General features: G+C 72.0%; 48 protein-coding genes. 24 read left to right on the forward strand and 24 right to left on the reverse strand.

Annotated features, from left to right (window positions below; genetic code table 11):
- The 5 genes from ACZ7L0_RS42150 to ACZ7L0_RS42170 form a co-directional block, all read left to right on the forward strand.
- Positions 1 to 143, forward strand: a 143-nt coding sequence (locus ACZ7L0_RS42150; protein WP_471247951.1) for a vitamin B12 dependent-methionine synthase activation domain-containing protein, incomplete at its 5' end; no start/stop codon positions are given.
- Positions 140 to 1,024 carry a methylenetetrahydrofolate reductase [NAD(P)H] gene (metF, locus tag ACZ7L0_RS42155; protein ID WP_471247904.1) on the forward strand — a complete coding sequence of 295 codons (885 nt, stop codon included), beginning with the start codon at positions 140 to 142 and terminating at the stop codon, positions 1,022 to 1,024. The genes ACZ7L0_RS42150 and metF, both read left to right, overlap by 4 nt.
- Complete coding sequence (gene ahcY, locus ACZ7L0_RS42160) at positions 1,014 to 2,477, forward strand: adenosylhomocysteinase (protein ID WP_471247905.1); 1,464 nt, start codon at positions 1,014 to 1,016, stop codon at positions 2,475 to 2,477. The genes metF and ahcY overlap by 11 nt, the downstream gene beginning before the upstream one ends.
- A gap of 4 nt (positions 2,478 to 2,481) precedes the next feature.
- On the forward strand, positions 2,482 to 2,832 hold the full coding sequence (locus ACZ7L0_RS42165) for a DUF3099 domain-containing protein (protein WP_471247906.1): 351 nt from the start codon (positions 2,482 to 2,484) through the stop codon (positions 2,830 to 2,832).
- 107 nt (positions 2,833 to 2,939) lie between these two features.
- On the forward strand, positions 2,940 to 3,242 hold the full coding sequence (locus ACZ7L0_RS42170) for an acyl carrier protein (protein ID WP_471247907.1): 303 nt from the start codon (positions 2,940 to 2,942) through the stop codon (positions 3,240 to 3,242).
- An 86-nt stretch (positions 3,243 to 3,328) separates the two neighbouring features.
- Here ACZ7L0_RS42170 and dxr read toward each other — a convergent pair whose 3' ends face one another.
- Positions 3,329 to 4,561 (reverse strand): 1-deoxy-D-xylulose-5-phosphate reductoisomerase, encoded by a 1,233-nt coding sequence (gene dxr, locus ACZ7L0_RS42175; RefSeq protein ID WP_471247908.1) that lies wholly within the window; start codon positions 4,559 to 4,561, stop codon positions 3,329 to 3,331.
- Positions 4,562 to 4,564: 3 nt separating this feature from the next.
- Positions 4,565 to 4,885 carry a ferredoxin gene (gene fdxA, locus ACZ7L0_RS42180; RefSeq protein ID WP_471247909.1) on the reverse strand — a complete coding sequence of 107 codons (321 nt, stop codon included), beginning with the start codon at positions 4,883 to 4,885 and terminating at the stop codon, positions 4,565 to 4,567.
- 388 nt (positions 4,886 to 5,273) lie between these two features.
- Here fdxA and ACZ7L0_RS42185 point away from each other — a divergent pair, with 388 nt between their 5' ends.
- Positions 5,274 to 7,544, forward strand: coding sequence for an ATP-binding protein (locus tag ACZ7L0_RS42185; protein WP_471247910.1), 2,271 nt, complete (start codon positions 5,274 to 5,276; stop codon positions 7,542 to 7,544).
- On the forward strand, positions 7,544 to 9,223 hold the full coding sequence (locus ACZ7L0_RS42190) for an AMP-binding protein (RefSeq protein ID WP_471247911.1): 1,680 nt from the start codon (positions 7,544 to 7,546) through the stop codon (positions 9,221 to 9,223). Before ACZ7L0_RS42185 ends, ACZ7L0_RS42190 begins: the two co-directional genes overlap by 1 nt.
- 190 nt (positions 9,224 to 9,413) lie before the next feature.
- On the opposite strand, the gene ispG is transcribed toward ACZ7L0_RS42190, so the two are convergent.
- From ispG to ACZ7L0_RS42240, 10 genes are all read right to left on the reverse strand, one after another.
- On the reverse strand, positions 9,414 to 10,574 hold the full coding sequence (gene ispG / locus ACZ7L0_RS42195; RefSeq protein ID WP_471247912.1) for a flavodoxin-dependent (E)-4-hydroxy-3-methylbut-2-enyl-diphosphate synthase: 1,161 nt from the start codon (positions 10,572 to 10,574) through the stop codon (positions 9,414 to 9,416).
- Between the two features lie 100 nt (positions 10,575 to 10,674).
- Positions 10,675 to 13,017 (reverse strand): 1-deoxy-D-xylulose-5-phosphate synthase, encoded by a 2,343-nt coding sequence (gene dxs / locus ACZ7L0_RS42200; RefSeq protein ID WP_471247913.1) that lies wholly within the window; start codon positions 13,015 to 13,017, stop codon positions 10,675 to 10,677.
- Positions 13,018 to 13,078: 61 nt separating this feature from the next.
- A complete protein-coding gene (locus ACZ7L0_RS42205; protein ID WP_471247914.1) occupies positions 13,079 to 14,014 on the reverse strand; it encodes a Gfo/Idh/MocA family protein in 936 nt (311 codons plus the stop codon).
- Entirely contained in the window at positions 14,011 to 15,120 is a 1,110-nt protein-coding gene (locus ACZ7L0_RS42210; protein WP_471247915.1) for an Ldh family oxidoreductase, read from the reverse strand. The genes ACZ7L0_RS42205 and ACZ7L0_RS42210 overlap by 4 nt, the downstream gene beginning before the upstream one ends.
- A gap of 64 nt (positions 15,121 to 15,184) precedes the next feature.
- The gene (locus ACZ7L0_RS42215) at positions 15,185 to 16,513 is read right to left on the reverse strand and encodes a M20/M25/M40 family metallo-hydrolase (protein WP_471247916.1); all 1,329 of its coding nucleotides are present in this window, start codon (positions 16,511 to 16,513) and stop codon (positions 15,185 to 15,187) included.
- Complete coding sequence (locus ACZ7L0_RS42220; RefSeq protein ID WP_471247917.1) at positions 16,494 to 17,450, reverse strand: sugar phosphate isomerase/epimerase family protein; 957 nt, start codon at positions 17,448 to 17,450, stop codon at positions 16,494 to 16,496. Before ACZ7L0_RS42220 ends, ACZ7L0_RS42215 begins: the two co-directional genes overlap by 20 nt.
- Positions 17,440 to 18,516: a Gfo/Idh/MocA family oxidoreductase gene (locus ACZ7L0_RS42225; protein WP_471247918.1), complete on the reverse strand. Its 1,077-nt coding sequence runs from the start codon at positions 18,514 to 18,516 to the stop codon at positions 17,440 to 17,442. Before ACZ7L0_RS42225 ends, ACZ7L0_RS42220 begins: the two co-directional genes overlap by 11 nt.
- Positions 18,517 to 18,545: 29 nt before the next feature.
- A complete protein-coding gene (locus tag ACZ7L0_RS42230) occupies positions 18,546 to 19,628 on the reverse strand; it encodes a polyprenyl synthetase family protein (RefSeq protein ID WP_471247919.1) in 1,083 nt (360 codons plus the stop codon).
- Between the two features lie 306 nt (positions 19,629 to 19,934).
- Positions 19,935 to 20,921: a 4-hydroxy-3-methylbut-2-enyl diphosphate reductase gene (locus ACZ7L0_RS42235; RefSeq protein WP_471247920.1), complete on the reverse strand. Its 987-nt coding sequence runs from the start codon at positions 20,919 to 20,921 to the stop codon at positions 19,935 to 19,937.
- A 246-nt stretch (positions 20,922 to 21,167) separates the two neighbouring features.
- Positions 21,168 to 22,106 carry a LysR family transcriptional regulator gene (locus ACZ7L0_RS42240; RefSeq protein ID WP_471247921.1) on the reverse strand — a complete coding sequence of 313 codons (939 nt, stop codon included), beginning with the start codon at positions 22,104 to 22,106 and terminating at the stop codon, positions 21,168 to 21,170.
- Positions 22,107 to 22,213: 107 nt separating this feature from the next.
- Here ACZ7L0_RS42240 and ACZ7L0_RS42245 point away from each other — a divergent pair, with 107 nt between their 5' ends.
- The 6 genes from ACZ7L0_RS42245 (at position 22,214) to ACZ7L0_RS42270 (ending at position 28,374) form a co-directional block, all read left to right on the forward strand.
- Entirely contained in the window at positions 22,214 to 22,921 is a 708-nt protein-coding gene (locus tag ACZ7L0_RS42245; protein ID WP_471247922.1) for a succinate dehydrogenase, read from the forward strand.
- A gap of 1 nt (position 22,922) precedes the next feature.
- Positions 22,923 to 24,872, forward strand: a complete 1,950-nt coding sequence (locus ACZ7L0_RS42250) for a fumarate reductase/succinate dehydrogenase flavoprotein subunit (RefSeq protein ID WP_471247923.1) — start codon at positions 22,923 to 22,925, stop codon at positions 24,870 to 24,872.
- On the forward strand, positions 24,869 to 25,618 hold the full coding sequence (locus ACZ7L0_RS42255; protein ID WP_471247924.1) for a succinate dehydrogenase/fumarate reductase iron-sulfur subunit: 750 nt from the start codon (positions 24,869 to 24,871) through the stop codon (positions 25,616 to 25,618). The genes ACZ7L0_RS42250 and ACZ7L0_RS42255 overlap by 4 nt, the downstream gene beginning before the upstream one ends.
- 149 nt (positions 25,619 to 25,767) lie before the next feature.
- On the forward strand, positions 25,768 to 26,106 hold the full coding sequence (locus tag ACZ7L0_RS42260; RefSeq protein ID WP_471247925.1) for a hypothetical protein: 339 nt from the start codon (positions 25,768 to 25,770) through the stop codon (positions 26,104 to 26,106).
- The gene (locus ACZ7L0_RS42265) at positions 26,103 to 26,753 is read left to right on the forward strand and encodes a response regulator (RefSeq protein ID WP_471247926.1); all 651 of its coding nucleotides are present in this window, start codon (positions 26,103 to 26,105) and stop codon (positions 26,751 to 26,753) included. The genes ACZ7L0_RS42260 and ACZ7L0_RS42265 overlap by 4 nt, the downstream gene beginning before the upstream one ends.
- A 91-nt stretch (positions 26,754 to 26,844) precedes the next feature.
- Positions 26,845 to 28,374, forward strand: coding sequence for an FAD-binding oxidoreductase (locus tag ACZ7L0_RS42270; protein WP_471247927.1), 1,530 nt, complete (start codon positions 26,845 to 26,847; stop codon positions 28,372 to 28,374).
- Positions 28,375 to 28,425: 51 nt separating this feature from the next.
- Here ACZ7L0_RS42270 and ACZ7L0_RS42275 read toward each other — a convergent pair whose 3' ends face one another.
- A complete protein-coding gene (locus ACZ7L0_RS42275; RefSeq protein ID WP_471247928.1) occupies positions 28,426 to 28,956 on the reverse strand; it encodes a MarR family winged helix-turn-helix transcriptional regulator in 531 nt (176 codons plus the stop codon).
- 141 nt (positions 28,957 to 29,097) lie between these two features.
- Here ACZ7L0_RS42275 and ACZ7L0_RS42280 point away from each other — a divergent pair, with 141 nt between their 5' ends.
- The gene (locus tag ACZ7L0_RS42280; RefSeq protein ID WP_471247929.1) at positions 29,098 to 29,937 is read left to right on the forward strand and encodes an alpha/beta fold hydrolase; all 840 of its coding nucleotides are present in this window, start codon (positions 29,098 to 29,100) and stop codon (positions 29,935 to 29,937) included.
- Between the two features lie 28 nt (positions 29,938 to 29,965).
- Here the strand turns inward: ACZ7L0_RS42280 and ACZ7L0_RS42285 are convergent, their stop codons facing one another.
- Complete coding sequence (locus ACZ7L0_RS42285; protein ID WP_471247930.1) at positions 29,966 to 30,889, reverse strand: helix-turn-helix domain-containing protein; 924 nt, start codon at positions 30,887 to 30,889, stop codon at positions 29,966 to 29,968.
- Between the two features lie 170 nt (positions 30,890 to 31,059).
- On the opposite strand from ACZ7L0_RS42285, the gene ACZ7L0_RS42290 reads away from it, so the two are divergent.
- From ACZ7L0_RS42290 to ACZ7L0_RS42305, 4 genes are all read left to right on the forward strand, one after another.
- Positions 31,060 to 32,094: an aldo/keto reductase gene (locus tag ACZ7L0_RS42290; RefSeq protein WP_471247931.1), complete on the forward strand. Its 1,035-nt coding sequence runs from the start codon at positions 31,060 to 31,062 to the stop codon at positions 32,092 to 32,094.
- 33 nt (positions 32,095 to 32,127) lie between these two features.
- Entirely contained in the window at positions 32,128 to 32,622 is a 495-nt protein-coding gene (locus ACZ7L0_RS42295; protein ID WP_471247932.1) for a hypothetical protein, read from the forward strand.
- A gap of 25 nt (positions 32,623 to 32,647) precedes the next feature.
- Positions 32,648 to 33,097 carry a MarR family winged helix-turn-helix transcriptional regulator gene (locus ACZ7L0_RS42300; RefSeq protein ID WP_471247933.1) on the forward strand — a complete coding sequence of 150 codons (450 nt, stop codon included), beginning with the start codon at positions 32,648 to 32,650 and terminating at the stop codon, positions 33,095 to 33,097.
- Positions 33,098 to 33,193: 96 nt separating this feature from the next.
- Positions 33,194 to 33,499: a putative quinol monooxygenase gene (locus ACZ7L0_RS42305; RefSeq protein ID WP_471247934.1), complete on the forward strand. Its 306-nt coding sequence runs from the start codon at positions 33,194 to 33,196 to the stop codon at positions 33,497 to 33,499.
- 73 nt (positions 33,500 to 33,572) lie between these two features.
- Here the strand turns inward: ACZ7L0_RS42305 and ACZ7L0_RS42310 are convergent, their stop codons facing one another.
- Entirely contained in the window at positions 33,573 to 34,841 is a 1,269-nt protein-coding gene (locus ACZ7L0_RS42310) for an Nramp family divalent metal transporter (RefSeq protein WP_471247935.1), read from the reverse strand.
- A gap of 145 nt (positions 34,842 to 34,986) precedes the next feature.
- On the opposite strand from ACZ7L0_RS42310, the gene ACZ7L0_RS42315 reads away from it, so the two are divergent.
- Positions 34,987 to 35,955, forward strand: coding sequence for a cyclase family protein (locus tag ACZ7L0_RS42315; RefSeq protein ID WP_471247936.1), 969 nt, complete (start codon positions 34,987 to 34,989; stop codon positions 35,953 to 35,955).
- A gap of 75 nt (positions 35,956 to 36,030) precedes the next feature.
- Here ACZ7L0_RS42315 and ACZ7L0_RS42320 read toward each other — a convergent pair whose 3' ends face one another.
- The 6 genes from ACZ7L0_RS42320 to ACZ7L0_RS42345 all read right to left on the reverse strand — a co-directional run bounded on the left by ACZ7L0_RS42320 (position 36,031) and on the right by ACZ7L0_RS42345 (position 42,012).
- Positions 36,031 to 36,216, reverse strand: coding sequence for a hypothetical protein (locus ACZ7L0_RS42320; RefSeq protein WP_471247937.1), 186 nt, complete (start codon positions 36,214 to 36,216; stop codon positions 36,031 to 36,033).
- Positions 36,213 to 37,247: a 3-oxoacyl-ACP synthase III family protein gene (locus tag ACZ7L0_RS42325; protein ID WP_471247938.1), complete on the reverse strand. Its 1,035-nt coding sequence runs from the start codon at positions 37,245 to 37,247 to the stop codon at positions 36,213 to 36,215. Before ACZ7L0_RS42325 ends, ACZ7L0_RS42320 begins: the two co-directional genes overlap by 4 nt.
- Before the next feature lie 82 nt (positions 37,248 to 37,329).
- A complete protein-coding gene (locus ACZ7L0_RS42330) occupies positions 37,330 to 38,046 on the reverse strand; it encodes an HAD family hydrolase (protein WP_471247939.1) in 717 nt (238 codons plus the stop codon).
- On the reverse strand, positions 38,043 to 39,104 hold the full coding sequence (locus ACZ7L0_RS42335) for a ScbA/BarX family gamma-butyrolactone biosynthesis protein (RefSeq protein WP_471247940.1): 1,062 nt from the start codon (positions 39,102 to 39,104) through the stop codon (positions 38,043 to 38,045). The genes ACZ7L0_RS42330 and ACZ7L0_RS42335 overlap by 4 nt, the downstream gene beginning before the upstream one ends.
- Before the next feature lie 170 nt (positions 39,105 to 39,274).
- Positions 39,275 to 40,342, reverse strand: coding sequence for an aldo/keto reductase (locus ACZ7L0_RS42340; protein WP_471247941.1), 1,068 nt, complete (start codon positions 40,340 to 40,342; stop codon positions 39,275 to 39,277).
- Positions 40,343 to 40,461: 119 nt separating this feature from the next.
- Entirely contained in the window at positions 40,462 to 42,012 is a 1,551-nt protein-coding gene (locus tag ACZ7L0_RS42345) for an MFS transporter (RefSeq protein WP_471247942.1), read from the reverse strand.
- A 135-nt stretch (positions 42,013 to 42,147) separates the two neighbouring features.
- Between ACZ7L0_RS42345 and ACZ7L0_RS42350 the strand changes: the two genes are divergently transcribed.
- Positions 42,148 to 43,752, forward strand: a complete 1,605-nt coding sequence (locus ACZ7L0_RS42350) for an FAD-dependent monooxygenase (RefSeq protein WP_471247943.1) — start codon at positions 42,148 to 42,150, stop codon at positions 43,750 to 43,752.
- A gap of 66 nt (positions 43,753 to 43,818) precedes the next feature.
- On the opposite strand, the gene ACZ7L0_RS42355 is transcribed toward ACZ7L0_RS42350, so the two are convergent.
- Positions 43,819 to 44,646 carry an MDR/zinc-dependent alcohol dehydrogenase-like family protein gene (locus tag ACZ7L0_RS42355; protein WP_471247944.1) on the reverse strand — a complete coding sequence of 276 codons (828 nt, stop codon included), beginning with the start codon at positions 44,644 to 44,646 and terminating at the stop codon, positions 43,819 to 43,821.
- 71 nt (positions 44,647 to 44,717) lie between these two features.
- On the reverse strand, positions 44,718 to 45,929 hold the full coding sequence (locus ACZ7L0_RS42360; protein ID WP_471247945.1) for a hypothetical protein: 1,212 nt from the start codon (positions 45,927 to 45,929) through the stop codon (positions 44,718 to 44,720).
- Between the two features lie 194 nt (positions 45,930 to 46,123).
- On the opposite strand from ACZ7L0_RS42360, the gene ACZ7L0_RS42365 reads away from it, so the two are divergent.
- Positions 46,124 to 50,056 (forward strand): type I polyketide synthase, encoded by a 3,933-nt coding sequence (locus tag ACZ7L0_RS42365; protein ID WP_471247946.1) that lies wholly within the window; start codon positions 46,124 to 46,126, stop codon positions 50,054 to 50,056.
- A gap of 243 nt (positions 50,057 to 50,299) precedes the next feature.
- The gene (locus tag ACZ7L0_RS42370; RefSeq protein WP_471247947.1) at positions 50,300 to 50,929 is read left to right on the forward strand and encodes a TetR/AcrR family transcriptional regulator; all 630 of its coding nucleotides are present in this window, start codon (positions 50,300 to 50,302) and stop codon (positions 50,927 to 50,929) included.
- 73 nt (positions 50,930 to 51,002) lie between these two features.
- On the opposite strand, the gene ACZ7L0_RS42375 is transcribed toward ACZ7L0_RS42370, so the two are convergent.
- Positions 51,003 to 52,019 carry an aldo/keto reductase gene (locus tag ACZ7L0_RS42375; protein WP_471247948.1) on the reverse strand — a complete coding sequence of 339 codons (1,017 nt, stop codon included), beginning with the start codon at positions 52,017 to 52,019 and terminating at the stop codon, positions 51,003 to 51,005.
- Positions 52,020 to 53,904: 1,885 nt separating this feature from the next.
- Between ACZ7L0_RS42375 and ACZ7L0_RS42380 the strand changes: the two genes are divergently transcribed.
- Both ACZ7L0_RS42380 and ACZ7L0_RS42385 read left to right on the forward strand, forming a co-directional pair.
- Complete coding sequence (locus tag ACZ7L0_RS42380; RefSeq protein ID WP_471247949.1) at positions 53,905 to 54,042, forward strand: hypothetical protein; 138 nt, start codon at positions 53,905 to 53,907, stop codon at positions 54,040 to 54,042.
- A gap of 31 nt (positions 54,043 to 54,073) precedes the next feature.
- On the forward strand, positions 54,074 to 54,778 hold the full coding sequence (locus ACZ7L0_RS42385) for an AAA family ATPase (protein ID WP_471247950.1): 705 nt from the start codon (positions 54,074 to 54,076) through the stop codon (positions 54,776 to 54,778).
- Positions 54,779 to 55,309: the final 531 nt, after the last annotated feature.

Raw genomic sequence — 55,309 nt, forward strand, 5'->3', positions numbered from 1 at the left:
CCAAGATCGCCGAACTGCTCCAGCCGGAGCGCATCGGCGTCCACCTGTCGGAGGAGTTCCAGCTCCACCCCGAACAGTCCACCGACGCGATCGTCGTCCACCACCCCGAAGCCGGATACTTCAACGCGGGAGGCCGCGCATGACGCGCCCGCCGACCTTCTCCTTCGAGTTCTTCCCGCCCAAGACCGAGCAGGGCTCCCGGGCCCTGTGGGACACCATCCGCCGGATCGAGTCCCTCCGGCCGGCCTTCGTGTCCGTCACCTACGGCGCCGGCGGCTCCTCCCGGGAACGCACCGTGGAGGTCACCCACCGCATCGCGCGGGAGACCACACTGCGCCCGGTGGCCCATCTCACCGCCGTCGGGCACTCGGTGAACGAGCTGCGCCACATCATCGGCCGGTACGCCGACGCGGGCATCCGGGACGTGCTGGCGCTGCGCGGCGATCCGCCCGGCGACCCCAAGGGACCCTGGACGCCGCACCCGCAGGGCCTCACCCACGCCTACCAACTCGTGGAACTGGTCCGCTCGCTGGGCGACTTCACCGTCGGGGTGGCGGCCTTCCCCGAGACGCACCCGCGTTCGCCCGACTGGGAGTCCGACATCCGGCACTTCGTCGCCAAGTGCAGGGCCGGGGCCGACTACGCCATCACGCAGATGTTCTTCCACGTGGAGGACTATCTGCGGCTGCGGGACCGGGTGGCGGCGGCCGGCTGCGACATCCCGATCATCCCGGAGATCATGCCCGCCACCGACGTACGGCAGATCCGCCGGTTCGCGGAACTCTCCGACGCGGCCTTCCCCGAGGACCTGGCGCACCGCCTGGAAGCCGCCCGAGACAACCCCGGGGAGGGGCACCGGATCGGCGTCGAGTACGCCGTCACCATGGCCGAGCGGCTCCTCGCCGAGGGCGCTCCCGGTCTGCACTACATCACCCTGAACCGCTCCAAGGCGGCGCTCGACATCCACCAAGCGATCCTTCCGGCCCATCCCCACCCGACCCCGAGGAGCCTCAGTGCCCGCTGAACCGCACGCCGCCGCCCTGGACTTCAAGGTCGCCGACCTGTCCCTGGCCGACTTCGGCCGCAAGGAGATCACGCTCGCCGAGCACGAGATGCCGGGCCTGATGGCGCTGCGTGCGAAGTTCGCCGACAGGCAGCCGCTGCAGGGCGCCCGGATCACCGGCTCCCTGCACATGACGGTGCAGACCGCCGTGCTCATCGAGACCCTGGTCGCGCTCGGCGCACAGGTCCGCTGGGGCTCCTGCAACATCTTCTCCACCCAGGACCACGCCGCGGCCGCCGTCGCCGTCGGCCCCGACGGCACCCCCGACAACCCGCGGGGCATCCCGGTCTTCGCCTGGAAGGGCGAGACCCTGGAGGAGTACTGGTGGTGCACCGAGCAGGCGCTGACCTGGCCGGGCAGCCCCACCGGCGGCCCCAACATGATCCTCGACGACGGTGGTGACGCCACGCTGCTGCTGCACATGGGCGTGGAGTTCGAGAAGGACGGCCAGGTACCCGAGCCGACCGGCGAGGAGAGCGAGGAGTTCCGCCTCATCCTCGAGATGCTCACCCGCAGCCTCGCCGAGCGGCCCACCAAGTGGACCGACGCCGCCTCGGACATCCGCGGCGTGACGGAGGAGACCACCACCGGCGTCCACCGCCTGTACGAGCTGGCCCGCGCCGGCCGTCTGCTGTTCCCCGCGATCAACGTCAACGACTCCGTCACCAAGTCGAAGTTCGACAACAAGTACGGCTGCCGCCACTCCCTGGTGGACGGCATCAACCGGGCCACCGACACCCTCATCGGCGGCAAGACCGCGGTCGTCTGCGGCTACGGCGACGTCGGCAAGGGCTGCGCGGAATCCCTGCGCGGGCAGGGCGCCCGCGTGATCGTCACCGAGATCGACCCGATCTGCGCCCTCCAGGCGGCCATGGACGGCTACCAGGTCACCACCCTGGACGAGGTGGTCGAGACCGCGGACATCTTCATCACCGCCACCGGCAACAAGGAGGTCATCCTCGCCGAGGACATGGCGCGGATGAAGCACCAGGCGATCGTCGGCAACATCGGCCACTTCGACAACGAGATCGACATGGCCGGTCTCGCCAAGGTGCCCGGCATCGTGAAGGAGGAGATCAAGCCGCAGGTCCACACGTGGACCTTCTCCGACGGCAAGAAGATCATCGTGCTGTCCGAGGGCCGCCTGCTGAACCTGGGCAACGCCACCGGCCACCCGTCGTTCGTGATGTCCAACTCCTTCGCCAACCAGACGCTGGCGCAGATCGAGCTGTTCACCAAACCCGAGCAGTACCCGGTCGGCGTCTACATGCTGCCCAAGCACCTGGACGAGCGGGTCGCCCGCGTCCACCTGGAGGCGCTGGGGGTGAAGCTGACGAGGCTCACCGAGGAGCAGGCCTCCTACCTCGGCCTCCCGGTCGAGGGCCCCTACAAACCCGACCACTACCGCTACTGACGTCATGAACCCCCTGCGCACCCGGCACCGGTCCCCGGCCATCACCCGCGCCCGGACCGGCCTGACCGACGATGTGCGCGGCCGGCAGCGCCGCTACCTGGCGGCCATGCTGGTGCGCACCGCGTGTGTGGTGGTGATGACCGCCACCTGGAGCCGCTGGCCGGTGCTCGCCGTAGGGGCGCTGGCCGGCGGCGTGCTCATCCCGTACGCCGCCGTGGTCGTCGCCCAGGCCGGCTGGCGCCAGCAGCGCGGCACCCGGCACCGCCCCGCCGCGGCGCCGGCCGGCCCGCAGCCGCGCGGACGGGTCCTGGAGCCGACCGCGATCCTGCCCGCCGACCGCAACGCGCCGTGCTGACCCCTCAGAGCACGACAAGCCCCGCTTTAGCCCGCCCCCGGACACTGGGGGGCGGTCCCCCCTGCCGGGGGCCGTCGACCCTGCCGCATCCGCCGAGGAGCCCCGCCATGACGACTCGTACCTCCGGGCAGGCCGCGCGTGCCGCGGAACACCTGCGCGGCTGGCTGATCGCCCGTCTCGCGATCTACCTGGACCGCCCGGAGGAATCCTTCGACCACCACACGCCGCTCGCCGAGTACGGCATGGACTCGGTGGCGGCGCTGAGCCTGTGCGGCGACCTGGAGGACGAGCACGGCCTCGTCGTCGAACCGTCCCTCGTCTGGGACCATCCCACGATCGCCCAGCTCGTCGCCCACCTGACCGGGCGCCTGACCGAGGCGAACGACCCCGCGAACCACCGACAGCTCTGACAGCTCGGCAGCACGTACGCGGGGCCGGAACTCCCCTGACCACCAGGGGAGTTCCGGCCCCGCGTACGTGCTCGTCCGCCGCGGCGTCACCCGGTCAGTTCCCGGGCCCGCGCCCGGGCCTGCTTCTCCGCCCCGAGCACGTCGTCCAGACCGAGCAGCTCGCCGGGCGCCTGCTCCAGCTGCTCCTCCACCACCCGCCGCACCGTCGACACGATCCCGAGGAACGGCAGCCGCCCCGCCAGGAAGGCGGCCACGCACTCCTCGTTGGCCGCGTTGTACACCGCGGGCGCCACCCCGCCCGCCTCGCCGACGAACCGGGCCAGGGCGACCGCGGGAAAGGCCTCCTCGTCCAGCGGGAAGAAGGTCCAGGCGGTGGCCGACGACCAGTCGCAGGCCGGCGCCGCGTCCGGCACCCGTTGCGGCCAGCCGAGGGCCAGCGAGATCGGGATGCGCATGTCCGGCGGGCTCACCTGCGCCAGCGTGGACCCGTCGGTGAACTCCACCAGCGAGTGCACCACCGACTGCGGATGCACCACCACGCCGATCCGCTCGAAGGGCACGTCGAACAGGACGTGGGCCTCGATGACCTCCAGCCCCTTGTTCATCAGCGTGGCCGAGTTGACGGTGACCACCGGACCCATGTCCCAGGTCGGATGCGCCAGGGCCTGCTCGGGGGTCACCGCCTCCAGGTCCGCGCGGCTGCGCCCGCGGAACGGCCCGCCGCTGGCCGTCAGGACCAGCCGCCGCACCTCCGTGCGGCGACCGCCGCTCAGACACTGGTAGAGCGCCGAGTGCTCGGAGTCCACCGGCACCACCTGGCCCGGCCGGGCCAGCCGCCGCACCAGCGGGGCGCCCGCGACCACGGACTCCTTGTTGGCCAGCGCCAGCGTGGTGCCCCGCTCCAGGGCCGCCAGCGTCGGGGCCAGCCCGATGGAGCCGCTGATGCCGTTGAGGACCACGTCGCACGCGGTGGCCGCCAGTTCGGCGCTCGCGTCGGGACCGGCCAGGATCCGCGGCAGCCGCCGCCCGCCGGCCCGTGCCCGCAGCTCCTCGCGCAGCGCGCCGGCGGCCTCCGGGCGGGCCACCGCCACCACCGGCACATCGAATTCGAGCGCCTGCTCCGCGAGCCTGCCGAGCCGCCCGGCGCCCGCGGCCAGACCCACCACGCGGAACCGGTCCGGGCAGCGCCGCACCACGTCCAGGGCCTGGGTGCCGATCGAGCCGGTCGAACCGAGGATCACCACCTCCCGCGGTCCGCTGCCGGGCGCGGTCCGCACCCAGGGATCGGCGAGCGGACCGGAGGTACGGGTCGCCGCCATGGCTCAGGCGCCGACGGTGGTGACGTCGTCGACCACCGGGTGGTCGCTGTCCAGGGGACCGGCCGTGCCGGCGCCGCCCGGCGAGCCGACCGAGTCGAACACCTCGGCGTTGGCCGGCCCGTACGCGGCCCACTGCTCCGGCACGTCCTCCTCGTAGAAGATCGCCTCGACCGGGCAGACCGGCTCGCACGCACCGCAGTCCACGCATTCGTCCGGGTGGATGTAGAGCATCCGCGGTCCCTCGTAGATGCAGTCCACGGGGCACTCGTCGATGCAGGCCTTGTCCTTGACGTCGACGCAGGGCTGGGCGATGACATACGTCATGGGTGGGCTCCTCGGTCTGTCCGACGGACGGGGTGGGTACGCGTGGGGCTTTGGAGCCGCCGTCGACGCGTCAGCCCCTCTCGCTGGACTCCGAAAACCCTCACCGGTCCGTCATTCGAACGGCCGCGCCTTGCGACGGGCTAAAGCGCGGCCGCACCCGCTCACCACCGCGCCCTCCACCAGCTCGCATGGCTGGATCAAAACCACTCGTTCGTGTCATGTGACCTGGTCATCCGGGTGCGCGGGGCGGTCGCGCGAGCCGGTCCATGTCCGGATTCTTCAGAGCGGCTTAAGCCACCGTTCCTAGCGTCCGCGTGCACACCGTGGGAGTACCGGGAAGACCCGAGCCCGTGGCGCGAACCGGCGCCGGGCGGTCCTGAGGGGGAGCATGTCGACCGATCTGCGGGCGTACGAGCCGATGGCCGAGATCGTGGGCCGGGAACTCGATCTGATCGGGGTCCAGGGACGGCTGGAGGACCCGTCCATCCGGCTGACCACGCTCACCGGATCCGGCGGTGTGGGCAAGAGCCGCCTCGCCGCCGAGGCGGCCCGCTCCCTCACCGGCACCTTCCCCGGCGGCATCCACACCGTGGACCTGCCCGCCTGCCGGGGACCGGAGGCCGCGGTCGCCGCCGTCGACCGGATCGCCGCCGACGTCCCGCCCGGCCGGCGGACCCTGCTGCTCCTCGACGGCGTGGAACACCTCGCCGCCCACCTCGCCCCGGTCGTCGCCGACCACCTGGCCGCCACACCCTCCCTGACCGTGCTCGCCACCGGACAGGAGGTCCTGCGCATCTACGGCGAACGGGTGATGCCGGTCGCACCGCTGCCACCACCCGGCCCCCTCCTCGAACCCGACGTCGCCGACGTGCAGGACAACCCGGCCGTGCGGCTGTTCACCCGCCGCGCCCACGAGGTGAACCCCCAGTTCTCCCTCACCGCCGAGAACGTCGAAGCCGTCGTCGACATCTGCAACCTGCTCGAAGGCGTCCCGCTCGTGCTGGAACTCGCCGCGCGCCGGCTGAGGCTGTTCCCGCTGCAGGAACTGCGCGCCTGGCTGCACCGGGGCGGCGACAGCCACCTGTCCGGGCCCGTCGACGTGCCGCCCCGGCAGCGCTCCGCCCTCGCCATCGCCGAGTGGAGCTGCCGGGGCCTCGCCCCGCAGCAGCAGGCCCTGCTCGCCCGGCTCTCCCTGTTCCGCCCGGGCGCCACCCTGGCCACCGCCGAGAAGATCTCCCCGCTGGACCCCGCGGAGACCGCCGCCGCCCTCGAAGCCCTCCTCGACCGCAACCTGCTCACCCTCGACGAGAGACCGCACACCGACAGCCGGCTGACCATGTCGCGCACCATCCGCGTCTACGGCCTGTCCCTGCTGGAGCGCGACACCGAGGCGGCCACGGCCGCCCGGCAGGTCCACGCCCGCCACTACCAGAAGCTGCTGCTCTCCCTCGAAGGCCGCTTCCACGGCTCGGAGCAGCAGCGCTGGCTGCGTGTCGCGGGCGCCGAGCACGACAACGTGCTCGCCGCCCTGGAACACCTCGCCGGCGGCCCCGACCTCGCGGCGCGCGCCGCGCTGGTCGCCGCCTGCCTGCGCCCCTGGCTCGTCGGCGGCGAACTGCGCGAGGGACTGCGCTGGTTCGACACCACCGCGCGCGCCCTGCACGAGGCGACCGGCGACGACGAGGACACCCTGCGCCTCCAGGCCCGTATGCACACCGGGGCCGGTGTCCTGGCCGCCGCCCTCGGCGACCAGGACGGGGCGGCGCACCGCCACCGGCGTGCCGTCGCCCTGTACAAGCGGCTGCGCGACCCGCGAGGGGGCGCGCTGGCCTCCGCCCGCATGGGCCACGCCCTGTTCCACTGCGGGGACCGGGCGGTCGGCCAGTCCCTGCTGGCCGCCGCCCGCACCGCCCTGGACACCCACGGCGACACCGCGGGCTCCGCGGAGGCCGCCGCGTCGCTGGCCGAGGCGCTGCTCGCCGGAAACCGGCTGGAGGAGGCGGGCGCACTGCTGGAACGGGCCGAGCGCATCCAGCGCCAGCACGGCGAGATCCGCGACCTGGCCCGCACCCTGCACCTGCGGGCCCGGCTCGCGCAGCGCGAGGACGACGAGGCCGCCGCCCAGACCGCGCTGCGCGAAAGCCTCAGCCTGTACGACTCGATCGGCGAGCACACCGAACTGCCCGCCGTCCTCGACGCGTTCGCCCTGCTCCTGCAGGCCGGCGGCGGCCAGCCGCAGCGGGCCACCCGGCTGCTGGCCGCCGCGGAGGCACTGCGCCGCCGCACCGGCGCCAAGGTGGACGCCGAACGCTGGGACCGGCTGGAGGCCGCGGTCACCGGGCTGCGCCGCCAGCTCGGATGGACCGTCTTCGCCACCGCCTGGGTCGAGGGACTGCGCCTGCGCCCCGAGACGATGGCCACCGAGGCGCTCGCCGCGGTCGAGCCGGGCCGGGGCGCCGAACGCGGTGAGGCCGCCGCGCTGACCCCCCGCCAGCTCCAGGTGGCACTGCTGGTCGCCGAGGGCATGACGAACCGCCAGATCTCGCACCAGCTTCAGATCGCCGAGTGGACCGTGGTCAACCACGTCCGCAACGTGATGCGGAAGCTCGGTTGCAGCTCCCGGGTCCAGGTGGCCTGGGCCGTCGGCAGGAGGCAGTGATGGCGCACGCCGAACAGGCGCCGGAGCGCGGGGGCACGACACCGGGCACGAAACCGGGCGCGAGGACCCGTGCCGCCCGGGCCGCCGGAGCGCCGGCCGCGCCCGACGGAGGTGTGCCGCTCCCCGACCTCCTGGCCGCCGTACGCCCGCCGGCCGACACCGCCCGCCGCTTCACCGGCGACGGCTCCTGGCGCACCCGGACCGTGCTGCACGACCTGTACCGCGGCGCCGCCGTGCACCCGGACCGCACCGCGATCGTCGCCCACCGCGGCCACTTCCCGGCCGACGCGCGGGTGCTGCGCGTCTCCTACGGCGAGCTGGCCGTGTACGTGGACCGCTTCGCGCACGCCCTGGAGACGCTCGGCGTGCGCGCGGGCGACCCGGTCGCCTTCCAGCTGCCCAACCGCTGGGAGACCTGCGCGCTGCTGCTGGCGTGCCTGCGCGTCGGTGCCGTCGCCGTACCGGTGATGGCCGGGTACGGCGCCCGCGACCTGGAGGCCGTGCTCACCGCCGCCCAGCCGAAGGTGTGCGTGGTGCTGAACCTGTGGGAGGGCACCTCGCCCGCGCAGGTCCTCGCCGACCTCGCCCCCGCACTGCCCTGGCTGCGGCACCGTGTGGTGCTGGGCGACGCGGCGGCCACCGGCGCCGTGGACTTCGTACGGCACTTCGTGCGCACCCCGCACGAGCGCTACCACCGCACCGACTGGCTCCCCCTGCCCTCGGACCCGGCCGACCGGATCTGCCTGGCCGTCACCTCGCTGGGGCTGCACTCGGCGCACAGCATGGCCATGCACACCCCCAACACCCTGCACGCGGGCGTGGACCCGCAGGCCCGGGGCGCGGTGTTCACCGCCCTGCCGCTGGCCGCCCTGCCGTCCCTGCTGCTCGCGGTGGCCGGCCCGCTCAGCCGGGGCGCGACCGTGGTGCTCCAGGACGTGTGGGACCCGGAGGCCACGCTCGACCTGATGGCGGCGGCCGGAGTACGGCACGCGCTCGCCACGCCCGCGCAGTGGGCCGAACTGGTCGCCGCGCAGCGGCAGCGGGCCCGCCCGCTGGGCCGGCTGCGGCACGCGGTCGCCTCCGACCCGGTGGGTGTCGACACCCGCCTGGTACGGCAGGTCCACGAGACGCTGCGGGTACCGCTGGAGACGGCGGTACGGCCGGTCAGGGGCAGCGAGACCGAGCTGGTGCCCGCCGAGGACGGCCGCTACCGGCTGCGGACCCGCGGCCCCTCCTCGCCGCTCGCGGTGTGGCAGCGCACGACCGGCGGCCTGCTCCTGACCTGGGAGCGGGACGGCTGGGCGGACACCGGGCAGTTGGTCGACCTGGACGAGGCGGGCCGGGCCCGCACCCGCACCGAGGAGGTCGGGGGTGTCTTCCTGGTGCCCGTCACCGAGGTGGAGGACCATCTGCTGGCGCACCCGAGGGTCGCCGAGGCCGCGGTCGTGGGCTGCACGGATCCCGAGCACGGCGAGCTGGCCTGCGCCGTCGTGGTACCGGCCGGCGACCCACCCACCCTGCGCGATCTCCGCGACCACCTGCTGTCCCGGGGCATCCTCCCCGCCCACCTGCCCGCCCGCCTGGAACTGGTCCCCACCCTCCCCCGCGCCCCCACCGGCGAACTCCGCCGCCACCACCTCCAGGAGACCCTCACCCGCCGCCTGTCCCTGCCGGCCTGACTCCCTCTCCGAACTGGAGTACGCGGGGGAGGACACGGCACACCACCGTCCCCGGCCGGGAAGGGGTGGCCGGGGACGGTGAAAGGGGACGGTCGGGGCGGCGCGAGGGTGGGGTGGAGCCGGGCTGGTGGGGCACGCTGGCGGTGGCGGTCGCCGACGGTGCGGCGCAACCGGGCGACGTGCCGTGCCCTCACAGCACCGAGACCACGGGCTCGCCGGTGTGCTGCGCGCGTTCCTCCTCCGGCAGCGATTCCACGATCTTCAGCGCCTCCTCGATGAGCGTCTCGACGATCTTGGACTCGGGCACCGTCTTCACCGGCTCGCCCTTGATGAAGATCTGGCCCTTGCCGTTGCCGGAGGCGACGCCGAGGTCCGCCTCGCGGGCCTCGCCGGGGCCGTTGACGACACAGCCCATCACCGCCACCCGCAGCGGCGCGTCCAGCCCCTCCAGGCCGGCCGTCACCTCGTCGGCGAGCTTCCACACGTCCACCTGCGCCCGCCCGCAGCCGGGGCAGGAGACGATCTCCAGACCGCGCTTCCTGAGGTTGAGGGCCTCCAGAATCTGGATGCCGACCTTGACCTCCTCCACCGGCGGGGTGGACAGCGACACCCGGATGGTGTCGCCGATGCCCCGCGACAGCAGCGCCCCGAACGCGACCGACGACTTGATCGTGCCCTGGAAGGCCGGTCCGGCCTCCGTGACACCCAGGTGGAGTGGGTAGTCGCACTGCTCGGCGAGCTGCCGGTAGGCCTCGATCATCACCACTGGGTCGTTGTGCTTGACGGAGATCTTGATGTCCCTGAAGCCGTGCTCCTCGAACAGCGAGGCCTCCCACAGCGCGGACTCGACCAGCGCCTCCGGGGTCGCCTTGCCGTACTTCTGCAGCAGCCGCCGGTCCAGCGAGCCCGCGTTGACGCCGATCCGGATCGGCGTGCCGTGGTCCCTGGCCGCCTTCGCGATCTCCTTGACCTTGTCGTCGAACTGCTTGATGTTGCCCGGGTTGACGCGGACGGCGGCGCACCCGGCCTCGATCGCGGCGAACACGTACTTCGGCTGGAAGTGGATGTCCGCGATCACCGGGATCTGCGACTTGCGGGCGATCTCGGGCAGCGCCGCCGCGTCGTCCTGCGACGGGCAGGCCACCCGCACGATCTGGCAGCCTGCGGCGGTCAGTTGCGCGATCTGCTGGAGCGTGGCGTTCACATCGGAGGTGACCGTGGTCGTCATCGACTGCACCGAGACGGGCGCGTCCCCGCCGACCGGCACGCTGCCGACCATGATCTGACGGGACTTGCGGCGCGGCGCGACGGCCTTGGGCGGCAGAACGGGGGTGCCGAGCAGAACGGACATGGGAGTTCTTCCTCTCACGGTCGAAAAGCGGTCGGATAGCGGTCGGAGCGCGGTCGTACGACGGCTGAGCGGCGGGTCGCCCGGCGGGATGTCCGGCGGCTCACGCGACCTGGCCCGCGCGCCGCGACTGCGTCACCTGGCGGTGCAGCGTCTCGGTGATGGACCCGGCGATGTCACCGGAGGTCAGCCCCATCTCCCGCAGGATGTCGGGACGCTTGCCGTGGTCGAGGAACTTCTGCGCGATGCCGAACTCCCGCATCGGGGTATCCACCCCGGCGGCGTGCAGCGCCTGCGAGACGGCCGAACCGACGCCGCCCGCCAGGCCGTTGTCCTCGAGGGTGACCACCAGCCGGTGCCGGGCGGCCAGCGGCATCAGCTCCGGCGCCACCGGCTTGACCCAGCGCGGGTCGACGACGGTGCAGCCGATGCCGTCGGTGGCCAGCAGCGACGCCGCGTCCAGGGCGGTCTGCGCCATCGCGCCGACCGCGACGATCAGGACGTCCTCGTCATCGCCGCGGTGCAGGACGTCGATCCCGCCGATCGTGTCGACGGCGTCGATGTCGGCCTGCACCGCGCCCTTGGGGAAGCGGACCGCGGTCGGCCCGTCGTCGACGGCGACCGCCTCGCCGAACAGTTCGGCCAGCCTCCGGCCGTCGCGCGGCGCGGCGATCCGCAGCCCGGGCACCACTTGCAGGATCGACATGTCCCACATGCCGTTGTGGCTGGCGCCGTCGTCCCCGGTGACCCCGGCCCGGTCGAGCACGAACGTCACCGGCAGCCGGTGCAGGGCCACGTCCATCAGCGCCTGGTCGAAGGCCCGGTTGAGGAACGTGGCGTACATCGCCACCACCGGGTGCAGCCCGCCCATCGCGAGCCCGGCCGCCGAGGTCACCGCGTGCTGTTCGGCGATGCCGACGTCGAAGGTGCGCTCGGGGAACTCCTGCGAGAACTTCAGCAGGCCCGTCGGCTCCAGCATCGCCGCGGTGATCGCCACGACATCGGACCGCTCCCGGCCGGCCCTGACCAGTTCCTCGGAGAACACCGACGTCCAGGTACGGGCCGGCTTCGCGGCGGCCTTGCCGCGGCCGGTGCGCGGGTCGAACGCACCCGTGGCGTGGAACCGGTCCAGCTCGTGGTTCTCGGCGGGCTCGTAGCCGGCGCCCTTGGTGGTGAGGGTGTGCACCAGGACCGGTCCGCCGTAGTGCCGGGCCCGCTCCAGCGCCTTCTCCAGGGCCGCGATGTCGTGGCCGTCCACGGGGCCGATGTACTTCAGACCCAGCCCGTCGAAGAGGTTCTGCGGCGCCACCATGTCCTTCAGGCCGTGCTTGGCGCCGTGCAGCCCCTCGTACAGCGTGCCGCCCACGACCGGGGTGCGCTTGGCGACCAGCTTGCCCCACTCCAGGAGCCGCTCGTACTTGTGCGAGGTGCGCAGCTTCGTCAGCTGCTCGGCGAGCCCGCCGATGGTCGGCGCGTAGGAGCGGCCGTTGTCGTTCACGACGATGATGACGGGCCGGTCCTTGGCGGCCGCGATGTTGTTGATGGCCTCCCAGCACATGCCGCCGGTCAGCGCGCCGTCGCCGATCACCGCGATCACCGCGCGGTCCTTCTCACCGTTGAGCTGGTGGGCCTTGGCCAGCCCGTCGGCGTACGACAGGGCGGTGGAGGCGTGCGAGTTCTCCACCAGGTCGTGCACCGACTCCGCCTGCGAGGGATAGCCGGACAGGCCGTCGGGCTGGCGCAGCGAGTCGAACAGGTCGGCGCGGCCGGTGAGCATCTTGTGCACGTACGTCTGGTGGCCGGTGTCCCACACGATCTGGTCCCGGGGCGAGGAGAAGACCCGGTGCAGGGCGAGCGTCAGCTCCACCACACCGAGGTTGGGGCCCAGATGGCCGCCGGTCTTGGAGACCTTGCGCACCAGCAGGTCGCGGAGCTCGTCGGCCAGCTGCTTCAGCTGCCCCTGGTCCAGGCGGCGCAGGTCGCGCGGGGAGCGCACCCCGGCCAGCAGGGTGCCGAGTTCCTCCTGCCGGGCGCGGTGGCCCTCGGCCGGGACGAAACGGATCCCGGTGCCCGGCTCCAGGCCGATCTCTGGGCCGGTGCGCGCCGGGTCGCAGGCGATCAGCACGTTGTAGTGGTTGGGGAAGTGGCAGGCGTCCCAGCCCAGCACGGTGCCGATCCGCTCGCCGGCGACCCACACCTCGTCGCCGCGGTCCAGCACCCCGCCTCCCGCGATCTCCACGAAGCCGAGGAAACCGACCCGGTCGACGGTGCCGCCGGGGGCGGTGTCCACCTGGTCGGTGGTGACCAGTTCGTGGACCTCGCCCTGCTGCACGCAGCGGCTGGTGTGCGGTTCGAGGACCATGCCGCGGTCGTCGCGGCGGTGCTTGAGGACCTTGACGACGGTGCCTTCGACGCTCTTCTTGCGGCCGTTCTCGTGGTGTGCCATGACGGTTTCGACTCCTTGGAAGTGGGCGCGGGCGGGGCAGCGGGCTGGGGGCGGCGAAGGGTCAGCCGGTGGCGGTGGCGGCGGCGCGTTCGGCCTCGTAGACCCGGCCGACGAGTTCGAGGGTGGCCAGGCCGTCGGGCCACCGGTCGAGCTCGCCGCGCAGCACCTGGCCGAACTCGCGCAGCACCCCGACGTATTCGTGCGCGAGGGAACTCTTGAAGGCGGGGTAGCCGGCGAGCATGTCGGCGCGCAGCAGCCGGCCGTCGGCGAGCAGCACCTCGACGTCCTTGCGCTCCCCGTGCCGGTAGTCCCAGTCCAGGTCCACCACGGCGGTGGCGCCCCGCGCGGCCGTGAGGGTGATCAGCGCCTGCCGGTCGATGCCGACGTCGTCGCGGACCACGCGCGCCCGCTCCAGGGCGACGTCCTCACCGAGGAACAGGTGCACCACGTCGATGGCGTTGGGGCCGTTGTCGGCGACGCACCCGCCGCCGCAGCGCGCCGGGTCGAGATACCAGCGGTCCTTTCCGACGTGCTCCTCGATCCGCTCCCAGTAGTGCACCGTCAGCCGCTCGACCGGCACCCCCTCGGACAGCTGCGCCAGCAGGTCGAGGACGTTGGTGTTGTAGCGGCGGTGGTAGGCGGTGAACAGCGGTGTCTTCTTCTCGTCGGCCAGGGCCCGCAGTGCGCGCCCCTCCTCGACGGTGATGCCGAGCGGCTTCTCCACGCACACCGCCACCCCGGCGGCCAGGGCGTCGCGGCAGACGGTGAAGTGCACGTCGTTGGGGACGTTGACGACGACCGCGTCCAGCTCGGTCTCGGCCAGCATCCGGCGGTGGTCGCGGAAGGTGGGAACGCGGCCCCGGTGCGGGGCGAGGGTGTCCTCGTTCAGGTCGCACACCGCGGCCAGTTCGATCTCCGGGACCTCGGTGGCCAGTGCCTCGACGTAGAAGCGGGAGATGACACCGAGGCCGATGATGCCGATGCGGATCCTGCTCATCGGGTTCCTCCGAGGGGGGCGGGCGGGGTCAGGGACAGGTGCGCGGCGACCTCTTCCAGCTCGGCGTAGAGGGCGGCGGCCAGCGGGACGCCGTGGGCGCGGGCCTCAAGGGCGTGCTGTGCCTCGGGCCAGCCCGGGTAGCGCACCGGCTGCGCGGGGTCCAGGGCGCGGGCGTCGAGCAGGGCTTCGAACAGCTCCTCGGACTGCCGGACGAACGCGCTGTGCGAGCGCAGCCGGCCCGGGGCGATGGCCAGCGTGAAGAAGCCGATGTTGTCGTCGCGGCCGGCCGCGGAGGTCGGGCCGAGCTCGGCTCCGGGCAGCAGCGCCGCCAGCGTCTCCACCATCAGGCTCAGCGCGTAGCCCTTGAACGAGCCGGTCTCCGGACGGCCGCCCAGCCACTGCAGATGGGCCTCGCCCCGGTCGAAGGCGGCCGGGTCGGTCACCGGGTTGCCGGCGTCGTCGACGAGCCAGCCCTCCGGGATCGGCCGGCCGGCGCGGGCCGCGGACCGGATCCGGCCGGTGGGCACCACCGTGGTGCTCATGTCCAGCACGTACGCCGGGTGGGACCCCACCGGCACCGCCACGGAGAACGGATTGGTGCCCAGCAGCGGCTCGGCGGCCCCCGGCGGGCGGATGATCCGCTGGCCGCCGCAGTTTCCGGCGAGGAACCCGATGGCGCCCTGCTCGGCGGCGTGCTGGGTGAAGTGCCCGGCGCACCCGAAGTGGGTGCCGTTGAACAGGGAGACCAGGGCGACGCCGTGGGTCTCGGCGCGTTCCAGGGCCAGGTCCATCGCGGCCCGCGCGGACCACAGGCCGAGCGCCTGGTGGGAGTCGACGAGCAGCGCCGCGCCGCGGTCGGTGACGATTTCGAGGTCGGCCGCCGGATCGGCGCGTCCCTCGTCGAACAGGGGCAGGTAGAGGCGGGTCAGGTTGGCCAGGCCGTGCGAGGTCACGCCGGTCAGGTCGCCGTGCACCAGGGCGCGGGCGGCGATCTCGGCCCGCTCGGGGAGCAGACCGCGGCGGGCGAACACCTCGGCGGTGAAGCCGACCAGTTGGTCGTGGTCCAGCCGCACCGTGGTGCGTCCGGCTGTCGGGGCGGTGATCATCTTCTCCTCATCACAAGGGTCGGTGGTTCACGTCCGGCGGCCCGTCGGGCCGTCACGTCGGGGGTCACACGAGGTCGGTGGCGGCCGTGGTCGACTCGGTGGTGGCGAAGGCGGTCAGCAGCCGGGCCACCGCGCCCGAGAACGCCTCGAGTTCGCCCCGTTCGGCGAACTCGGCGTCGGCGTGCGCGTGGTTGGCCTGCAGATCGCCGGGGCCGAGCACCGCGGTGAACGCGCCGGGCAGTCCGTCGGCCCAGATCGCGTCGCAGGTGAACGCGGGCTCGTGGGCGGGCCAGCGGGGGAGCCCGGCCCGCTCGGTGAGCAGGTGCTCGGCCCACGCGTCGTGGGCGTTGAGCGTGGGCAGCCCGCGCTTGAGCCAGTCCAGCCGTGTGATCAGCGGCGCCTCGGCGGCGGTCAGCGCCAGCAGCGGGCTGTCCGCGAACCGCTCGCGGAAGCCGGCCAGGCCCGCCCGGAACTCCTCGCGCACCGCGTTCTCCAGGGCCGTGCCGTCGGCGGCGGTGCCGTAGGACAGGTTCAGCAGCAGCCGGCCGGTGCCGTAGACCTTGTTGTGCAGCGCTCCGGTCTCCAGGCCGGCCACACACACCTGCCCGCTGCCGGCGTACCCGGGCAGGGTGGCCGCCAGGTGCCCGGCGAGGTGCCCGAGCAGCACGGTCGCGTTGTGCCCGGCGGCCGGCGCGTCGTCGATCGCGTCGTTGCCGTCGACCTGGACGCGGGCGGTCATGGCGGCGGTGGAGCGAGTCAGCAGCCGGCCCCGGGTGGGTTCGCAGAAGATGTTCAGCCGGCCCGTGTAGCCCCGCTCGATCAGCGGCCGGGTGCCGTACACCCCCATGGCGCCGCCCTCTTCCCCGGACACCACCTGGATGAGCACGCCCACCTTGGTGCCGATGAGCGGCTCGGCCGCGGCGGCCGCGCGGATTCCGGCGAGCAGTGCCACCGCGGGCCCCTTGGCGTCGATGGCGCCCCGGCCCAGGAACCGGTCACCGTCCAGCTTCACCGGCTGCCGCCCGGCGACGGTGTCCATGTGCACGTTGAACATCACCGTCGACCGCCGCGGCAGGCGCGGCCCGAGCCGCAGCACCAGGCTGGGCTGCGCGGCCAGGAACTCCGGGTCACGGGCCAGCGCGGCGCGTACCGCGGCCGGCACCCGCTCGTCGGTGAGCGTCCCGGCCTCGGCGGTGCCGTGCCACTCGACGGTGGCGCCGATGCCGGCGGCGGCCTCGGCGTAGGCGCGCTGCGCCTCCCACAGGCGGACCTCCCGGCCGGGCGTGCCCTCCAGGGGGCCGGCGGTGGGCAGCTCCAGCAGGTGCAGGAGCAGTTCGTCGTCGGCTCGGGTCAGTGGGACGCTGTGGGTCGCCTCAGCGGTCGGTGCCGGCACGGGACGGCTCCTTTCGTGACGGGGGGCGGGTGGCGAGGACCTCGGTGGCGACGAGGTCTTCGAGGTGGCGGCCGTACTCGGCGAACAGGGCGGGTCCGTCGGCGTCGAGGTGGGCACGGCTGACGTGCGGCCTCAGCGCCAGGTGCGGTTCGATCGACCAGATCCCGGCGAAGCCGGCCTCCAGCAGCAGCCGCAGGCAGTCGGCGACCCGGCTGTCACCGTGCCCGGGCAGCGTGTAGGCGGCGTCCGGGCCGCTGCCGACGGCGTCCTTGACGTGGACGTGCGCCACGGCCTCGGGGTTTTCCTGGAGCAGGCGCACCAGCACGTCGTAGGTCTCGTAGTGGTAGGCGGCGCCGTTGCCGGTGTCGAACAGCAGCCGCAGCGCGGGACTGTCGACCTCGGCGAGCAGCCGCAGCATCCGCTCGGCGCTGCGGCCCGCCCACCCGGCGCAGTTCTCGTGCAGCAGGACCAGCCCGTACTCGGCGGCCCGGCCGGCCAGCAGCCGCATCCGGCGGATCACCTCGGTGGCCCAGGCGTCCTCGTCCCAGCCGTCGTTGGGGTACGACATGACCCGCACGTACCGGGTGCCGAGCGCGGCGCAGCGGGCGCCGAGCCGGTCCAGTTCCCTGAGGTCCGCCTCGATGCCCTGGCTGACCGGCCGGGACCAGTCCGCGATCCGGGAGTCCACACAGGCGGTGCCGAGGCCCGCGGCGCGCAGGGCGTGCACGCAGCTGTCGAAGCCCTCGTCGTCCAGGTCGGCGATCGCCACGCCGTTCACGCTGCGCAGCTCGATCAGCTGCCATCCCAGGCCGCGGATCGCCGCGATCTGCTGGGTGAGGGTGCGGCCGGCCTCGTCGCCGATACCGGCGTAGAGGATCCCGGGCGCCGCCTCCCCCCGCGGGGCGGGGGCGGTGGGTGGGGTGGGGTCAGGAGACATGGGGCAGGACCTCCGGGCGGATCTCCTCCTCGATCTGCCGGACCAGGCCGTACTCCCCGGCCGCGGCCTCCAGCCGGGCCAGCCGGGCGTGCTGCTTGGCCTCCGCGAGGACCGTGGTCACCCGGGCGTTGAGCCGGAAGTCGGGCTCCAGGTCGGCGCCCGAGGTGAACTGCTCGTAGGCGTGCACCAGGAACCGGGCGAGGGAGTCGTCGCGGAACACCGAGTGCGGCACCAGGCCCTCCACGGAGGTGTCCAGGCGGGCGTAGTCGTCGTTCTCGCTGATCGGGTAGTGGCCCACCGCCCAGCCGCCGCTGAAGCCGAGCCGGATCACCCGCTCCCGTATCGGGGAGGCGAGGTCGGAGAAGATCTCCGTCTGCACGCCGGTGCCGTGGTCCAGGAACAGACGGGCGGCGCCCATCTCCCGTACGACGGCGTCCTGTACGCGCATGTCGCGCAGCTCGGCCCCCGCGGTGGTGGCGTCCCCCGCGAGGGACAGGACCACGCCCACCGAGTGCGGCAGCTCCACGTCGAACGCGGTCGGGTGGCCCTCGGTGGCCAGGGTGCGGGCGATACGCGGCTTGCGCTGGGCGATGAACACGGTCTGCAGCTCGCCGAGTTCGCCGCCGCGCACCAGGGCGTGCAGCCGCCGGGTCAGCGCGCTCTGCAGCCAGTGCGCGACGACGATGAGCTGCAGGCCGCGAGCCCGGCGCAGCGCGTCGATGCCGGGCAGTTCCTCGGCGGAGGCGACCAGCGGCTTCTCCACCAGGATCTTGCGGAAGCCGAGGTCGGCGAGTTCGGTCAGCGGACCCAGCCGGTGGGTGGGCGGGGTGCACAGGTGGACGACGGTGTCGTCGGGGTCGAGCAGTTCCCGGGCCCGTTTGAGGTCCGGTACGGCGAGTACGTCGGAATCGGTCAGGTGCGGGGTGCTCGCGTCGGCGTCGTGGACGACCGCTGGCAGGTCGGAGAAGAGGCCTGCGCAGCGCTCCATACGGCGCAGACGGCGCAGCACCTTCCAGTGCAGTCCGTGGCCGGCGCGGCCGAATCCGACGATCAGCGTCCTGGGCATCGTGGGTTCTCTCCCTCGGGCGGGCTCGGTCAGTGGCTGCGGTAGGCCACCTGCGTGGCCAGGCGGGAAAACTCCTGGCGCCAGGCCTCGTCCAGACCACAGGCGCTGAGCGCGGCACACGCCCGGTCGACCAGGGCGGCGATGGTGCGCTCGACGGCCGCCCGCACTCCGGTCTCCTCCAGGACCTGGCGCAGCAGGTCGGCGTCCCAGGGCCGGCCGTCCCGGCGGTCCAGCAGGGCGGCCACGCGCGCGTCGCGCTCGGCGGCCAGGGCCAGCAGCAGGGTCATCTTGTGCTCGGCGAAGTCGAGTCCGGTCGGCTTGCCGGCCTCCTCGGTGGAGCCGAACGCGTCGATCAGGTCGTCGCGCAGCTGGAACGCCTCGCCGAGCGCGAGCCCGTACCCCTCGAACGCGGCGGCCATGTCGGGGCGGCCGGCGAGGGTGGCGCCCAGCACCAGCGGGCGGTGGATGGTGTAGCGACCGGACTTCTGTACGGCGATCCAGCGGGACAGCGCCGGGTCGACGACGCCCTCCGCGGCGACCGCCAGGTCCAGGTGCTGGCCGATGACGAGCTCGGTGCGCATCTCGTTCCACACGGCCCGGGCCGGGGTGGGCAGTTGGGCCGCGAACTGGTCGGCGTAGACGAAGGCCAGGTCACCGGCGAGGACCGCGGCACCCTCGCCGAAGCGGCGGGGCTCGCCCTGCCAGCCGCGCACCTGGTGGGAGGCGATGAACGCCTCGTGCACGGTGGGGGCGCCGCGGCGCAGCGAGGAGTTGTCGGAGATGTCGTCGTGGATCAGGATGAACGTCTGCAGCAGCTCGACGGCGGCCGAGGCGTCCACGGCGACCGGGTGCGCCGGGTTGCCGCCCGCGGCGAGGAACCCGCTCAGGCAGAACACCGGGCGCAGCCGCTTGCCGCCGCTGGCGAGGAACGAGGCGATGGCCTTCACCGGCTGGGCGGCGCGCGGATCGACGTCGTACCAGCGGGCCTGCTCCTGGGTGACGAAGTCACGCAGCCGCTCCTCGACCCGGGCGAGCAGCTCGCCGCGGACCTGCTGGACGGGGCTCGTCGCGGGAGGCGCGGTGGCGGCGGACTGCGGAATGGCAGTGGTCATGACGGGCCTTTCGGTATTTATCGGGCAGTCGTAGGCAAGGCGGTGGACGGGCCGGGGGGGCCGGCAGGCACGGGGGACACAGGCGCAGGGGGGAAAGGCGCGAGGGCGTACGAAGCCGTCCGTGCTCGGGTGACTCTCGAGGAAGCGGCCGGGAAGCGGCCTGGAGGCGGTCGCCGGAAGCGGCGGCCCGGTCACCGGTACGGCACGATCCAGGGCCCCGGCGGCGGGAAGAAGGCGGCTCGCGGTGCCGGGTGGTGGTGCGCGGCGTGGTACGGGGCGGTGCGGGGCGCGGTCAGCGGCGGGCCGTCACCCGGCCGCGCCCGCGGTGAGGGAGGCCGGCAGTCCGAAGACCTGGTTCTCCACGGCCGAGCGCTCGATCTCCAGGTCCGCGTAGCCGAGTTCGGCGAGCCGGTCCAGAAGCTGCTCCACCAGGACCTCCGGAGCGCTGGCCCCGGCGCTGACCCCGATGGTGTCGGCGCCGCGCAGCCAGTCGGGGTCCAGGTCGGCGACCTCCGGCACCAGGTGGGCGGCGGTACCCAGGCCCCGGACCACCTCCACCATGCGGATGGAGTTGGAGGAGTTCGTGGAGCCCACCACCAGCACCAGGTCGCTGCGGGCCGCGATCGCCTTCACCGCGTTCTGCCGGTTCTGGCTGGCGTAGCAGATGTCGCTCTTGGGCGGGCCGTCCAGCGCGGGGAAGCGGCGGTGCAGGGCGTCGATGATGTCGGAGGTCTCGTCCAGGGAGAGGGTGGTCTGCGAGAGGTAGCCGACGTCGGCGTCGCCGGGCAGGTCCAGCGCGTCCACCGCCTCGACGTCCTCCACGATGATGGTGCGGTCGGGCGCCTCGCCGAGGGTGCCCTCGACCTCCTCGTGGTCGGCGTGACCGATCAGCAGGATCGTCTTGCCGTCGCGGGCGTAACGGCGGGCCTCCTGGTGCACCTTGGCGACCAGCGGGCAGGTCGCGTCGATGACGTCGAGACCGCGTCCATGGGCGTTGGAACGGACCGCGGGCGACACACCGTGCGCGGAGAAGACGCAGACCGCGCCGGGCGGCACCTCGCCCTCGGAGTCGACGAATATCGCGCCGCGCTGCCGCAGGGAACGCACCACATAGTGGTTGTGGACGATCTCCTTGCGTACGTAGACCGGCGGGCCGTACTTGTTCAGCGCCTCCTCCACTATGGAAATGGCACGGCGCACACCGGCGCAGAACCCACGCGGCTCGGCGAGAATGATTTTCTTGCGGCCGGTGGAATTCCGCTCAGGAGCCTTCGGATTGCTGGACTTCGTCATCGCTTGCGTTCTCCCGTCGCGGTGGTCGAGGTGATGCGAGAGTGCCGACCGGCCCGAGCGGGCGTCAACGAAATCAGGCTCCCGGGGCCGTACCCGGCGGGCAGGGGCGGATTTCTTCCCTGGGCGCTGTCACGACCGCCCGCCGCACCGCGTTCCCTGTCACCGAAACCGCAGACGGACTACGGAACCTTGCCATGTGCTTGCCATCCCGGCCGCCCGGGAATTCGGGCACCCGCGCCCGCCGCCTCACTCCTGGCGCGGCCCGGCCGCCGATCCGCCGCCCCCGGCGTGCCCGCTTGCGAAATCCCTCGCCAGCAGCATCCGCTGCAGTTCCCGCGCCGCCCGGGGCGGTGCCACGTCGCTGCGGTGGGCCAGGGCGATCGTGCGGTGCAGCGCGGGGTCGGTCAGCGCGGTCACCCGCAGGTCCCGGCCGGCGCGGGCGGCCACCATGCGGGGTACGACGGCCAGACCGAGCCCCGCGTGCACGAACCCCAGCACCGCGTCCATCTCGCCGCCCTCGATGGCGAAGTCGGGTTCGAAGCCCTCGGCGCGGCAGGCGGCCACGGTCAGTTCCCGCAGATCGTAGCCGTGCCGGAACATCACCAGCCGCCGGTCCTTGAGGTCCGCGACACGCAGCGCGGCGCCGTCACCCGGGGCCGGCACGAAGGGGGAGGAGACCACCACCAGGTCCTCCCGCAGAAGTGACACGGTGGTCAGGGCCGGCGACGGCGTCGGCAGCGGCAGGACGACCAGAGCGAGGTCGAGGGCGCCACGCGCCAGCTGGCGCACCAGGTCCCGGGAGCCGCCCTCCCGGATGACGACCCGCATGCCCGGAAAACGGTCGTAGAAGGCGCGCAGCGCCTCCGGTAACAGCCATGTGCACAGGCTCGGCGTCGCCCCCAGCCGTACCCGCCCCCGCCGCAGCTGCGCCAGCTCCGCGACCTCCTGCCGGGCGGTGTCCGCGTCGGCGAGGATCCGCCGGGCCAGCGGCAGCAGCGCCTCACCGGCGTCGGTGAGCCTGATGTTGCCCCGCGCACGCCGGAACAAGTCCGCGCCCAGCTCCCGCTCCAGCGCCCTGATCTGCTGCGAGAGCGAGGGCTGGGCCACGTGCATCCGCTCGGCGGCCCGGGTGAAGTGCCGGGTCTCGGCCACCGCCACGAAGTATCGGAGCTGCTGGAACTGCATGTGATCACGGTAGACGCCGAGGCCATAGGTGAATAGGTGTTGCCTATCGAAACGAGCCGGACCATGTCTTGGACCGATGGGGACCTTCGGCCCTAGCGTCTTGTGCCATGGCTCTGGCAACGCGGACGGACCGACGGCCGTCCCTCGCACGCACCGTGTGGGACTCCACCGTCGGCAAGAAGACGGTGATGGCGGTCAGCGGCCTGATCATGCTGCTGTACCTGGTCGCCCACATGCTGGGCAATCTCAAGATCTTCTTCGGGCCGGGCGACTTCAACGGATACGCCCACTGGCTGCGCACCCTCGGCGAACCCGCCGTGCACTACGGCTGGACGCTGTGGGGCCTGCGGGTGGTCCTCGTGGTCTCCGTGGTCGCCCACGCCGTGTCCGCGTACCAGCTCAGCCGCCGCGACATCCGGGCACGCCCCAGCAAGTACGTGCACTCCCGGCCGCGGGCGAGCTACGCGACCCGGACCATGCGCTGGGGCGGGATCATCCTCGGCCTGTTCGTCGTCTGGCACCTGCTGGACCTGACCACCGGCACCGTGCACTCCGGCGGCTTCCAGGAGGGCCGCCCGTACCAGAACGTCGTGGACACCTTCTCCACCTGGTACGGCGACGTGATCTACATCGTCGCGATGCTCGCGCTGGGCCTGCACATCCGGCACGGCTTCTGGAGCGCGGCCCAGAGCCTCGGCGTCGGCAGCCGCAGCCGCGACCGCGCCCTGAAGACCGTCGCCAACGTCCTAGCGCTGCTGCTCACGGCCGGCTTCATCGCCGTACCCGTGAGCGTCATGACCGGAGTGGTGAGCTGACATGACTACCTACGCCGACTACAAGACGGGCGAGCCGGTCGCCGACACCAAGGCGCCCTCCGGCCCGGTCAACGAGCGCTGGGACAGGCGCCGTTTCGAGGCCAAACTGGTCAACCCGGCCAACCGCCGCAAGCACACGGTCATCGTCGTCGGCACCGGTCTCGCGGGCGGCTCGGCCGGCGCCACCCTCGCCGAACAGGGCTACCACGTCGTCCAGTTCTGCTACCAGGACTCCCCGCGCCGCGCCCACTCCATCGCCGCGCAGGGCGGCATCAACGCCGCGAAGAACTACCGCAACGACGGCGACTCCGTGCACCGCCTGTTCTACGACACGGTCAAGGGCGGCGACTTCAGGGCGCGCGAGTCCAACGTGCACCGCCTCGCGCAGATCTCGGTGGAGATCATCGACCAGTGCGTGGCCCAGGGCGTGCCCTTCGCCCGCGAGTACGGCGGCCTCCTCGACACCCGCTCCTTCGGCGGCGTCCAGGTCTCGCGCACCTTCTACGCCCGCGGCCAGACGGGCCAGCAGCTGCTGCTGGGCGCGTACCAGGCGCTGTCGCGGCAGATCGCGGCCGGGAACGTGGAGATGCACCCGCGCACCGAGATGCTGGACCTGATCGTCGTCGACGGGCGGGCGCGCGGGATCGTGGCCCGGGACCTGATCACCGGGAAGATCTCCACGTACTTCGCGGACGCGGTGGTGCTCGCGAGCGGCGGCTACGGCAACGTCTTCTACCTGTCGACGAACGCCATGAACTCCAACGCCACCGCCATCTGGCGGGCACACCGGCGCGGCGCCTACTTCGCCAACCCCTGCTTCACGCAGATCCACCCCACCTGCATCCCGCGCACCGGCGACCACCAGTCCAAGCTCACCCTGATGAGCGAGTCGCTGCGCAACGACGGCCGGATCTGGGTCCCGAAGGCGAAGGGCGACCAGCGGCCCGCGCACCGGATCCCGGAGGACGAGCGCGACTACTACCTGGAGCGCGTCTACCCCTCCTTCGGCAACCTCGTCCCGCGCGACATCGCCTCCCGCGCCGCGAAGAACGTCTGCGACGAGGGCAGGGGCGTGGGCCCCGGCGGGCAGGGCGTCTACCTGGACTTCGCGGACGCCATCAAGCGCATGGGCCGGGCGGCCGTCGAGGCGAAGTACGGCAACCTCTTCGACATGTACCAGCGGATCACCGACGAGGATCCGTACGAGGTGCCGATGCGGATCTACCCGGCCGTGCACTACACGATGGGCGGCCTGTGGGTCGACTACGACCTGCAGACCACCATCCCCGGCCTGTTCGCCATCGGCGAGGCCAACTTCTCCGACCACGGCGCCAACCGGCTCGGCGCGTCGGCGCTCATGCAGGGCCTGGCGGACGGCTACTTCGTCCTCCCGGCGACCATCAACGACTACCTGGCCCGCCATCCGCACCAGGACCCGGTCACCGACGAACATCCGGCCGTGCGGGAGGTGCTGGCGGAGACCGAGGACCGGCTGGGCCTGCTCCTGGCCGTCGACGGCGACCGCACCCCCGACTCCTTCCACCGCGAAGTCGGCGAGCTCATGTGGGAGTTCTGCGGCATGGCCCGTACCGACAGCGGACTGCGCAAGGCACTGGAGCGCATCCCGCAGATCCGCGAGGAGTTCTGGCGGCGCATCAAGGTCCCCGGGACCGGCGAGGAGTTCAACCAGTCCCTGGAGAAGGCCAACCGCGTCGTCGACTACCTGGAACTCGCCGAGCTGATGTGCCTCGACGCGCTGCACCGCGCCGAGTCCTGCGGCGGCCACTTCCGCGAGGAGTCCCAGACCCCGGACGGCGAGGCCGCCCGCAAGGACGACGAGTTCTCGTACGCGGCCGCCTGGGAGTTCACCAGTACGGGCTCCGCCCCCGTCCTGCACAAGGAAGACCTGGTCTTCGAGTACGTCCACCCCACCCAGCGGAGCTACGCATGAAGCTCACCCTGCGCGTCTGGCGGCAGCGGAACACCGACGCCGAAGGCGCCATGTCCACGTACGAGGTGGACGGCATCTCCTCCGACATGTCCTTCCTGGAGATGCTCGACACCCTCAACGAGGAGCTCATCCTCAAGGGCGAGGACCCCGTCGCCTTCGACCACGACTGCCGCGAGGGCATCTGCGGCGCGTGCTCCCTCGTCATCAACGGCGAGGCCCACGGGCCCGAGCGCACCACCACCTGCCAGCTGCACATGCGGTCCTTCGAGGACGGCGACACGATCGACATCGAGCCCTGGCGGGCCTCCGCGTTCCCGGTGATCAAGGACCTGGTGGTGGACCGGTCGGCGTTCGACCGGATCATCCAGGCCGGCGGGTACATCACCGCGCCGACGGGATCCGCACCGGAGGCGCACGCCACACCGGTGCCCAAGCCCGACGCCGACTTCGCCTTCGAGCACGCGGAGTGCATCGGCTGCGGGGCGTGTGTCGCCGCCTGCCCCAACGGGGCGGCGATGCTGTTCACCTCCGCCAAGGTCAACCACCTCAACGTGCTTCCGCAGGGCGCGCCGGAGCGGGAGACCCGGGTGCTGGACATGGTGGCGCAGATGGACGAGGAGGGGTTCGGCGGGTGCACGCTCACCGGTGAGTGCGCCACCGCCTGCCCCAAGGGGATTCCGCTGGTGTCCATCACCAGCATGAACAGGGAATGGCTGCGGGCCACGCGGAAGGCGGCGAAGCGGTAGCGCCGCCCCCGGCTCCGGCGACAGTCGAAGGGCCGTACGACGCGCCGACAGCGTCGTACGGCCCTTCGCCATGTCCTTCGCACCTGTCCGTACGGCCCTGCGCCGTACGTCTTTAGCGGCCCCTTGGCGCCCTGTGCCCACACTGCCGCATGACTGACAATCCATCAGCCCAGACGGAGCGGCGCCGCCTGATGGAGCTGCTCGAGGCCCAGCTGTCCGCCCTGCCGGCCCGGTCCGGCGCCCCCGCCCCGAGCGCCGAACGCCTCCTGGCCTTCCTCAGTACCTGGGACGGCACCCCGTCCTCCTTCGCGGACTGCGGCGCCCCGGACCCGTCGGTCTCCCAGGACCCGGCCGGCGCGCGGGCGACGCTCGGCCAGGCCCTGACGGACGCCGCGCTGCTGTCCGTCATCGAGGCGTTCGCCGCCTGCCTCCCCGCCCGCACCGCACCCCCGACCGGCACCCCCCACTCCCCGGAGCCCCCTGTATGACCACCGCCGTCCTCCTCGCCGAAGAGCACCCCGCGCAGCGTGCCGCCCACACCGCGCTCCTGGAGGCGGAGCCCGATCTCACCGTCGTGGCGGCCTGCTCCGACGGCGACGAGGCCGACACCCGCGCCGAGCGCCTCACTCCCGACGTCGTCCTGGCCGACCTGCACCTGCCCGGGCTGAGCGGAATCGACCTCGTCCACCGCCTCGGCCACGGCCCCCGCCGCACCCCCGTGGTCGTCCTGGCCGACGCCACCGCGTCGGCGAACGCCGCCTTCGAGGCACTGCGGGCCGGCGCCCGGGGCTTCCTGTTCAAGGACACCGACACCGGCCGCCTGCCCCACGCCGCCCGGCTGGCCGCCCGCGGCCACGCGCTGCTGTCCAGCCGCCTCACCCGTCCCCTGATGGACGCCTGCGTCGACAACTCCGGCGTGCCCTCCCTGGACGGCCTCACCCCCCGCGAACGCGAGGTGCTCTCGCTGGCCGGCACCGGTCTGTCCGCCCAGGAGATCGCCGACCGCCTCGTCGTCTCCCGGCTCACCGCCACCACCCACCTGCGCAACGCCATGACCAAACTCGGCGTCCGCCGCCGCGCCGGCCTGGTGGCCGTCGCCTACCAGACCGGCCTCGTACGGTCCCGGTGCCTTTAGCCCTCCCCAAGACCGGGCGCACACACTGCCACCGCCCCGATCGCGCACGGGATACGGGACACGGGATACGCAAACGGCAAGGGGGAACCTCGTGATCAGCAGACGCACGCTCATCCGCACCGGCGCGGGCATGGGCGCGGCCGCCGCACTGACCGTTTCCACCGGCGGCCTCGTCCTGGCCGGGGAGGGATCCGCCTCGGCGGCCACCTCCTGGGACACCCTGCGCGGCAAGCTGAACGGCACCTTGGTGCTGCCCACCGACGCCGACTACGACCGGGCCCGGCAGCTCCACCAGGCCAAGTGGGACACCGTGCACCCGCAGGCCGTCGCCTACTGCCAGAGCACCGCCGACATCGCGGCCTGCATCCGCTTCGCCCAGGACAACAGCCTGGCCTCCAGCGTGCGCAGCGGCGGCCACAGCAACGCCGGCTACTCCACCTCACCCGGCCTGGTCATCGACGTCTCCCGGCTGAACTCGGTGCGCGCCGACGCCACGACGGTCCGACTGGGCCCGGGCGCGCTGGGCGCCGACATCGTCGCCACCCTCGCACCGCTCGGCCTCCAGGTGGCCTCCGGCACCTGCCCCACCGTCGCGATGGGCGGCTGGATCCAGGGCGGCGGCATCGGCCCGTCGTCCCGCAAGTACGGCCTGGGCGCCGACCGCCTGGTCTCCGCACAGGTCGTCCTCGCCGACGGCCGCACGGTGACCGCCTCCGCCACCCGCAACGCCGACCTCTTCTGGGCCCTGCGCGGCGGTGGTGGCGGCAACTTCGGCGTGGTCACCGAGTACGAGGTGCGGCCGGTGCAGCTGCCCACGCTCGCCCTGTTCAACCTCACGTTCGCCTGGGCGGACGCCGTGGACGTGGTGCAGGCCTGGCAGCAGTGGATCATCAGCGGGCCGCGGGAGCTGAACTCCCAGCTCTTCTTCACCCTCCAGACCGACCAGGGCGGCGAGCCCAACGTCGTGGTCGCCGGCACCTACGCGGGCACCCAGAGCGACGCCGACAGCTGCGTCAACGGTTTCCTCACCGCACTGGGCCGGCCGGCCCGGACCCGGCAAGTCGTCGAACTGCCCTACCAGCAGGCGATGATGGCCATCTTCGGCTGCGGCGACAAGACCACCGCCGAATGCCACCGCCTCGGCTACTCGCCCGAGGCCCAGCTGCCCCGCGAGTACAACGCGACCTACCGCAACACCCTCTTCGGCCAGGCGATGACCCGCACCGCCGTGCAGGACACCCTGGCCCGTCTGGAGACCTCCCTGCGCCCCGGCCAGTTCCGTGCCATCGGCTTCCTCTCCTACGGCGGCCGCATCAACGACTACGGCCGCAGCGCCACCGCCTACGTGCACCGCAGCACGCAGTTCGAGGTGGGCATGCAAGTCGCCCTGACCACGGCCGCCCCCACCCAGGAGGACCAGGACGCCGGCACCGCCTGGCTCAACGGGACCTTCACCACCGTGGAGGCGACCGGCAACCACGAGGCGTACCAGAACTTCATGGACCCGGCCCTGCCCGACTGGCAGCGCGCCTACTACGGCCAGAACTACACGCTGCTGCGCGCCGTCAAGAGTGCCTACGACCCCTACCGGTTCTTCACCTTCCCGCAGGCCATCGCCTGACCGGCGAAGCCCTGGCCGCCTCGGTCGCTTCAGTCGCTCACCCGGTCGCCGCTACGCCATGTCCACCGTCGGGTCGCTTCGGTCGCTTCGGTCGCTGACCGGAGGGACGGACGCGTCGAGATCGCGGGCACGGGCGGCGGCCGCCGGGGTGAGGCGGCGGGCCAGCACGTCCAGGGCGGCGGCGACCTCCCGGATCGCGTCCGGGTCCGGGGCGGTGCCGTCGGGGCCGGTGAGGGCGGCGGCGAGCGCGTCGTCGACGCTGGCGGCCCGGACCTCGGCGACCCGTGCGGAGGGCTTCGCGGCGGGGCGGATGAGCCGACGGCGCCGGTCGGCCGGATCGGGCTCGGTGTCCACCGATCCGGCCTCCTCCAACCGCGCGACGGCCGTGGAGACCTGACTCTGCGGCAGCCCCGTGCGGGCGGCGATCTCACCGACCGTCGTCCCGGGGTGGGTGACGACGTCCCCGAGCGTGACGAGCACGGAGCGCACCGAACCCCGACTCCCCGTCTTCGGCTGGGGCATGGCCTGCTCGCCGATCTTCATGAGGGTCCGGCCCAGCAGGAACAGCTCGACTCCGTTCATGCCACGGACCATACATCCCCCTCGATTCATCTCCCTTGATGCATCTCTTCCAATACATCTATCTTGATGCATCAAAAAAGATGCATTACTCTCATGGTGTCAGCCGAGGACACCGACCGCAGCACGCAAGGGGGACCCACCATGACCGCGACCACCCGCACCCTCCCCGTCCCGGGCGCCACCCTCCACTACCGGGTCGAGGGCAGCGGACCCGTCCTGCTCCTCTCCCAGAGCGGCGAGGGCGACGCGGACCGCACCGTCGACCTCGTCCCCCACCTGACCGGCACCTTCACCGTCGTCACCTACGACCGCCGTGGCCTCTCCCGCAGCACCCTCGACGACCCCGCCCGCCCCGTCACCATGGCCGACCACGCCGACGACGTCGCACGGCTGCTCGCCGAAGTCGCCGACGAACCGGCGCTGATGGCCGGATTCAGCATGGGAGCCGCGATCGGCCTCCAGGCCGTGGCCCGGCACCCGGGCCTGCTCCACACCCTGATCGCCCACGAGCCCGTGACCCCCAACCTGCTGCCCGAGGAGGACCGCGCCCAGCACGTCGCCGAACTGACGGCCATCCAGCAGGCCTACAAGGCCGGCGGCCTCGCCGAGGCGTTCCCCGCCATCACCCGGCACCTCGGCATCGACCCGACCCGGGACGAGACCGAGGAGAACCTCACCCCCCAGCCCATGACCCCCCGACGCCAGGCCAACTTCGCCCACTTCATCACCGCCGAGTTCACCGCCGTCACCACCGACACCCTCGACCCGGCCGAGCCCGTCCGGACCGCGGAGCGCTCGGGGACCCGCATCATCCCGGCGACGGGCCGGACGACCCGCCCGACCGTGCACACCTACCGCTGCGCACTGGCACTGGCGGAGCTGCTGGACACCGAGCCGGTCCTCTTCCCGGGCGGACACAACGGCGCCACGGCGTTCCCCCGGGCGACGGCACAGGCGCTGAAGACCGCGCTCACCCGCTGACGTACGGAGCGGCCGGCGGGGTGCGGGCTCAGTCGACGCCGCGCACGATGTGCGACTCCGCGCCGTCGTCCCCCTCCGCACGCGTCCCGTGCACCGCGCCGGAAACCGCCACACCGCTCGGCACGTCGGCCCTGTCGCCACCTGCCTGCACCAGGGGCGGTGCTTCGTCCGCCGGTGTGTAGGTGAGCAGCATCTGGTCGAGGTCGTCCGCCAGGACCAGCGTTTCGAGGCAGACCCGGACCGCCGTCCCGGTCCCGGGGTGGCGCAGTGTCCTCGTGCCGTACGGCCGTCTGCGTACCGTCTGGCTCGACCAGAGCCGCCGGAAGTGGCCGCTGCGGCGGCCGAGTTCGTCGACCAGCGCGGCCAGGGCCGGGTCGCCCGGATGCCGGGTGGCGTAGGCGCGCAGGGCGCCCACGGCCTCCTCGGCGGCCGCGTGGTCGAAGTGCGGTGAGCCCCCGGCGGATCCGGTGGCGCCCCCGGGGAAGACCAGCTTGGCGAAGTTGCGGCCGCCGGGCGGCAGCGCGGCGAAGTCGGTGAGGACCGAGGCCGCCCGCGCGTTCCAGGCCAGGATGTCCAGCCGGCGCCCGAGGACGAGCGCGGGCACCTGGTGCAGGGACTCCAGCAGCCGCAGCAGCCCCGGCCGTACGTACTGGGGCCCGTCCCGGCCGGGTTCGGCGCGGGGCGGGCGGCTGAGCCCGTGGAGATACGAGCGTTCGTCCGCATCCAGCCGCAGGGCGTCGGCCACGGCGTCCAGGACGCTCTCGGACACGTTGTGGGTACGTCCCTGTTCCAGCCGTACGTAGTAGTCGACGCTGATGCCCGCGAGGAGGGCCAGCTCCTCACGGCGCAGGCCCGGCACGCGCCGCCGCCGCGAGCCTGCCGCGAAGCCGAGGCCGGCCGGGCTGAGCGCGGCCCGCCGACTGCGGAGGAAGTCTCCCAGATCGGACGCCATATATCAGGTGCCTAACTGTTAGCAGAGATCTTATATCTATCGGCATCTTACCCGTCCTGGGACGGCCAGTGCCAGGATCCCGGTGCCCCCGGCCGAAGCGGGCCTGGATACGCGCCCGTTGCCGCACAGGATGGAGCGGGAGCACACCGCACCAACCGAAGGGAGCCCTCGTGCGCCACACCACTCTTGGCCGCACCGGAATCACGGTCAGCCGTCTGGCGCTCGGCACGATGATGCTCGGGGCCTGGGGCAACCGGGACCACGAGGACGCCGTACGTCTGATCCACACCGCGCTGGACGCGGGCGTCAACCTCATCGACACGGCGGACATGTACTCGGCGGGCGAGTCCGAGCAGATCGTCGGCAAGGCGCTCAAGGGCCGCCGTGACGACGTCGTCCTGGCCACCAAGGTCCACTTCCCGATGGGGCAGGACGCCAACCGGCGCGGAAACTCCCGCCGTTGGATCCGCCGGGCCGTCGAGGACAGCCTGCGCCGCCTGGACACCGACCGGATCGACCTCTACCAGATCCACCGCCCCGACCCCACCACGGACCTCGACGAAACCCTCTCCGTCCTCTCCGACCTGGTACGGGAGGGCAAGGTCATGGCCATCGGCAGCTCGGACTTCCCGGCCGAGCAGATCGTCGAGGCCCGCTGGACCGCCGACCGGCGCGGGCATGTGCCCTTCCACACCGAACAACCGCCGTACTCGATCTTCATGCGCGGAGTGGAGCGCGGGGTCCTGCCCACCGCCGAACGCCACGGCATCGGCGTCCTCACCTGGAGCCCGCTGGCCAGCGGCTGGCTGACCGGCCGGTACCGCAGGCAGAACCCGCTGGAGCTGAACGACTTCCGGCACAACCTCATCCCGCACAAGTTCGACCAGTCCCTGCCGGGCAACGTCCGCAAGTACGAGGTCGTCGAGGAACTCCTCAAGCTGGCCGACTCCGCCGGTCTGTCCCTCACGCACCTGGCGCTGGCGTTCGTCCTCAGCCATCCCGCGGTGGACAGCGCCATCATCGGACCCCGCACGCAGGAGCAGTTGACGGATCTGCTGGCCGCCGCCGACATCGCGCTGGACGACGCGGTACTGGACCGTATCGACGAACTGGTCCCGCCGGGCACCGACCTCAACCCCTCGGACGCCGACTACACGCCCCCGCACCTGGCGGACGCGGCCCTGCGCCGGCGCCGACCCGTCTGACCGGCTTCCGGTCGCGACCGAAAGGACGCAGGCATGCCCCCGGACGAGCCGCGCCCGCCCGCCGCACTCGCCGGGACCGTCCTGTGCGGCGGATGCGGAAAACCGCTGGAGCACCGGGAAGACCCGTCCGCCCCGGCGCCGAAGGCGGCACCCGGCGTCTACGCCTGCCCCTCCGGCTGCCGCCCCCCGGTCCCCGCCGAAGCACTCGAAGTGCGCGTCGGACGGGCCGTCATGGAGCGGATGTGGACGCCGGACAGGCTCGCGCGGATGGCCGCGGCGCAGGAACTGCTCGACGAGCTGCGGTACGACATGGCACACCGCGTGCCCGTGTCGCTCAAGCACGCCCTGCGCCAGTGGGAGTACGAGTTCGACCGCGAGACACGCCGCGCGCTGGTGCGCGAGGCGGTGCTGAGCATCGTGCTGTTCCCGGACGCACGGCCGGACTCGGGCGAGGAACTCTTCCTCGCCTGGCGCCGGCCCGGAAGGGGGCACGACTGCGGATACGATACAGATGCCATACAGCAATAAGAGATATGCGGGTAACCTGCACGACATGGGGTCGTCGGTGGAAGAGCGCATGGGACAACGCATCAAGCGTGTTGAGCAGGAGCTGACCGCTGCCAAGCACGCCGCGCTGCGCCCGTTCAAGATCAATGTTCCGCAGTACAACGTACTGCTCGCACTCATGCTTGAGCCAGGGCTGTCCGGAGCGGCGCTGGCCCGGCGCGGCATGGTCACACCGCAGACCATGTCCTCGGTGCTGTCGACGCTGGAGGGGCGCGGCCTCGTCGAGCGCCGCCCGCACCCGATCCACAGCCACATCCTCGAAGCCCGCCTCACCCGCACCGGCGGTGCGCTGATCCGGCGCGCCGACGAGGCGGTGGCGGAGGTCGAGAAGGTGCTGGCCGGATGCTTCGAGGAGCGGGAGGCGGCGACCTTCCTGGCGCAGCTCGACCGCTGCTCGAAGGCGCTGTCGGGCTGGAAGCCCGCGGAACGGAAGTAGTCCCCCCTCCCGGTCAGGGAGGGTCCAGCATCCCCCATACGTAAGATATCTTATAGAGATCTGACATCGAACATCTGATGGACGAGGAGATTCCCCGTGTACACAGTCGCCGTCTCCTTCACCGTCCCCGCCGGCCGGCGTGCCGAGTTCGTCGCCGCCGCGCTGGAGGACGGGCGGCGCTCGATCGCCGACGAGCCGGGCACCCGCGCGTTCGACCTGATCGCCGACGCCTCGGACCCCGACCGCTTCTTCCTGTACGAGGCCTACGACGACGAGGCCGCGTTCGACGCGCACTGCGAGGGCGAGCACTTCGCCCGCTTCTTCGAGGCCGTCGGGGGCTGGGCCGAGGGCCCGACCTGGCTGCTGCGCGGCACCCGGATCACCGAGCCGGCCACCGTGTGAGCCGAGACTAGGGCGTACGAAGGGGGCGGCGGGCAGATGCCCGCCGCCCCCTTCGTACGCCCCGGGAAACCGCTCAGGCCGCCAACTGGGCCAGCAGTACGCCGTTGATGACGACCGCGGCCGCCGCCACCGCCGAGGCCGCCACCGTGGTGGCCCGGCGGTTGACCGCCGATCCCATCAGGGAGCGGCGGGAGGTGAACACGATGAGCGGGACGAGCGCGAAGGGGATGCCCAGGGACAGGCCCACCTGGGAGAGCACCAGCAGCCGCGTGGTGTCGACCCCCGCGACCAGCAGGAGCACCGCGGGGGCCAGTGCCGCCGTCCGCCGCACCCACGGCGGTACGCGCCGGTGCAGGAGGTCCTTCATGGCGATGTCGCCCGCGTGCGTGCCGACCGCCGTGGAGGCGAGCCCGGACGCCAGCAGGGCGAGGGCCAGGGCGAGCGCGGGAACGCTGCCGAGCAGCCTGCCGACCGTCCCGTGGATCTCCTCCAGCTCCTGGGAGCCGCCGCGCGGCAGCGCCGCCGCCGTGATCAGCAGGGAGGCGTTGACGGTTCCGGCGACCAGCATCGCGAAGACCACCCCGGAACGGTGCGCCGCCAGCAGCCCCCGGACACGGCCCTGGCCGCCGTCCAGGGGACCGCCGCCTTTCGGCCCCCCGCCCGCACTGTCCCGGCTCAGCGCCGAGTGCACATACACCGCGTGCGGCATCACCGTCGCGCCGAAGATGCCGGAGGCGAGCAGCAGGGCCTGGCTGTCCGGCAGCAGCGGGCGCAGCCCCGAGGCCATACCGGTCGCGGAGGGCCCGGCGGCCACCATGCAGCCGATGAACCCGCAGGTGATCAGCGCGAGCGCGGCGGTGATCGCCACGGCGAACGCGTTGCCGCCCCGTGCGCCGCGCAGCCGTACCAGGAACGTCGAGGCCACGGCGGTGGCGATCGCGCCGAGCCACAGGGGCAGGCCGAACAGCAGCCGCAGGGCGACCGCCCCGCCGACCACCTCGGCGACATCGGTGGCGGCCGCGACCAGTTCCGCCTGGGCCCAGTAGGCGAGGCGGGCGGGCCGGCCGAGGGCGGCGCCGGCGCACTGGGTGAGGGAACGCCCGGTGCAGGCGCCCAGCTTGGCCGACAGGTACTGGATGACCCCGGCGGACGCCCCGGCGGTGACGACCACCCACAGCAGCGCGTATCCGTATCCCGAACCGGCGCTGAAGTTGATCGCGACATTTCCCGGATCGACATAGGCGACGGCGGTGACCAGGGCCGGGCCGAAGCCCAGTGCGGCCCTGCTCGCGGTGCGTACGGCCGGTCGTGCGGAGTTCGGCGGGGCAAGGACGTCGGACACGGCAACCCTCCCACTTTCGCTGGCGCCTTCGCTGGCGCATCTCTCTGTTGGCTTACATATATCAGATCTCTTATGGTTCGATGGGGTCGTACAGCCGGCCCCACCCGGCACAGCCGATCCCGCCAACCGCCAAGAGGAGAGCAACGTGTGCGGAACCTGGGTGATGAAGGCCGTGTACGGCGACACGTACACGGAGGAGCACGACCACATCCACGCCCACAAGGCCTGCAACCCCGAGGAGAGCGTCCAGTCCGCCGGCGAGGTGCGCCGCACGGCCGCGGCCGCCGCCCCCAGCCGGCGCGGGCTGCTCGGCCTCGCCGGGGCGCTGGGCGCCACGGTGACCGGCATGGGTTTGCTGGGCGCCACACCGGCCGCCGCCGCCACGCCCGCGGCCGGGGCGAAGAAACTGTTCGGCGCCGGCCGCCGGATCGTCGACATGAGCCACGCGTGGGGCGAGGACTTCCCGGTCTTCCGCCCCTTCGTCGAGCCGCCGAAGTTCACCCAGGTCGCCTCGGTCGAGAAGGAGGGCTACAACACCCTCATGCTCACGATCGACGAGCACAGCGGTACGCACATGGACGGCCCCAAGCACTTCGACAACGGCCAGCTCGCCACCGACGAGATCCCGGCCGAGAACCTCATAGCGCCGCTCGTGGTCGTCCGCATCGGCGACCGCGCCGAGAAGGACCTCGACGCCCTGCTCACCTATGACGACCTGCGCAAGTGGGAGAGCCGCCACGGCCGTATCCCGGACGGCGCCGTGGTCGCCATGGACTGCGGCTGGTCCTCCCGCATCAACGACCCGCAGCGGATCTTCAACCGGGACGCCGACGGCAAGCCGCACTTCCCCGGCATCGGCTGGGACGCCGCCGAGTTCCTCGTCTCCCAGCGCAACATCGTCGGCGTGGCCACCGACAGCCCGAGCCTCGACTCGGGCGCCAACAACTACCTCGACCCGCGGGCCCACAAGTTCCTGCTCCCCACCGGCCACTACGGCATCGAGTGGGCGGCGAACGTGGACAAGCTGCCGGAGTCCGGCGCGATGACGGTCATCGGCCTGATGAAGCACAAGGGCGGCTTCGCGGGCCCGGTCCGGATGTTCGGCATCTACTGACCGCCGTCCACAGCACCGAAGCCGGTGTCCCCCCTGCTGCTCCAGGGGGGACACCGGCTTCGGTACGTCAGGACCTCAAGCGCGCCGCGCGGGGTTGCGCGGCGGCGCCGACTCGGCCGGAGCGCTGCCCAGCAGCCAGGACCGCAGCGAACGCTCCGTCGCCTCGCGCAGGCGCGCGCGCCGCCGGGCCGCCACATGGCGGCGGATCAGCGCGTCGAGTTCCGGATCCGTCGCGGTCGTCCCGCCTCCCGAGCCGCTCACCGCGTGCCCGCCAGTTCCCGCTCGCCGTCGCGGGCGAACGCCGTCGGCGCCCACTGCGTCAGCACCGCGCCCACCGTCATCCCACCGCCGAACCCGGCCATGAGCACGGTGTCCCCGTCGGCGAACTCACCCTGCCGGTGCGCGATGTCGAGAGTGACGGGCACCGACGCCGAGCCCGTGTTCCCGTACCGTTCCAGAGCCAGGTGCATGGTCGCCGAGGGCAGTCCGAGGGCGGGCCACACCTCACCGAGCATCACACCGTTGGCCTGGTGCGGCACGAAATGCCGTACGTGCTCACGGTGCACGCCCGCCCGGTCGAGCAGCTCGTGCAGCGCCTCGGGGAGGTTCTCCTGCACGAACGACCGCACCCCGCGCCCGTCCATCCGGAAGTAGTGCGCGCCCTCCTCCAGCGTGCGCTCGTCGGCGGGCCTGCGGCTGCCGCCCGCCGGAACGCTGATCAGCCGGTACTGGTCGCCGCGGGTGAGCAGGCTGGTCTCGCGGATCCCGCAGGTGTCCGCAACCTCACCCAGCAGCACCGCGCCGGCGCCGTCGCCGAACAGGATGGCCGTCTTGCGGTCGGAGTAGTCCAGGATGCGGGAGTAGATGTCGGCGCCGATGACGAGCGCGTACTTCCCCTCGCCGGACGCCCGCAGCAGACGCTCGCCGACCGTGGTGGCGTACACGAAACCGCTGCACACGGCGTTGATGTCGAAGGCCGCCGCGTTCACCGCGCCGAGCAGGTGCTGGACGATGCTGGCCGTCGCGGGCTGCGGATGGTCCGGCGTCGAGGTGGCGAGCACGATGTACGCCACGTCCTGCGCGCGGACCCCCGCCTGCTCCAGGGCGGCCCGGCCGGCCCGGGCCGCCAGATCCGACGTGGCGTCACGGTCGTCGGCCCGGCGCCGCTCCCGTATGCCGGTCTTGCGCACGATCCACTCGTCGGTCACGCCCGCCCCGCGCGCGATCTCCTCGTTGGTGACGACCGTGCTCGGCAGGTAGGACCCGGTGGCCAGGATTCCGATGCGCGTCATGAGAGAGCCTCCCCTTCCAGGGCGGGCCGCCGGATGCGACCCGCGAATGTGTCCGGACGCCGCCCGGGCCGTCCCGTCGCACTCATCGCCGCGGCGCCCGGGTCAGCAGCCGGGCCCAGCCCGAGCGCAGGGCGTGGGCGGTCAGCTCCTCGTCGTCGCCGACCGCGACCGGACGGCCGACCGCCTCCAGCATCGGTACGTCGCTGACGTGGTCGCCGTACGCGGAGCAGCCCGCCAGGTCGAAGCCGCGGACGACCGCGGCGATCCGGACCGCCCGGCCCTTGGTCGCGCCGATCATGGGCGCCAGCACCTCGCCGGTGAGCTCACCGCGCCGCACGACCGGGCGGGTGCCGAGCACCTGGTCGGCGCGGACGTCTTGGGCGATCGGATCGAGGCAGGCGAAGAACGACCCGGAGACCAGGACCAGCGCCTGCCCGGACTTCTGGTGCACGCGCAGGGCCTCCTCGACCTCGGGCACGTACAGTCCGTTCGCCCGCACCTGCCATTCGTCGGCGAACCAGCGCCGCCCGGCCTCCGCGAGCCGCCGCGCCTCCTCGCCCCGGTACAGGCGGTAGTACCTGCGGTTGATCTCGCCGCGCGGCGCCCCCCGCAGTGCCGCGGCCCGCAGCTCACCCGTCAACCGGTCGTACGTGGCCGGGGGCTCCCCCCGCGTCCGCAGATAGAACTCCAGGAACCGGAACATGCTCTTGACCCGGATCAGCGTCTCGTCCACGTCGGAGAAGACGGCGCTCGTCACCGGCGCCTGTGCCCCGGACCGGTTCACGGCGACCGCGTTCACGACGGCATCCGGGCGAGGACGAAGGAGAACACGCACAGCGGCTCGCCCTTCTGCGAGGCCTCCACGCGCACCGGAAGCTGAGCCGACGGCGCCGGCTCGCCCTCCGCGGGGAGTGTGCCGCCGAGGGTGTAGAGCGTCACGGCGCCCGCGGTCTCCCGGGGGTTGTCGACCCAGGCGGTCAGCACCGTTTCGTCCTCCAGCTCTCCGAAGCGCGTGAACCGTACGTGCATCTCGGTGACGATGGTCTTGAAGGTGGCCAGCCCCTGGACGTCGAGCGCGGCGAGCAGCGCCAGCTGCCGCGCGCCCTCGGCGATGACCATGCCGGGCAGATGGTCCTGCGGGTGGTCGAACAGGCTCGCGTGCCGGGCCGGTATGCGCAGCAGCGCCTGCGCGGTGTTGTCGGTGACCGCCGCGTCGACCAGGACGACGTTCTCCGGATTGGCGCGGCCGACCAGATGCGGGGCGACGGGCGTCCCCGGGGTCGTCACCGGGTAGGTCGCGGACGACGGCAGGGCGAACCCGTCGCGGTTGTTGAGCCGCAGGGTCAGATAGCCCATCGGCGTCTTGAAGCGGAGCCCGATGGCGGCACGCCCGATCACGGTGCCGTCGGCGATCAGGTCCAGCTCGTAATCGAGGCCGGTCACCCGGCCCTCGCGCTCCTTGCGGCTGACGATGCGGACCCGGAAGGCGAGCGAGAACGGCGAGGGGCCCACGACGACCATCCGCGGGTGGTCGAGGCGCAGGCTGAGGTGGGTGAGGATGAACTTGTTGTCGGACGGCACACCGAAGAAGCGGTGCGCACCGGCCAGCGTGGCCTGCCGGCACGCCTCCAGGATCAGCAGCGGGTCGTAGCAGCCAGGGCGCAGCAGGTGGTCCCCGTAGTAGGCGTGCGACCTGGGCAGCTGTGCGCCCGCCGCGTAGTGGTCCTCGTCGATGCGCCGCAGGTCCGTCAGGAACACTTCGCCCAGGGCGTCCCGGTGGACGAGCAGACGGTCCACGGTGCGCGTGTAGTCCAGCGGCGGTATCGCCGCGGGAGCGGCGTCTGGTGCGGTGGTCATGGATGGCCTGGCTTTCTGTCGTGGTGGTGGTGATTCCTGCTCGTGGTCGATAGGGGGAAAAGGGTTCAAAGGGGAAAAGGGGGAGGACAAAGGGGGGGGCAAGGGGGAGGACAGACAGACGGAGGGACGACACGGGAGCGTCGTCCCTCCGCTGCCGTACGGGGGCCGGGTCAGGCGGGGTAGACGTCACCCGGCAGCTTGCGGTCGGCGCCGACGGTGCCGATGTGCCAGTACGGGTACGGCGCCTCGGTCTCGCTGACCTTGTCCAGGCGCCCCAGCTCGTCCTCGGAGAGCGTCCACTCCATGGCCTTGAGGTTGTCCTCCAGCTGGTGCGGCTTGGTCGCTCCGACCACGGCGGAGGTGATGCCGGGCTTGGCGAGCACCCAGTTCAGCGCGACCTGCGCGACGGTCGCACCGCGCTCCTCGGCGATCCGCGCCATCTCGTCGACGATGTCGTACGCCTGGTTCTCGTCGGTCAGCGGAGCGGACTCGGCGGGCGTGCGCTGCGCGAGGCGGCTGCCCTCCGGACGGCCCTCGCCACGGCGGTACTTGCCGGTCAGGAAGCCGCCGGCCAGCGGCGACCAGGCGGTGATGCCGACCTTCTGGTCCACGGCGAGCGGGATGATCTCGCGCTCCAGGTCCCGGGCGCCGATGTTGTAGTAGCCCTGGTAGCAGACGAAGCGGCTGAGGTTGCGGCGGTCGGAGACGGACAGCGCCTTCATCAGCTGCCAGCCCGCGAAGTTGGAGACGCCGATATAGCGGATCTTCCCGGCCCGGACCAGGTCGTCGAGCACGCGCAGGGTCTCGTCCAGGGAGGTACGCGGATCGAAGCCGTGAATGTGGTAGAGGTCGATGTAGTCGGTGTTCAGGCGGCGCAGGCTGTCATCGACCGCCGCGTACAGGTGGTGGCGGGTGGCGCCGATGTCGTTCGGGTCGTCGGTGATCCGCCAGCGGCCCTTGGTGCCGATGATGACGCGGTCGCGGACCTTCTGCAGGGTGCGGCCGAAGAACTCCTCGCCCATGCCGTTCTTGTAGACGTCGGCGGTGTCGAAGAAGTTGATGCCGGCGTCCAGCGCCTGGTCCATCATCCGCAGCACGTTCTGGTCGTCGACAGTGCCGAACTCCGACCAGTTGCGGTCCTCGGCCCCGAGGAAGCTGGCCCCGCCGCCGAAGGTCATGGCGCCGAAGCACAGCTCGGAGACGGACAGGCCGGTGTCGCCCAGATAGCGGTAACGCATCTTCTCCTGCTTTCGGTTGAGGTCACTCGGGTCGAGCGGGGAGTGAGGGGAGTGCGGGGAGAGAGGGGAGCACCCGGGACGGGGGAGGACCGGGCACTCCCCGGCTTGGCGGCGGGCGTTCAGTTCGCCGCGTCCGCGAGTTCCTTGTCCTTGACGACGAGGAAGGTGGTGATCGCCCCGGCCGCCGCGAGCACGGCCAGCGCGATGAACGACACGTGCAGGCTGGAGGTGAGGCTGTGGGCCACGGCGTCGAGCGCCTCGGGCCGCCGCGCCGGGGAGACCGCGGCCAGCGCGGCGTCCACCCGGCCCTGCGTCGCCTCACCGGCGAGGCGCGGCGCCTGCGCGGCGAACTGCGGTGCGGTGTCGGTCAGTTCGCCACGCGTGTAGGACGACAGGAATCCTCCGGCCGCGGCGACGGCCACGGTCTCACCCGCGATCCGCATGGTGTTGAAGATGCCGGAGGCCATGCCCGCGCGTTCCACGGGTACGACGCTGACGGCGGCGTTGTCCATCGCCCCGAACGCCGAGCCGACGCCGAGCCCGAAGACCAGCAGCGGCGCGACCACGGCTGTCCAGGACTGCCCCGGCTCCAGGACGACCATCCACAGCGAGCCGACGGCGATCAGCACCGAACTGGCCGTCAGCAGCACGCGCGGCGTGACCCGGTCCGCGACCAGCCGCCCGATCAGCAGCGGCAGTACGAAGATCGGCAGCATCAGCGGCATCAGCAGCAGTCCGGACTCGGTGCTGGAGTAGCCGCCGACACCCTTGAAGTACGGCGGCAGGAAGTTCAGCAGCACCACGAAACCGAAGGTGATGGTGAACGGCTGGCAGACCACCACCACGAAGGTGGCGTTGCGGAACAGCGACAGGTCGAACATGGGCCGCTCCACGCGCTGTTCGATCACCACGAACGCGGCCATGAACAGGGCGAAGCCGACGAGTGAGCCGATGGTCGCCGGGTGTGCCCAGCCGCGCTCGCCGCCCTCGACGAAGCCGAGCGCGAGCAGGAAGAGGCTGCCGCTGAAGGTGGCGAGTCCGGGCCAGTCGACCCGGGTGGCGTTCGGGTCCCGCGACTCCTTGATACGCGGCATCAGGGCCAGCGCGACGGCGCCGACCAGGACGTTCAGCCAGAACACCCCGCGCCATCCGGCCAGGCTGACGCAGGCCCCGCCGAGCACCGGCCCGAGCGCGAGACCGGCGCCGAAGGAGGTGCCGAGGACGCCGAAGGCCTGGGTGCGCCGGCGCCCGGTGAAGGAGGCGGCCAGGATCGCGGCGCCGCTGGTGAGCACACCGGCCGCGCCGATGCCCTGCAGGGCGCGCGCGATGTCCAGCACCAGGATGTCGGTGGACACCGCGGCGACCGCCGACATGGCCATGAAGACGACGGTGCCGATCGCCAGGATGCGGCGCCGGCCGAACTGGTCGGCGAGGGTGCCGGCCGCGAGCATGCACGCCGCGAACGTCACACCGTACGCGTTCTGCACCCACTGGCCGCCGGCCACCGTGGAGTCGAGGTCGATCGTGAGGTCGGGCATGGCCACCGCGGGGGCGGTGATGGCCAGCGGGAGCAGCACGCTGGCCAGGGCGACCGCGATCATCACGCTGAGCGAGCCCGCGTCCTCCCGGTGCTCCGGCACTGTCGTCCGGGTCTCGGTCTGGGTGGTCATGACCCCTCTTTCTTCCGCTGTTCGCGACCGGTTTTCTCGTCTGTCCTCATCCGGGGACCTACTGTAAGATCTCGAAGAACAGTAAGACATCTGATGGTTGTCGTCAATGAGCGTCCAGTGAGATGGAGGAGCCCCGTGCCGAGCACCGCGCGACCAGCGCAGAAAGAGACCCCGGCGGACTCGTACGACGTACTGATCGTCGGAGCCGGGCCGACCGGCATGATGGCGGCCTGCGAACTGCTGCGGCGCGGGGTGCGGGTGCGCGTCATCGACCGCGCCCCCGATCCCTCGCCCTTCCCCAAGGCGCTGCTGGTCTGGCCACGCAGCATCGACCTCTTCGAAGACCTCGGCGTGCTGTCCGAACTGCGCGGCACCGGCGTCCAGATCAACGCGTTCAGCTACTTCTCCGAGCGGCGCAGGCTGGCCGGCTTCGACTTCCCGCAGTCGCTCAGCCCGCTGTGCCTGCCGCAGAACGAGACCGAGCGCATCCTGCGCACCCGGCTGCGCGAACTGGGCGGCAAGGTCGAGCGGGGGGTGCGGCTGCTCGCCTTCGACGGCATGGACTTCTCCGGGCGCATCGACGGAGTCGACGGGGTGACCGCTGTCCTGGAGCACGGCGACGGACGCGTCGAACGGACCCGGGCGGCCTTCGTGATCGGCACCGACGGGGCGGGCAGCGCGGTCCGCGGCCAGCTGGGCAGCGGCTTCTCCGGCAGCACCTACGAGAGCGCGTTCGCCCTGGTCGACACCGAGATCAAGGGGTTCCTGCCGCCGGACCAGGCCCTGTACTACCAGTCGGCCGCGGGCGCGCTGGTCGTGGTGGCCCTGCCCGGCGGCATCTTCCGGTTCTTCTCCAGCCTGGCCCCGGGGGAGAAGGTCAGCGTCGAGAGGATGCAGAAGATCGTCGACGAGCGCGGTCCGCGCGGAGTCACCCTCACCAACCCGGTGTGGGAGTCGGAGTTCCGCATCCACGCCCGGCACGCCGACGAGTTCCAGCTCGGCCGGGTCTTCATAGCCGGGGACGCCGCGCACGTGCACAGCCCCGCGGGCGGCCAGGGTCTCAACACGGGCATGCAGGACGCCCACAACCTGGCCTGGAAAATCGCCGCCGTCCTGCACGGCAGGGCTCCCTCCAGCCTGTTGCTCACCTACGGGCCCGAACGGGCCGCCGTCGCCCGGCGCGTGGTCCGCGACACCGACATCCAGACCCGCGGCTGGATGGTGAGCCGCCCGCTCGCCGTCAAGGCCCGCGACGCCGCCTTCCGGACCGCCGAACGCACCGGCCTGTTCCGCCTGTACGCCCCCGTCATGGCGGGCCGCCGCCTCGCCTATCCGGCCACCCGGGAGACGCAGCTGCCGGGCGGTCGCCCGGCCTGCCGGATGCGCTCCCGGCTGCCCGGCGGACTGGGCGTCGGCGCCGTCTTCCCCCGCGAACTGGCCATCCCGGCCGGCTTCGCCGGTCCCCGCGACGAGCCGCCCGGCTGGACCCTCGTCGTGGTCTGCCGGGGCGGGGCGGCCGCCTGGCGCGAGCAGGTGCGCGGCGTCACCACGGCGTGGCCCGAGGTGCGGAACGTGAGCCTGTCCGCCGGATCCGCCCGCACGCAGACGGGCTGCCGGCAGCAGGGGTACTACCTCGTACGGCCCGACGGCCACATCGCCGCCCACGGCCACGAGGGCGACCTGGACCGCCTGCGCGCCGAACTGACCGAGTGGCTGGGCCCGGTGAGCGCCTCCGTATGACACGCGAGACACGAAGAGGGGGTGCGACCTGTGGGTCGCACCCCCTCTTCGCGGTCCGGTCCCGGGTCAGGCCGCGGTCGGCGCCGCCCCCGCGACGGCACCCAGCGAGAGCTCGCCCGTGGTCAACAGATCGAGCAACTGGGCGAGTTCACGGTCCGCGGGGGTGGCCGTACGGAAGACGAAGTGCCGCAGACCGGCCTGCTCCGGTCCGCCGAAGAACCGGAAGAAGCCGATGTCGGCGGCGTGCGGGGCGAAGCTCTCGTAGAGGAACACCGAACCGCCGTCCGCGACCAGCTCCCGCCCGGCTGCGATCAGATCCCCCGCGGCGGCCTCGTACAGGACGTCGAAGGAGTCGCTGACGTCGTCGAGCCCGAACACCACGCGGGCCGCACCCAGCCGCTCGACCAGCTCGGCGTGCGCCCGGTCCTGCACCACGGCCGTCACCCGGGCACCCAGCGCGGCGGCCAGCTCCACCAGCAGCCGGCCGATGCCCTGGCCGGCACCGGTCACCAGTACCGCGCGGCCGGACAGCCGACCCGCGCCGCGCACCAGCCGCAGCGCCGTCAGCACCGCCACGCGCAGCGCCGCCGCCTGCTCGAAGCTGACGTGGTCGGGAAGGACGACCGCGTATTCGGACGGCAGAGCCATGCACGAGGACCACTGCCTGCCCGTCGCCACCCCCACGATCCGGTCACCCGGCAGCGGGCTGAACCCCTCGGGGGCACCCCGGAGCACCACCCCGGCCACGTCCCACCCCGGCAGCCAGCCCTCCGGGAGGGGTTCCGCCCTGATCATCTCGTCGGCCTCGGGGGCCACCGCGCGCACCGCGACGAGAATCTCGTCCTCGGCCTGTGCGGTGACCGCGTCCTGTCGGGAAGTGAGCTGCTCGGACATGGCAATTCCTCTCGTACCTACGGTTGTTTCCTCAGGTGACTCGGCCGGGCCCGGGGACGGCGCGCCCGGATTCAGAACTCCTCGGACACCAGGACGGCGGCGTCGGCGTCCAGGTCGTCCACCGCGACCACCTCGAACAGATCCGGCTGCTCGATGACGCAGGCCGCGAGCGCGAGATGGCTCTCCAGCACCCGGAACCTGATCCAGGCGTGGGTGTGGTGGTCGTCGGGCACCCCGGGAGCCAGCCGGACCCTCAGCTGGACCCGCTGCTCCCCGCTCACCGCCACCTGCGCGGCGCCGACCTCGTCGACGGCGGTGGCCAGTGCGACCAGTTCACCGGCGGAGACGGCACGGCCGTGGAAGCGGAAGAAGGGCGACGCGGTGCCGATCACCCGGATCGCCGGGCCGGGCAGCCCGCAGGTGCAGCGGGCGAACTCGCCGCGGTCCTGGGTCTGGTACCGGATCAGCGGCGGGTTCCTGGCCAGGTCGAGCGTGGTCACCCGCAGCCGCCCGTCGGCGATCTCCACATGCTGGTACGGCAGCGGGTGGTACACGTCCGCCAGGCACTGCGGCCCGCGATGACCGGTCACCCACGCGCTCGGCGACCCGTACAGACGCCAGACCTCGGTGTACGGGAAACACTCGGCGATCCGCGCGTCGGCGGTGGTGTCGTGGGCCGCCCCGCCCAGCAGCAGGGTGCGCAGCCAGGGCACCGGCCGGCCCGCCGCCGCAGCGCCCAGCAGACGGCCGAGCGTCTCGGGCGGCGCCGCCACCGCGGTGACGTGGTGCCGGGCGAAGAAGTCCAGCCAGTCGTCGTGCGCGCCGTCCGGCAGCCGGCCGAAGGCGAGCGTGGTGGCGCCCGACTCGGCCGCGAACCGGTTGTAGAAGTAGTGGTCGGGCCGGAGCTTGCCCGGCGGATGCAGATTGGCGAGGACGTCCGCCGGACCGAGCGGGTTCCACGCCCGGCGGATCTGCGGGGCGAACATCCCCTCGGGCAGCAGCGTCAGCGCGGGCGTGCCGAGCGTCCCGCCGCCGGCCCACAGCTGGGCGGACCCGGTCCGCTGCCCCAGGCTCAGAACCTCCTTCGTGGCACGGGCCAACTCCGGCTGGGTCAGGACCGGAAGATCGGCCGGCGCCGACACGTCCTCGTCGGCGAGGTGCGGCGCGTACTTGGCGGCCAAGGAGGGGATGCGCGCCGCGCGCCGCACCAGCTCGGGCAGCACGGACAGCGCATCGGTCTCCCGCCCCGGTGTGTCCGGTGCGTGCGATAACAGCGGAGCCATTGAGCTCACCTCTTCCAGCGCGTTCAGGGAAGCACGCTAGTACTCCAGTATCTTCTTAGTCCAGAGTACGACTTTAAATCACAGGCCAAGAATAGCCCCCGGACTGGTCCTTCAGCACATACTTGTTCTCCAGTTTATTTTTAGACTAGGATCGCCGACACGTTGACCCAGACCTCAGAGGGGGGCTCATTCGTATGGGTGCAGGACTCGGGGAGGGCACGTCGATCGCCGTCGTGGGAATGGGGTGCAGGTTCCCGCAGGCCGAGAGCGTCGACGAGTACTGGTCCAACCTGGTGAGGAACGTCGACTCGGTGACACCGGTGCCGCCCGAGCGCTTCGACATCACGCCCCACTACGCGCGTACGCCGAAGACGCCGGGGCGCACGGCGTCACGGCACGGCGGCTTCCTTCCGGACGCCTTCTCCTTCGACACCGCCTTCTTCGGCATCTCGCCCGCCGAGGGCGCCGGCATCGACCCCCAGCACCGGCTTCTGCTGCTGGTGGTGCGCGAGGCGCTCGACGCCGCGGGCATCCCGGCGCCAGACCTCGCCGGCAGCAACTCGGGCGTCTTCATCGGCCAGGCCACGGCCGACTACGCGCACGGCGCCGAGCTGGACACACACTCCCTGCGGGACGCGACCGGCAGCCACTTCCGCGCCATGGCCGCGGGCCGCATCTCCTACGACCTCGACCTGCGCGGCCCGAGCATGACGGTCGACACCGCGTGCTCCTCGTCGCTGGTGACCGTCCACATGGCCCGGCAGAGCCTGCTGACCGGGGAGACGGACCTGGCCATCGCGGGCGGCGTCAACATCATCCTGTCACCGCAGGACGCCATCGCCTTCTCCTCCGCCGACATGCTCTCGCCGGACGGCCGCTGCGCGTTCGGCGACCTCTCCGCCAACGGATTCGTACGCAGCGACGGCGTGGGCGTCGTCGTCCTCAAACGGCTGCGTGACGCCCTGGAGGCCGGCGACCCCGTCCTCGCGTTACTGCCCGGCAGTTCCGTCACCAACGACGGCCGCGCCAGCGGCTCCCTGATCAAACCCTCGGTCGCGGGCCAGACGGCGATGATCCGCGAGGCCTGGCAGGCCGCCGGTGTCCACCCCGACCAGCTGGACTACGTCGAGGCCCACGGCACCGGCACCCCGGTCGGCGACGGAATCGAACTGCGGGCCCTGGCCGAGATGGTGCGCGGTCGGCGCCCCACCCGAGGCCGGCTGAAGGTCGGCTCGGTGAAGTCCAACATCGGCCATGCCGAAGCGGCGGCCGGCATCGCCGGTCTCATCAAGGCCGTCCTCATCGCCCGGCACAACCTCGTCCCGGCGTCCCTGCACCTGACCAACCCACAGCCGCTGCTCGCCGACGACAACAGCCCCCTCCAAGTGGTCACCCGCAACGAGGAACTGGACCCCGGCGAGCAGGGCGCCCTGATCGGCGTCAGCTCCTTCGGGCTGTCGGGCACCAACGCACACGTGGTGGTCGCCGCGGCCCCCGCCCAGCCCGCCGAGCCCTCCCACGCCCACACCGAACTCCCCGAGGGACGCCCGGCCCACCTGCTCGTCCTCAGCGCGCACAGCCCCGCGGCGCTGCGCCGGCTCGCCGCCGCCTACGCGGACTTCCTCACCCCGGACGGCCCCGGCCACGACCTCCCGCTGTGGGACATCTGCGCCACCGCGGCCCAGAAGAGACAGGCTCACCCCTACCGCCTGTGGGCCACCGCAGCCGGCCACGACGAACTGGCCGAGGCCCTGCGCGCACTCGCCGAAGACCGGCCGACCGGCAAGGGCGGGCTGGGCGAGGCCGGGTTCGACGGCCCCCGCCGTACGGTCTTCGTCTTCCCCGGCCAGGGCTCGCAGTGGTCCGGCATGGGACAGTCGCTCAAGGCCGCGATACCCGCCTACGCCCGCGAACTGGCCGCGTGCGACGCGCTTGTCCGCGAGGAGACCGGCTGGTCCGTCGAGGAGGTGCTCGCCTCCACCACCGGCCCGTTCCCCGACCAGGTCGCCACCGTGCAGCCCGTGCTGTGGGCGGCCGAGGTGGCCCTGGCGGCGGCATGGCGCGACATGGGTGTCGACCCCGACGTATGCGTGGGCCACAGCATGGGCGAGACGGCGGCGGCGGCCGTGGCGGGCGCCCTCACCCCCGCCGACGCGGCCGCTGTGATCTGCCGCCGCAGCGCCCTGATGCAACGAGTCGCGGGACAGGGCGCGATGATGGCCGTCGAACTCTCCGCCGAGCAGGCCGAGGACCTCGCCGCCGAGGAGGGCGGCGACGTGTGCGTGGCCGCGCAGAACGCGCCCGCTTCCACCGTCCTGGCCGGCGGAACGGACGCGCTGCGGCGCATCGGACGGCGCCTGGAGCGCGAAGGCGTCTTCCACCGGCTGGTGCGCGTCAACGTCGCCTCGCACTCCCCGTACATGGACCCGCTGCGCGAGGATCTCCTTCAGCGGCTGTCCGGCCTGCGGCCGAAGCAGGGCACGGTCGCGATGCACTCCAGCCTCCTGGGCACCTTCCTCGAAGGGCCCGAACTCGACGCCCGCTACTGGATGGACAACCTGCGCGAGCCCGTGCGCTTCGCCGACAGCGTCCGCCACCTCGCCAAGGAGACCGACAACGTCTTCGTGGAGATCAGCCCGCACCCCATCCTGCTGAGCGCGGTCACCGACACCCTCGACGACGCGGGCAGCCCGCCGGCCGTCGTCGCCTCCACCGAACGCGGCCGCCCCGACGAGGCCCTGGCCCTCGCCCAATCCCTGGGCGCCTACTTCACCCTCGGCGGCACCGTCGACTGGCGGACCTGGTTCCGCGGCCCGGCCCGCCAGGTCCCGCTGCCCGGCTACCCGTGGGAGCGCGAACCGCTGCGCCGCGACGTCCCCACGGCCCCGCCCGCCGCACGGCACACCACCGTGGACCTCGCCCCCGACCTGAGCGGGGCGACGGTCCGGCTGCACGGGCTGACACCGCTGCCACCGGCGGTCCACCTGGCCGCGCTGCGCGAGGCGCTCCGCCCGGCCGCCGCCGCGTCCGCCACCGTGACCATCGAGGACATCCGCCTCGGCGACGAACTCGTCGAGATACCCGCGGACGGCCGCCTGACCCTGCGCGTCAACGCCGAGGACCGGCCGGGCGCGCGGCCCGCCGAGGTCCGCGCCCTGAACGCTGCTCCGGACCGGCCCGGCACCCTCTGCCTGACCGCGACCGTGACCACCACGGCCGCGCAGACCGCCCCGTCGGCCCGTGCACAGCTCGACGCGGCGCTCGACCGCTGCCGCACCCACCGGACGCCCCGGGAATTCTTCACCCAGCTGTCCCGGCGCGGATACGAGCCGAGCCCGGCGATGCGCGCCGTACGCCACCTCTGGCGCCGCGACGGCGAGTCCGTCGCCCTGCTGCACCGCCCGGACGTCCCCGAACAGGTCGCCTGGGAGGCGGCGCTGCTGCCGCTGCTCGCCGCCCTGCCCGCCTCGCTGTCGGCCGAACAGGCCTACCGGGTCACGGACTTCGAGCGGGTACGGTTCCACGGCGACCTCACCGAGGAGTTCTGGCTGCACACCACCCTGCGCGTCCAGGAGGCCGGCGAGCGGCTGCGCGCCGACGCCACTCTCATCGACCAGCAGGGGCGCACACTCGCCGAGTTCCACGGAGTCCGGCTCCACCGCCTAGGCACGGGCCCCACCCTCGGCTCGTACCTCCGCACGGCCCTGGCGTTACCGCGGCAGGCGGCCACCCGGATCGGGGAGACGGTGTGCTTCCCGCGGATACCGCTGCCGCCGCTGATACCCAAGCGGCTCCTCGGCAAGCTGCGCGACGCCGTTGAGCCGCTGGACGACCGGCAGGCACCCGCACCCGCCGTACCCGGCCACGCCACCCCCACGGACGACACCGCCGACGTCCTCGCCCGGAGGTTCGTCGAGATCGTGGCCGAACTGCTGGGCGTGCAGGCCGAACGCGTCGACGTACGCAGACGGCTGAGCGCCTACGGATTCGACTCCCTCACGGCTGTGCAACTGCGCGGCCGGGTCCGAAGCGAACTGGGCTGCGACATCCCGCTGTCCCGGCTGCTCGGAGGGGACACGGTCAAGACTCTCGCCGGATCCCTGGGAGGCGCCCCCGTAAGCTGCTGACCTGCGGGGGTCGGCAGGAACGGATTACTCCACATCTGTTCCGCCGGCCCCCTCAAGACTGGTAAAAGTGAACTACCACTCATTCATGGATCGTGATACACGTGTAGTGGAGTGCCGGCAGCTATCGGTCTGTCTTTGCCCAGCCAGGATGACAGGGGCTGGGCCCTGGCCCACGACGTCGAACGCCGATGACACCAGGGCTCAGGACCGGCATGCACGGCATTGGGGCGACAGGAGTAACACATGGGCGACACACCACTCACCACCGAGGCACCCCCCGTGCAGGGACGGCGCGAACGCAACAAACTGCGCGTGCGCAACCGCATCTACGACGCGGCGGTCGAACTGTTCACGCGTCAGGGGTACGACCAGACCACCGTCGACGAGATCACCGAAGCCGCGGACGTGGCACGCGGCACCTTCTTCAACCACTTCCAGCGCAAGGAAGACCTCATCGCGGAGTGGAGCGAGAAACGCCGCGAACAACTGCGCGACGGCCTGACCGCCGAAGGGCTCACCGCAGAGGGCGGCGAGAGCACCCGGCTCTCCCTGCTGCACTGCATGAGCCTCCTCGCGCAGATAAGCCTCCGCGACAGCGCCCAGACCCGGGCCATGCTCGCCGCCTGGGTCAGGGCCGGCTTCCCGCTGTACGAGCAGCCCTACGTCAGCCAGATGTTCGCCCGGTTCGTGGAGGAGGGCCAAAAGCGCGGCGAGGTCCCCGACACCGTGGACGCCCGCCTGGTCGGCTACGTCCTGCGCGACCTCTACCTCGGCACCCTCTACCGCTGGACCCGCCCCGAGGCCGAGATCGACCTGAAAGCCGAACTCCACGCAGCCTGCCGGACCGTCCTGGACGGCGTCCTGTCGCAGTAGCACTAGAAGAGCCGGGCCCCAAGGGATGAGGACCCTTGGGGCCCGGCTCTGCTCCGGTCGGGCGGGACGCGGCTCAGGCAGGCGTGGCCGGCCCCTCACCGGCGCCGGTGGTCTCGATCGCACGGGTGATCTCGTCGAAGTCGGCCGAGGTCAGCTCCAGCGCCGGGGCGGCGATCCAACCGTCCACCTGCTCGGGGCTGCGAGCGCCGACGATCGCCCCGGTGATGCCGGGCCAGGCCAGCGTCCAGGCGACGGCGACGGCGCCGGTCGAGACGCCGTGCCGCTCGGCCACCGGGGCGAGGGCGGCGGCGAGGGCGAGGTTGGCGTCCAGGCCGGTGGTGAAGTCGGGGTGGGTCTTGCGCCAGTCGTCGTCCGGCAGGGAGGCCGCGCGCTCCTTGGAGAACGCTCCGGTCAGCAGACCCGACTGCTGCGGCGAGTACACGATGACACCGGTGCCCGCCGCCTCCGCCTGCGCGATCAGCTCGGCGGACGCGCGGTTGATCGCCGAGAAGGGCGGCTGGACGACGTCCACATGGGCGATCCGCTCGGCGGCGGCGACCTGCTCGGGGGAGTGGTTGGACAGACCGATGGCGCGGACCTTGCCCTCGGCCTTCAGGTCGGCCATGACCTGCCAGTACTCCTCCAGCGGCGTGGCACCGGTGCCGGCGGCCTGACTCTGCGGGTCGTTGTAGTCGAGGGCCTCACCGCCGGTGTCGGGCCAGTGCACCTGGTACAGGTCGATGCTCTCCACGTTCAGCCGGCGCAGAGACCCCTCGACCTCCCGGCGAACACTCTCGGGCCTCATGGAGTTACGCGGCGGCGCGGCCGGGTCGTCGTCGTCCCAGACCAGGCCACACTTGGTGAACACATAAGGCCGGTCGGCCTCGGGGAAGCCGGCAACAGCCTTGGCGACGACCTCCTCGGAGTGCCCCAGACCATAGACGGCAGCGGTGTCGATCCAGTTGACGCCGGCCTCGATCGCACGCCGGATAGCGGCAACCGACGCATCGTCATCCTGAGACCCCCAGGCGTAATGCCAGCCCCCGCCCCCGATGGCCCAGGCCCCGAAGCCGGCGCGGCTGATGCTCATTGCACTCGTGCCGAGCTGCTTGGCAGGCAGTGTCATAGAACTTGCAACCCTCTACTAGGAGATAACCCTTCGACTCCGACTCTATATAAGACCTCTTACACCCGCAAGCCCCCCACAGCCCGACCGCCCTCCGGCAACTACCGCCCACTCACCTGCTGGCACACCCGGAGCTCGGTATGGCTTGTGTCAGTGAGTAATTGGAGGATTTGCGCCAGGTCAGGAGGCCGAAATTTGCAGGTGAGTGGGTTTGCGTGTGGCCCAAGTCATCCGGTTGTCGCTGTAGTGGCTGGAGATGGTATTGAGTGCCTGGGGGCTGTTTCTCCTGGGTTTGCTCCGTATCCGGGGCAGCTGCCCGCTTTCGCGTGCGGGTGGAGGGTGGAATACGCGCTCACGCCCGAAGTGACCGTCGAGCCGAAGGCTGTGATGAACAGGCCGCCGGCGGTGGAGGCCGGGCGCTCCTTTTCCTGACCCGCACCTCAAACACATCAACCACCCCGGGCTTGTCTGCGACAGCCTCGCCCTGGCTGGCCTCCTGCCGCGCACTTTGCGGTCTACGTGGTTGCTCACTTTTGCTGACGAACTCGGCGTCTCAGATAACCACTGCCGTTGGGGTACTGGCGGGGGAACGCTTCGGCGGTTCACCGGCAGCTGGTGGTCCGTGCCCGGGCCGCAGCGGGAGAGCCGGCCACGCCGGTGCCTGGCGGTGCGCCGATGGAAGCAGTGCCCTTGCTGGATCCGGTGCCGTCGCTGTCGACGTTCCTGCGCGCGGTGCGGCGTGATCTGACCGCGAGCGAACGCACGGGCCTGGCCCGGGGCCGGAGGCGGCCCGTGCTCATGACGTGTTCGGTAAACGGCCCCGTCTGTGGCGGAACCACACCTGGGAGGCCGATCATGTCCAGGCGCCGCTCCTGGTCGACGCTGACGGGGATGTGGTGCGCCCCTGGGTGACGTGGTTCATCGACGTTGCCTCGAAGGCCATCACGGGTACCGCGGTCACACCCGGCCATCCGTCCAGAGCCTCGATCCTGGCCGCCCTGCGCGCCGCCGTGCTGCGCACCGGACCGTACGGACCGGCGGGTGGTGTCTTGGAAGTGGTGGGCATCGACCGCGGTATGGGTTTCCTGTCCTGGATGGTGCTGGGTGTGTTCGGGGTTCTTGGTGCTGAGGTCGATGGCCTGCCTGCTTACAGCCCGCATCTGAAGGGCATGGTGGAGAGCGTCAACTGCTCGGCCGGCCGCGTGCTTTTCGCTGCCTGCCTGGTTACACGGTCACGCCCTCGCCCTGGCGCGGTAAGGAGGAGTTCGCCGACTGTGATACGCCCTCGCCTCTGTCCTTCACGGAGTTCATCGCCGAGGTCCTGGCCTGGACGATGTGGTGGAACAGCGGGTATCGCCCTGGCGGTCTGGCTGGCCAGACCCCCATCGAGGCATGGCAGGTGGATCCCACACCGCTCTCCGACATTTCTGAGGCCGCTCTGTGGGCTGTGATGCTGGAGGACGATGGCCGGCCGCGGAAGCTGACCGGCCACGGGGTGCGCTGGCGCGGCCGCAACTACATCGGCGCGTGGATGGCCGGCCAGACCGGCCGTAGTCCGTATCCGTTAGCCCCATTACGACCACGGGATCGAGGTCTTCGCCTCTGCCGGGCGCTACCTCGGATCCGCCCACCTTGCCGATGCCGCCACCCCCGAGCAATTCGATGCCGTGCGGCGTACCCGTACGGCCCGGGCCCGTCGGCTGCGCGAGGAAGCCAAGAAGGCTCAGGCTCTGTGCCGGCAGCGTTTCGCCTCTGCCATCACTCCCACGGCCCCGCAGCGTCGGCACGAGCGGACCGCCGCGACCACCCGCAGGCGGGCGGCCCGAGGGGTCACCTCCGTCTGGGCGCGGTGACGGCAGCGGAAGCCGACCAGGAGCTCGAAGCCGCGGCCCACAGCGACATGGCCACCCTCGCTCTGTCTGACCTGATCCTGCCCGCGCCGCCGCCCGAGGAGTGGAACACCTCCGCTGCCGCCACGGGAGAGTGACCACTACATCCAGCTTTCCGAGGCCGCAGTCGTGACGACTCGCGCGTTTCTTGCCGCGCGGGAGAACATCGCCGACACGGTCGAGGCCAGGGCGATGATGTGGCTCCACGTTCCGGCGGGTGTCGGCAAGATCCTCGCCGTCAACGTCTGCTTGCGTGAGCTCGAGCGCACCCGGGGCGAGGAGGTCTGCCGGATCACTTTCCGTGCCCGCCCCACCGCCCGCGCGGTGCGCCACGAACTCTTCGCCACTCTCGGTCTGCCAGGCGAACCCCCGCGTCACCCATCCGAGTTCGACCGGCTGCTTCTGGACTCCCTCGCAAGCCAGCCACGTACGCTTGTCGTGGACGAAGCACAGTGGCTCAATCGAGAGACGTTCGAGTACTTCCGGTTCGCCTGGGATAACCCGTACACCCAGATCGCGATCATCTTCGCCGGTGGTGAAGGCGCGCACAGTGTGTTGCGGAAGGAGCCGATGCTCTCCTCCCGCATCTTCATCTGGCAGCACGTCACCAAGCTCAGTCTGGAGGAGGTTCAGCAGGTCATCCCGCTCTACCATCCGATCTGGGCGAGAACCGATCCTGCGGACATCGCCTTCGCCGACCGCCACGCGGCGCACGGCAACTTCCGCAACTGGGCCCGGCTCACCGCCCACACTATGACCGCGCTTGAACGAACAGGCCGAGACCACCCGGACCAGGAAGTGCTCCGCTGGGTTTTCAGCAGGCTGGGCAGCTGAAGACCCCCGGCAAACGAGCAGCTCGCCGGTTGCTCGGGTGCTGTGCAGGTTCATTGGCCGGCGAGAGTGATGGCGCAGGAGCGGCAGTGAAGCAGTGATCCAGAATGGATCCGAGTCTTATTTTGAAGCACGCATCCGAGTGTTCAACCCGGAACCCACAGTACCGGACAGGCGCACCCCGGCCTCCTCTCCGAAGCTGCTTCTGACTCATCGTCACCTTCCCCCGCAGGCCGACCCTAGAGACTGCGTGCTGGCGCACGGGCCGGAGGCCCGTTTGCCGCGCGTAGCGCGGTCGAGGCTGGAGCGCAGCGGAAGCCTCCGGCTGGACAAAGTCCAGCACCGGACTGCAACGCAGGCCGGCTCACTCCCGGAGCGCAGCGGAGGGAGTGTCAGTTCGCCTGCGCAGCAGGCGAACTGTGCGGTGAGCGCAGCGAACCGCCAGCTGCTCCCGCGAAGCGGGAGCGCAACTCGGGCGCGCAGCGCCCGAGTTCGCTTGCATCGCGCGCAGCGCGATGGGACCCGCTCCGCGGG

It is taken from the genome of Streptomyces sp. NPDC039424 (assembly GCF_055639495.1).

What these genes read in the sequence shown, in the direction of transcription:
- ACZ7L0_RS42300 (WP_471247933.1), top strand. Translation starts at nt 32,648, where the DNA reads ATGGGGTCGTCGGTGGAAGAGCGCATGGGACAACGCATCAAGCGTGTT.
- ACZ7L0_RS42370 (WP_471247947.1), top strand. Translation starts at nt 50,300, where the DNA reads ATGGGCGACACACCACTCACCACCGAGGCACCCCCCGTGCAGGGACGG.
- ACZ7L0_RS42190 (WP_471247911.1), top strand. Translation starts at nt 7,544, where the DNA reads ATGGCGCACGCCGAACAGGCGCCGGAGCGCGGGGGCACGACACCGGGC.
- ACZ7L0_RS42220 (WP_471247917.1), bottom strand. Translation starts at nt 17,450, where the DNA reads ATGTCTCCTGACCCCACCCCACCCACCGCCCCCGCCCCGCGGGGGGAG.
- ACZ7L0_RS42235 (WP_471247920.1), bottom strand. Translation starts at nt 20,921, where the DNA reads ATGACGAAGTCCAGCAATCCGAAGGCTCCTGAGCGGAATTCCACCGGC.
- ACZ7L0_RS42325 (WP_471247938.1), bottom strand. Translation starts at nt 37,247, where the DNA reads ATGACGCGCATCGGAATCCTGGCCACCGGGTCCTACCTGCCGAGCACG.
- ACZ7L0_RS42205 (WP_471247914.1), bottom strand. Translation starts at nt 14,014, where the DNA reads ATGAGCAGGATCCGCATCGGCATCATCGGCCTCGGTGTCATCTCCCGC.
- ACZ7L0_RS42255 (WP_471247924.1), top strand. Translation starts at nt 24,869, where the DNA reads ATGAAGCTCACCCTGCGCGTCTGGCGGCAGCGGAACACCGACGCCGAA.
- ACZ7L0_RS42360 (WP_471247945.1), bottom strand. Translation starts at nt 45,929, where the DNA reads ATGGCTCCGCTGTTATCGCACGCACCGGACACACCGGGGCGGGAGACC.
- ACZ7L0_RS42210 (WP_471247915.1), bottom strand. Translation starts at nt 15,120, where the DNA reads ATGATCACCGCCCCGACAGCCGGACGCACCACGGTGCGGCTGGACCAC.
- ACZ7L0_RS42365 (WP_471247946.1), top strand. Translation starts at nt 46,124, where the DNA reads ATGGGTGCAGGACTCGGGGAGGGCACGTCGATCGCCGTCGTGGGAATG.
- metF (WP_471247904.1), top strand. Translation starts at nt 140, where the DNA reads ATGACGCGCCCGCCGACCTTCTCCTTCGAGTTCTTCCCGCCCAAGACC.
- ACZ7L0_RS42355 (WP_471247944.1), bottom strand. Translation starts at nt 44,646, where the DNA reads ATGTCCGAGCAGCTCACTTCCCGACAGGACGCGGTCACCGCACAGGCC.
- ACZ7L0_RS42345 (WP_471247942.1), bottom strand. Translation starts at nt 42,012, where the DNA reads ATGACCACCCAGACCGAGACCCGGACGACAGTGCCGGAGCACCGGGAG.
- ispG (WP_471247912.1), bottom strand. Translation starts at nt 10,574, where the DNA reads ATGTCCGTTCTGCTCGGCACCCCCGTTCTGCCGCCCAAGGCCGTCGCG.
- ACZ7L0_RS42335 (WP_471247940.1), bottom strand. Translation starts at nt 39,104, where the DNA reads ATGACCACCGCACCAGACGCCGCTCCCGCGGCGATACCGCCGCTGGAC.
- ACZ7L0_RS42260 (WP_471247925.1), top strand. Translation starts at nt 25,768, where the DNA reads ATGACTGACAATCCATCAGCCCAGACGGAGCGGCGCCGCCTGATGGAG.
- dxs (WP_471247913.1), bottom strand. Translation starts at nt 13,017, where the DNA reads ATGGCACACCACGAGAACGGCCGCAAGAAGAGCGTCGAAGGCACCGTC.
- ACZ7L0_RS42230 (WP_471247919.1), bottom strand. Translation starts at nt 19,628, where the DNA reads ATGACCACTGCCATTCCGCAGTCCGCCGCCACCGCGCCTCCCGCGACG.
- ACZ7L0_RS42275 (WP_471247928.1), bottom strand. Translation starts at nt 28,956, where the DNA reads ATGAACGGAGTCGAGCTGTTCCTGCTGGGCCGGACCCTCATGAAGATC.
- ACZ7L0_RS42340 (WP_471247941.1), bottom strand. Translation starts at nt 40,342, where the DNA reads ATGCGTTACCGCTATCTGGGCGACACCGGCCTGTCCGTCTCCGAGCTG.
- dxr (WP_471247908.1), bottom strand. Translation starts at nt 4,561, where the DNA reads ATGGCGGCGACCCGTACCTCCGGTCCGCTCGCCGATCCCTGGGTGCGG.
- ACZ7L0_RS42240 (WP_471247921.1), bottom strand. Translation starts at nt 22,106, where the DNA reads ATGCAGTTCCAGCAGCTCCGATACTTCGTGGCGGTGGCCGAGACCCGG.
- ACZ7L0_RS42165 (WP_471247906.1), top strand. Translation starts at nt 2,482, where the DNA reads ATGAACCCCCTGCGCACCCGGCACCGGTCCCCGGCCATCACCCGCGCC.
- ACZ7L0_RS42295 (WP_471247932.1), top strand. Translation starts at nt 32,128, where the DNA reads ATGCCCCCGGACGAGCCGCGCCCGCCCGCCGCACTCGCCGGGACCGTC.
- ACZ7L0_RS42265 (WP_471247926.1), top strand. Translation starts at nt 26,103, where the DNA reads ATGACCACCGCCGTCCTCCTCGCCGAAGAGCACCCCGCGCAGCGTGCC.
- ACZ7L0_RS42185 (WP_471247910.1), top strand. Translation starts at nt 5,274, where the DNA reads ATGTCGACCGATCTGCGGGCGTACGAGCCGATGGCCGAGATCGTGGGC.
- ACZ7L0_RS42250 (WP_471247923.1), top strand. Translation starts at nt 22,923, where the DNA reads ATGACTACCTACGCCGACTACAAGACGGGCGAGCCGGTCGCCGACACC.
- ACZ7L0_RS42245 (WP_471247922.1), top strand. Translation starts at nt 22,214, where the DNA reads ATGGCTCTGGCAACGCGGACGGACCGACGGCCGTCCCTCGCACGCACC.
- ACZ7L0_RS42225 (WP_471247918.1), bottom strand. Translation starts at nt 18,516, where the DNA reads ATGCCCAGGACGCTGATCGTCGGATTCGGCCGCGCCGGCCACGGACTG.
- ACZ7L0_RS42285 (WP_471247930.1), bottom strand. Translation starts at nt 30,889, where the DNA reads ATGGCGTCCGATCTGGGAGACTTCCTCCGCAGTCGGCGGGCCGCGCTC.
- ACZ7L0_RS42280 (WP_471247929.1), top strand. Translation starts at nt 29,098, where the DNA reads ATGACCGCGACCACCCGCACCCTCCCCGTCCCGGGCGCCACCCTCCAC.
- ACZ7L0_RS42375 (WP_471247948.1), bottom strand. Translation starts at nt 52,019, where the DNA reads ATGAGCATCAGCCGCGCCGGCTTCGGGGCCTGGGCCATCGGGGGCGGG.
- ACZ7L0_RS42170 (WP_471247907.1), top strand. Translation starts at nt 2,940, where the DNA reads ATGACGACTCGTACCTCCGGGCAGGCCGCGCGTGCCGCGGAACACCTG.
- fdxA (WP_471247909.1), bottom strand. Translation starts at nt 4,885, where the DNA reads ATGACGTATGTCATCGCCCAGCCCTGCGTCGACGTCAAGGACAAGGCC.